Source organism: Mesobacillus persicus (assembly GCF_900109925.1).
Classification (GTDB): Bacteria; Bacillota; Bacilli; order Bacillales; family Cytobacillaceae; genus Mesobacillus_B; species Mesobacillus_B persicus.
In genome coordinates, this window is the sequence record NZ_FOBW01000011.1 from 1 (window position 1) to 57,671 (window position 57,671).

Genomic DNA, 57,671 nt, shown 5'->3' on the forward strand with positions numbered 1-57,671 from the left:
GGTTAGTCAACTGTACTATTCAACGTCCAAAATCCAACAAAAAAAGAAGTGCCCCACCAACTTGCCTGGGGACACTTCTTCTTAAAACTAATTGATTATCTTATCTTCTACGATTCCTATTACGTAGGAACGTTGGAATATCTAACGTATCTTCTACTTGCTGTTGCTGATTAGTGTTACTTCTTTGAGGTTCAGGTTGGCTTTCTTCCCTCTTCACCTCACGCTTCGCTGGACCACCTGTCGTCGGCTTTGTTTGACCTCCAAATACAGGTCTTGAAGCTTTTGGTTGAGCTATAGGGGTGTCATTAAAGCCTGTTGCGATAACCGTAACAATGATTTCATCTTTCAGGTTATCATTAATAACAGAACCGAAAATCATATTTACTTCTTGGTCAGAAGCAGATGCTACAATATCTGCGGCCTCCTGAACCTCGTAAAGGCTAAGGTTAGAACCACCAGTAATGTTCATTAAGACACCTTGTGCACCATCAATAGACGTCTCAAGCAACGGAGAAGAAATAGCCTTCTTTGCCGCTTCAGCAGCACGATTTTCTCCTGCCGCAACCCCGATACCCATTAACGCAGAGCCTTTGTTAGACATAATCGTCTTAACATCAGCAAAGTCAAGGTTAATCAACCCAGGAACAGCAATCAAATCAGAAATACCTTGGACACCCTGACGCAATACATTATCGGCTTCACGGAAGGCTTCTAACATAGGAGTGCTCTTGTCCACGATCTCAAGTAATCTGTCGTTCGGGATCACAATTAAGGTATCAACTGCTTCCTTCATTGCCCCGATTCCACCAGCAGCCTGAGTGGCACGCTTTCTGCCCTCAAACGTGAAAGGTCGAGTTACCACACCAACAGTTAATGCTCCTAGATCTCTGGCGATCTGAGCAATGACTGGAGCAGCTCCTGTACCGGTTCCGCCACCCATTCCAGCTGTGACGAATACCATATCGGCACCCTTTAGTGCTTCTTCAATCTGCTCTTTGCTCTCTTCAGCAGCTTTTTTCCCGACTTCCGGATTAGCTCCTGCACCTAGTCCACGGGTTAGTTTCCCACCGATTTGCATTTTAATTTCGGCTTTTGAAAGGTTTAAGGCTTGGGCATCAGTGTTTACTGCAATAAATTCAACACCCTGTACGCCATGCTCAATCATACGATTAACTGCATTATTTCCGCCGCCACCAACACCGATTACTTTTATTGTTGCAAGTGAATCTAAATTCGTATCAAACTCCAACATGACAAATCCTCCTAATTCGTCGAGATTCCTGTTAGCAAAAAATTACTCAAAAAAGTAGCCAAGAAATTTTTTAACTCTAGATGGTCCTTTTTCTTCCTGTTGTTTTTCCGGCTTGGTTTTTGGATTCGGCTGTTTTTGGACACGGTTTTCCTTATATTCCTGTTCAGCAATGGTAGCCTCGACTTGTCTACCTTGCAGCTTAGCATTCTTATAGGCAAATTTTATGAGACCGACAGCAGTTGTGAACTGTGGTTCACGAACCCCAATATAATCCGGCACAGCCAATCTTACTCGACTTTGGAACATATCTTGCGCTAGTTCTAAAACTCCCTGCATATTGGACATGCCGCCAGTAAGAACAAATCCTCCTGGCAAATCACGAACCTTCATTTTTCTCAACTCGTCCTGAACTAGCTCAAATATTTCTTCAATACGTGCTTCGACGATATCAGCAACTTCCAATTGATTAAACTGTTGTTGCTGATCACTTCCAATGATTCCAACAGTAAAGGTTTCTTCGTCGGAAGCATGGTCATAAAAAGCATGTCCATGTTTAATTTTAATTTTCTCAGCATCCTCCGTTGAAGTCCTAAGACCAATGGACAAATCCTTAGTTACATGTTCGCCACCTACTGGAATCACCGCAGTAGCTGCCAGTTGTCCATCTAAGAACCAACCAAGTGTAGTAGAGCCGCCGCCCATATCAATAAGGACGACCCCCATATTCTTCTCATCTTTTGAAAGAGCAAACGCCCCAGCAGCTAAAGGCTGAAGAACAATATCCAGCACTTCCAATCCTGCTCGTTCCACACAACGTAATGTATTATGTAAAATCGTTTTTGAACCGGTGATAATGGTTCCTTCCATTTCAAGTCGAACACCAATCATCCCACGTGGATCACTAATTTCATCTAGCCCGTCGACAATAAACTGTCTTGGGATTACATCGATGATTTCTCGTTCTGGTGGGATTGAAACAACTTGTGCTGCGTCCATTACTCGAGAAACATCTTCGTTCGTAATTTCCCTATTAGGACTAGAAACGGCCACAACACCATGGCATGACTGTAGAGTGACGTGATTACCAGTAACCCCAACAATCACCTGACGGATTTCCATCCCTATCATTCTTTCAGCCTGCTCCACTGCTTGTTTAATAGAATGAACGGTTTCATCTATATCAACGATAGAGCCCTTTCTAAGGCCCTCGGATTTAACGTTACCAACACCGATTATATTCAAAGAGTCGTTGACCATTTCCCCAATGACTACCTTAACGCTGGATGTACCGATGTCAAGACTAACATATATATCATTGCTGTTCATTCTCTGGCACCTCCTTTAATTTAGAACAACAAGCATTATTTCCCTCATTATTTACATACCTTATTCGTCACAATTAGTGATTTCCCTTTTAAAATATCATTTTTTTTTCTACTTTTCACCATTTGTTGTCCATTTTGTCAAGAGAATCCTTCTAATTACGGCAATATTCTGAAACAATCTTACTCCAAAAGCAAAAACTGCTGCTAAGTACAAGTCTACACCAAGATGAACACCTAGAAAAGCTAAACTTGCAGCTAATACAATATTAAAAAAGAATCCTGATACAAACACTTTTTCATCGTAAATATTTTGGAGTTGTGCACGAATTCCACCGAATAAAGTATCTAATGCCGCCAAAATCGCGATGGAAAGATAATTTGAATATTCTGGTGGGATTCTTATATCAGTTAACAGACCAATAATCACTCCAATGACAAGGCCCATAAATGGAAGCCACATTATCCGTCGCCTCCTACACCAGTTTCGACAGGCTCCATATACCTAATTCTAATTGTATCCTGATATCCAGGAATCATAATGTCCTCTTCTGGTTTCTCCAAGACTACCCTTAAGTTATCAATAAAGAAATCCTCCACAACGGTTGAGATCTCCATTCGCTTGTACAGCTTATCCGCTTCCTCAGCATTCTTAGTGATAACTTTTATCTGAATAGGAAGGCGGTTAAGTGAATGACCATCAATCTTGGTTACTGTCCCGATATCGCGGATAACCGTAGTATTAATCACCCTTTGTTCATCAACTGATAGATGAATGGCTCCATACATATTTAATTCATTAATAAGTCGTTGAAGTAAGCTAGGTGAAACACGACTCATGGGAACTTCCTGCCCTAATTCATTTACAATCGGCTGAAGTGTAAGAATGATGCCCGGTCCAGTTACTTCGGTTAAACCTGCCTCACCTTTCAATTCTTCTAGCGTTTCTTTTAGAAGTTGTTCTTTACTCTGCTCACGCTCATTCTCATATTTTGTGAGCTTATCCTCAATCGTTCGAATTTCATGTAGCAGTTCTGATTGCAGTTCTTTTTCCCCCATTAAATCATTACGGAGTTCCCACGTATCCCGGGTATCACGGACTTCAGGTTCACTTACAGTTTGAAACTGAATGGCAACCATTAACCCGATGATTGAAGCAGTAACGGTGAAATAAACATTCTTTGGGCGCCCCATTCCTCTCACCTAACCTTAAACACTTTTTCAAATAACTGTTTTACAACCGATGACATCACTTCTTGCCAACAACTGGATCTAAAGTAATGTCACTTTGTTCTTGCAGAGAAAAGATAATTTGGTCATTAACCAATTGATCCTTAATACCTCCAGTAATGTTTAGGGCAGCAGAAAGGACTTTCGGTTCTCCAATTGCGGTGATTTCAAACGGCGCAGGGTGTTGATAACCGTCAACAGTAATAACAGGACCATCACAAAGTATATAAGAATTATGTGACAATCGCTGACCATTAATGGCAATAGCGGATGCCCCAGAAATATATAATTCATTGATTACTTTATAGACATGGTGTTCATGTACAAGGTAATTGTTGATGTTGGGTTCATCAGGATTGTATTCCCCGTCAGCAAGAGTTACCTTAACCCCAGCCCCTTTTACCTTTACCTTCCCTAAGAACATTCTATATTTCTCAGCATCCTCTGCTAGGTTAAAATAAACTTGGGCTTCATTCGCCAACTGAGTTTCGAAATCCCTAACCATTTCCTGCCTTTTATTTAATTCCTCTTGTAAATCACGGTTTTTTTCTCTTTGTTCATTCAATTCATTCCGGAGACTTAAATTTTTCTCCCATTGACTGTCCGTAATTTGCCTACTGCTTTTCCCACTTTCGGTTAGACGATAAGAGTAAGCAATCATAAATCCTAAAATTAAACATACAATGGATAAGACAACACGTTTAGTCTTGAGTTTCTTTTTCAAGTTCAACCTCTTCAGCTTCCTCTGCTTCAAACGCTTTAAAATACGAACCAACTTCTATGTCGATAACCCCTTTTTGCATGGGGTCGAGCTGGCTGATTATCGATGGGTAATGAATCATCTTCTCACTAAAGTTTCTCAACGACGCATTCACTTCAAACCCATTATTCATATAAAGATAAATACGATATGAATCTGTTTCAGATGGGGAATGGTGAATTTCAGAAATGGTACTAATGATTTCTTCCGGTAACTGTTTAAGAGAGGCAATCACTTCATCTAAAATATCCCCCTCCTCAAACGAAAATAGGATTGGGGCATGGACAGGAATGCCCTGCGTTAAACTGTTTTCCAGCACCCTTCCATTACTGAGAACTGGGAAAAACTCACTTTCTTTTGACAAGTAAGCTAGTTTTTCAAATTCCTCTAGTTCAATATTGATGGTGTTAGGAAGGCGAAGAGATACTTTGGCATGCTCAACCTCAGGAAGACTTTCTAAGCGTGCTTCAGCTTCTTCCTTATTTATTTTCCAGATATTTGTCTCATCCGTAATACCACTACTCTGTTGTATTATTTCAGTAGCAATCGAATCGTTTCCGCTAACACTAATCTTTTGGACTTTGCTCAGCGGTGACTGGAAATAAATAATGCAAAGAATCATGATAAAAAAAAGCAAAAGCATCAGAGTTAATCGTCTGTTTGCCTTTTTTTTCCTCTGCTGTTTCAATTTCGGTATCCGATCTTCAATCGAAACAATTTTCCCGTTCTCCATTCCTTATCACCTCTTTTACAACAAAATTGAATCTACAGAAATTATGTCATAGGTAGGAACTAGAACTAACTTACGCACAAAAGTGAAAACAACGGCACGAAACTCATGCCGTTATTCGCTCAAAATCACATTCTACCAATATTTATCTGATGAATTATTATACCACATTTTTGCCAATTAGCAGTTATTTTCCTCTTATTTTCGGCCAATTATTTCAACTTCTGTTTCCATCTGAACCTCATAAAGATCCCAAATCGTTTTCTTTACATACTCAATAAGGGCGAGAACATCCTCAGCTTTGGCATTCCCAGCATTGACAATGAAATTCCCATGCATTTCCGAAATCTGTGCTCCACCAATTGAGTACCCTTTAAGACCAGCTTTTTCAACTAATTGACCTGCGTAATTGGGTAATGGATTTCTGAAAATACTTCCGGCACACGGCGAACTCCACGGCTGGGTATCTTTTCGATAATCCTTGTTCTTTTTTATTACAGCTTTAATGGTTTCTTTATCTCCCTCTTGGAGATTGAATACCGCTTCCACAACCACTCCAGGCCTTACTTTCTGTAGTACAGAGGTTCGGTAGGAAAATTGCATTTCTTCGCTGCTCAACCATTCCATTTTGCCATCTTCAAATAGAATATAAGCCTCTTCAAGGATACGAGAAATATCTGAACCATGTGCACCTGCATTCATATATACGGCACCACCGACAGAGCCCGGGATTCCGCTAGCGAATTCCAATCCAGACAGCCCTTGCCGACTCATCGCCAATGCTAGAGCAACAATGGATGTTCCACTGCCTACCCTCACCTTCGTGCCCTTTACTTCAACTTCATCCAGGCCGGCCCCTAGTTTGATTACAACCCCTTCAATCCCTTTATCCGAAACAAGCAAATTAGAACCGCGGCCAATTGCGGTCCACTTTATACCTGCCTCTCGGATTTTCGTCATTGCTTTCTCAAGATTTTCAATCGAAGAAGGCTCAACGAACAAGTCTGCAGGACCACCAATTTTAATCGTGGTATGACTTGCAAGTGGTTCATTCTCTCTAACGGTGCCAATATTCATCTCTTGTAGCTGTTTTGCCAATTCCTTCATTAAAATCTTCCTTTCTGCAAGACTGTGTTACCTTGACCGTTGATTCCCCTCCTGGCAAAACGCGTGCTGCTGGGAGTCCTGGAGCTCACAAGCTTCACCCTTAAGGGAAATCGTCAAGTTTACGCTCCTAATCAACATAGTAGAAAATCACACTGATCTTTATACAACAGCCTTCAGCGAAATCATTTATCTATCCTATGCTTAAAACAGTTATTGGGCTACTTAACTAGTTCCTTGATTAAAGAGTGCATTCTATTTGCTGCATCTGGGATGCCTAATGTCTTGGCAGCGGTCTTCATACTCTTTAACTTTTCGTGGTCCGTTAAAATCAGATCAATCTTTTCAACTAGCTTTGGACCCGTCAAATCCTTCTCAAGCAGAAGCTCTGCTGCCTGGTGATTGCTTAAAGCTAATGCATTTTTTTCTTGATGATTATCTGTTACATATGGACTTGGAATCAGTATGCTTGGGATACCAAGGGATGTTAATTCTGCAAGTGTTGTCGCCCCGGCACGTGCAACTGTTAAATCAATACCAGACAAGACTTCAGGCATATTATGAATAAAAGGTTTGATAATGACATTTTCAGGGTTCCCTATCAGCTCAACTTCCTTTGCAACCTCATCATAGTGAACATCACCAGTTACATATAAAACTTGATAGGGTTTGTTTCCCATCTCCGTAAGGCTTTTTAAGACAGCCTCATTAAGAGGTTTAGCACCCCTGCTACCCCCGAAGATAAGAACTGCTGGCTGGTCTGCTTTTAGACCAACTGATGCCCTTCCCTTATTGCCATCTTGATTTAACACCTCTGAAGCACGTGGGTTTCCAGTCATCACGACTTTATCTTCTGGAAAGAATTGCTTCGCTTCCTCAAAGCAAACCCCAATCCGATCGACATATCGACTTAGAAACTTATTAGTTAATCCAGGAATACTGTTTTGTTCATGAATAATTGTCGGAATCCCCAACTTTGCTGCTGCATATACAACCGGACCACATACATAGCCTCCTGTACCAATAACAACATCAGCCTTAAATTCTTTCAATATTTTCTTGCTATCTGATACACCTTTAAGAAATCTTAAGACAGTTTTAACATTTTCAACACTTATCTTCCGTCTAAAACCTGTTATATGGATTGACCGGAAATCGATATTCTCTCTTGGCACAAGTTTACTTTCTAAGCCTTTTTCTGTTCCTATGTAAAGAAACTCAGCTTTATCATCTTGTTTTTGAATTTCTCTTATTAAAGCCAGGGCCGGATAGATATGTCCTCCAGTTCCCCCACCACTAACTACAATTCTCATTTTCTCACCTCATTGAGAGTGTTTCTATACTATTGGAAGAAAAGATAGGTCTTCACAAACACAAGGTCCCTGGAGCCCTATCCTATTTTACTATATTCTATACATCTAAGCAGTTTTTAAAAAGATTGTTATTTAAATGTAATATACCCCTAAGCTTTAAATATTTTTGGGAACCATAAAACATTATGATAAGAATTGTTAAACGTGTGTAGATTTCCACTCCATCTACAGTATATAAATTAACAATGCACTTTAACACAGCCTATGAACAAAAAGAACCCTGTATCACAGGGTCTTAAAATTAATATCTTGAGTATCGACTTATATTCAAAAGAACTCCAACGGCCATTAACATTAAAGTCAATGAAGACCCCCCATAACTTAAGAAGGGTAAAGTAATCCCTGTAACCGGCATTAGACCCGTGACAACTCCGATATTGATCATCACTTGAATCGCAACCATCGCAATGATCCCAGTCGCAAGTAGGCTACCATATAAATCCGGTGCACCTAAGGCAATCCTTATTCCCCTCCAGAGCAGGAGCGAAAACAAGATAAGGACGAAAGATCCTCCAATAAAACCAAGCTCTTCAGCAATAATTGCAAAGATAAAGTCCGTTTGTGGTTCAGGAAGATAAAAGAACTTTTGCCTACTTTCGCCTAAGCCTAAACCGAATAGGCCACCTGGCCCAATCGCATATAAGGATTGAATCATTTGAAAGCCAGTTCCGAGCGGGTCTTTCCAAGGGTCTAAAAACGAAGTTATTCGGTCCATCCGGTAAGGTGCTGAGGCAATTAACGCGACAAACCCAGCAACTCCAAGAAGTCCTAAGTAAACGAAATGACTTATTCTTGCACCTGATATAAAAATCATAACGACACATGTTCCAACCATTACTGTCCCTGTACCTAGGTCAGGCTGTAACATAATTAGAGCAAACGCAGTAAATACGAGTCCTAGTGATGGGAGCAGGCCAGACTTAAATGAAGTAATTAGCTTTTGTTTCTCTGACAAGAACTTGGCAAGAAAGGCAATCATCGCTAACTTCATAAATTCCGATGGTTGAACAGAGAAAGCACCGACCCCAATCCAGCTTCTCGATCCATTCCGGACGTTCCCAATCCCCGGGATTAAAACAAGCACTAGCAAAACAAAGCACGTAATTAAGATGACTTTTGACCATGTCCTCCATGTCCAATAATCTACATTCATAATAAAGAACATAGCAATGATTCCGATTACGGCAAACAACATCTGTCTTTTTGCAAAAAAGAAAGAATCGTCGAATTTATACTCTGCCCAAATCGCACTGGCACTGTAGACCATCGTCATCCCTACAGCGAGAAGTGAAAAAGTAACAATTAACAAAATAAAGTCGGGGGTAGTTTTTTTAGTTGGCAACTGAAACACCTCGGCTGTTTAGATTCGGGCCTGTACGATGCTTGCCAATCTATCCAGCACACAAAGCGGGTAATTGAATGAATCAAAGACAAGCCCTACTTAAGCTTATGCACCGCTTCGATGAACATGTCTCCCCTGACCTCAAAAGTTTTATATTGATCCCAACTTGCACAAGCAGGGGAAAGCAGAATCACGTCGCCAGCATCAGATAGTTTGAAAGCTTCAGGAACGGCTTTTTCAACATTATCGACGCGAACGATTGTTTTTATTCCTGCCTCTCTTCCCGCTGCCTCAATCTTCTCAGCGGTTTGACCAAACGTTACTAGTCCTTTAACACCCTTTAAGGTTGGGATTAGCTCATCAAAGCTATTCCCCCTATCAAGGCCGCCAGCAAGAAGCACAACAGGTGCTTCAAACGCAGAAAGCGCCTTTTGTGTTGCTAAAATATTTGTAGCTTTTGAGTCATTGTAAAATTTACGCCCCGAAACTTCCTCTACATATTGAAGACGATGGCGAACTCCAGTAAACGTTTTTAAGACATGAACGATTGACTCTCGGTCCGCTCCAGCAAGCATTGCAGCTGCTACAGCGGACAAGATATTTTCTAAGTTATGAAGTCCAGGAAGAGCAATCTCAGATAACGAGATTACTTTTTCACCATTGCAGAATAACCAGCCATCTTCCACAAAGGCGCCCCTTTCGAGCGGTTTCTTTGTGGAAAATGGAATCAACTTCGCACGGGAACTTTGAGCAATCTTCACGACTTTTTCCTGGTCGGCATTATATATAAAATAATCGCTTTCCTGTTGGTTTTCTGTCAGCTTAGCTTTAGCATGATGATACTCGTTTAACGTTCCATGGTAATCTAAATGAGCCTCATACAAATTAGTAAGGATTGCAATTTTAGGACGGAAAGCGGAAATCCCCATAAGCTGGAAAGACGACAATTCGATAACAATATGATTGTCGGGATGAGCTTCTTGTGCGACACCGGACGCGACGGTTCCAATATTTCCAGCAATTAAAGGTTTCTTTTCGGAAGCTTGTAGCATTTCAAAAACCAAGGTAGTTGTCGTGGTCTTACCGTTTGTACCTGTAATCCCTATAAAAGGTGCTTCTGAGATTTGGTAAGCAAGCTCAACCTCGGTAATAATAGGGATTTGTTTTTCCATTGCTTTAACAATCATTGGGTTATGGTATGGGATCCCAGGGTTCTTGACAACCAATTCAAACCCCTCATCCATAAGCTCAACAGGATGGCCTCCACAAACTACTTTTATTCCCTGTTCAAGCAGTCCTTGTGCTTCGGGGTTCTCAGCAAGTGGTTTATTATCATTTACTGTCACGAAAGCACCCAGCTTGTGAAGCAGAGCAGCAGCGCTGACACCACTTTTGGCTAGACCAAGGACAAGTATTTTTTTATGCTCGTAAGTCGTAACCTGTTTCACTTATACCCACACCTCAATATAGATGCCAATAATGGCAAATAATAGTCCTACAGTCCAAAATGTGACAACTACACGCCACTCTGACCAGCCTAGCAGTTCATAATGGTGATGAAGCGGACTCATCCTAAAGATTCTTTTTCCTGTCAGTTTAAAAGAAATGACTTGAAGGATAACCGACAGCGTTTCAATGACGAATATTCCTCCGATAATTAATAGTAAAAACTCTAGCTTTGCTAAAATGGCCACGGTCGCGATGGCACCTCCAAGTGCCAATGATCCCGTGTCCCCCATAAATACTTTTGCCGGATGAGCATTAAAGACCAGGAACCCAAGGACGGCACCGACCACTGCAACGGAGAAAATGGAAACTTCATAAAGGGACTGGCTCCATGCAAGAACTGCAAATGCACCGAAGGCAATGGCAGCTGTTCCTGAAACCAGCCCATCAAGGCCGTCTGTCAAATTAACAGCGTTTGAAAAGCCGACCATCCAGAATATCACAAATAGCACATATCCCCATCCGAGATCAAAAGTGATATCTGTTAGTGGGATTGAAATTTCAGTAGAGAAATTACTTTGTTGAAAAATGACATAAAAAATGACTGAAACAATGATTTGTCCTAGCAGTTTCTGTTTTGATGTTAATCCTAGATTACGTTTCATTACTACCTTGATAAAATCATCGAGAAAACCCAATAACCCAAAACCAAGTGTTACAAATAATAATAAAAAGGTCTCCACGGTTAGACTAGAAAATTTCTGGGTCATGACAATTGTGCTCACAACGATAGACAATAGAATCATTAAACCGCCCATAGTAGGCGTACCTGTTTTCTTTTGATGAGACTGCGGTCCTTCCTCCCGAATACTCTGTCCGAACTTCAACCTTCGTAAGAATGGAATAAACACTGGAGAAAGGACGACTGTAATTAAAAAGCTTACGATTATGGTAAAGAAAATGACCTGCTCCAGCATCCTATTCCCACCTTCCTTCTAGATGGCACACGTCATCCACTATTTCGGTTTTGCTTATTTGATTGTTTTTGCTTGTAAACCTTTGGGTTAAAGGATAACGAGCTGCTGACTGGTTTCCTTGATTTATTTTATTGTCCATCACTTTATTCTATTGTTCCTTTCTCTGCTTTATTGCTTTTAATGCAATTTCTCTGTCATCAAAATCAAAAATTTTATTTCCAATTTGTTGATAAGTCTCATGTCCTTTTCCTGCAATCAAGATGACGTCGCCATCTTCGGCCTGCTCTACAGCAAATTTTATCGCTTCTTCTCGATCGGAGATTTTTACGTAAGTTTTCCCTTTCACGCCTTCCTCCATATCCTCTAATATGCGCTCAGGGTCTTCACTCCGAGGGTTATCGGACGTAAAGATAGGATTCGACGCATAGTCACATGCAATTTTTGCCATTAGTGGCCGTTTTGTACGATCGCGATCCCCACCACAACCAACAACTACAAAAATACGTTTCTCGGCAAACTGCCGTACGGTCATAAGCACATTCTCAAGACTATCCGGTGTATGAGCATAATCCACGATGACTGAGAAATCCTGTCCCCCATCCACTGGCTCAAATCGACCTGAAACACCCTTTACACTTTCTATGGAAGCAATAATGTCCTCAAGTGGTAATCCTGAAACGAAGGCAGCACCAATACTTGCTAATACATTATAAATACTAAATTTCCCAATAAGTTGAATTTGTACCTTATGAATTCCTAGAGGGCTTATCAGATCAAACGATGTTCCGCCTGCCGACATCTGAATATTTTTCGCCTGAAGGTCAGCAGGGTGATCAATTCCATAGGTAAAAGGAATGGCAGCAGTACTTCTTTCGTACTCCTTACTTGTGGAATCGTCAGCATTAAGCACCGCATATTTAGGTTTGCTTAGGTTAAAGCTGTTACCCAATTGAGAAAACAGTAATCCTTTAGCCTTCTTATACTCTTCCATCGTTTTATGATAATCAAGATGATCCTGAGAAAGGTTTGTAAAGACCGCGACATCGTAATCGGTCCCATGAACTCTTCCATGGACTAGGGCATGGGAGGATACCTCCATGACTGTCGTCTCTACTTTTTCATCGACCATCTGTTTAAAGGTCTTTTGCAAAGTAAGACTTTCCGGAGTTGTATTTTTAACATCGTATTTGGTATCGGCAATTTTGGTATACATCGTACCAATCAAACCTGTTTTTTGACCAGCATCGGCAAAGATTTTCTCGATTAGATGACTAGTTGTTGTTTTGCCATTGGTACCCGTTATCCCAATTAGGTGCAGTTTATGACTTGGCTGCTCATAAAAGGCATCAGCAAGAATAGCCATTGACCTAATCGTATCTTTAACGACAATAACAGGGACTTTGAGGTTCAACTCTCTCTCTGCAAGGACAGCGACCGCTCCCTTTTCGACGGCTGATTGTGCAAAATCGTGACCGTCAACCGTATAGCCTTTAATACAAATAAATAAGCTCCCTTGCTTCACATTTCTGTTGTCATTTTCAATTGACGTAATATCAGGATTTTCTCCTTTAAAGTCCATAAAAGAACCTAAGAAGTTTAGTAGCTTATGTAGTCTCATATTAATCAAATCCTCTCCAAACAACATGACAATTACTGCTCAATTATCGGCAATAAAACCCCCACTTCATGGGCAGAAGTGGGGGGAAACTGCCCTAAAAATCCATTTCAAGAAATAGAACTTGCTAACAATTCGATTCCACATCCTGTGGAAGTATCACTTTATTTTACATGATTAGGCTTAATTTAGCCATCTTTGTGTAAGGTACTTGCCAATTCTATTAAAAAAAGGGCGGCGATACAAGTCTTGTTCGCCACCCTTTTTTAAAATGATTAAATCCATTTATATTTAATGGCCTTAAAAGAGTGGTTTCCTCCCTACTCTTCCCCCAAATAAATTCTAATGGTGGACCCCTCTTTCACCTTTACACCCGCTGAGGGTGACTGCTTGACAACCTTGGTTCCTACTCCGCTCGAATCAATCTGTAGGTTCACAAACATTTGCCTAATTTCACTTTTTGTTAGCCCTAAAAGGTCTGGCACTTCAATCATTGGAGTATCTAACCAAGTAAGTTCTTTTTCTACTTGTTCTTTTCTCGGTTCTACTTCTAGCGCATGTAAACTATCTTCCATAATATTGCCAACAATTGGAGCTGCGACAACACCACCAAACTGTACGGTCCCTTTTGGATTATCGACCGCGACATAGATTACCAACTGAGGGTCATCAGCTGGAGCAAATCCTATGAAAGATACAATATGGTTGTTTTCAAGGTATCTTCCACCCTGCGCTTTTTGAGCGGTTCCTGTCTTCCCACCAACACGGTAAGATTCTACGAAGGCCCCTTTCCCGGATCCTTGAGCGACAACTGTTTCAAGCGCCCGTCTAATTTCTTTTGATGTCTCCTCTGAAATGACCTTTCTTTTCTCGACTGGGGATTTTTTCATAACGACTTCCCCTGTGGCTGAATTAACCAACTCTTTAGCGATATATGGAGTGTAGAGCGTCCCACCATTGACTGCAGCGGAAACGGCTGCTACCTGTTGGATTGGTGTCACGGATACCCCTTGTCCAAAGGCTGTCGTTGCCTGTTCAATCGGTCCTACGCGATCAAGTTTAAACAAGATTCCTTTTCCTTCTCCTTGCAAATCGATTCCCGTTTTTTGGCCAAAACCAAAGTCATGTACGTATTTATACAATTTTTCTTTTCCAAGTCGCTCTCCTAATTCTACAAAGCCAGGGTTGCATGAGTTCTGAACGACCTCTAAGAAGCTTTGCGAGCCATGGCCACCTGATTTCCAGCAATGTATTTTTGCCCCTGAAACTTCAACAAAACCTGGGTCATGAAAATGGTCCTCATCAAGATTGACTTTCCCTTCTTCTAATGCAGCTGCTAATGTAATAATCTTAAAGGTCGAACCGGGTTCATACGTACTCCAGATAGGAAGATTGCGATTATACACCTCTGCAGGTACGGTTTGAAAGTTAGCCGGATCGAAATTCGGTCGGCTGGACATTGCAAGAATTTCTCCATTATTTGGATTCATTGCAATTGCAATGATGCCATCTGGATTATACTTTGCTTCAGCTATGTCTAACTCTCTTTCAACAATCGTCTGAACCCTGCTATCAATAGTCAACTTTAAATCCAAACCATCCACTGGAGGTTGATAATCATCAGCCATATCATCCATCCGTTGCCCCTTAGCATTCGCATAAAATTGAACCGAGCCTTGTTCTCCTTTTAACTCTTCATCATAATACAATTCGAGCCCCATTAAGCCTTGATTGTCTATACCCGCAAAGCCAAGAACATGGGACAAATAATCCCCGTAAGGATAGTGCCTTTTAGAATCCTCACCAATATAAACACCCTTTAAGTCGAGGGCTCTAACTTCCTTCGCCTTTTCATGCGAAATTTTCCTTGCCTCATTAATTCTGACAATCGATTCGCCTTTTGTTATATAGTTGTAGATTGTATCAGTCTTAACGTTCAGAACAGATGCAAGTTTTTCAGCCGTCTCACCAGGATTGTCAATTTGCCTTGGAACAGCCCAAACGGTCGGCGCACTTATATTCGTAGCTAGGGCAACCCCGTTCCGATCAGTGATCTCTCCCCTTTTTGGTTCAAAGGGAATATTTCGGCTCCATGAACTTTTTGCCTTATCTGTTAACCAGTCTCCCATAAAAAACTGGACATACCCCAGCCGTAAATCAATAATTAAAAAAATGAGGATCCCGACAGTTAGGACCAGGGCTAACCTCTTCCTAACTGTCACATTAGAAACACGCATATATTGAACATACCTCCTTCATAAATCGCCAATCGCCTTTATGTCTGCAAACAATAAAGCTTTTTTTGCTCTACATTGCTCGTTCAAATATATGCTTGTACTAGATTCAATATAACAACAAATGAGCCCACCTCGTTCATCGTTACAAAGCAATTTTATTTATGTTAAAAGAATTTTGATATTTAATGTGAATGATTAATTTAGTTTTAAATCGATTGTAATCCTACGGTTCTCTCCTTTTAAACAAGCATGTTGATTTCCGCTCCAGACGCTTGCTTTCCGCGGGGCGGGCGGTGAGCCTCCTCGTCGCTGCGCTCCTGCGGGGTCTCACCTGTCCCGCTGCTCCCGCAGGAGTCAAGCGTCTTCCGCTCCAATCAACGGTTAGCAAAATCAATATCACTTAAACAGAGCCTATAGATAAAAAAAACAGAGGATTAGTCTGTTACGACTTCCTCTGTTTCGCTACTGGTATTAGAGTTGGCTTCTACATTCTGATTTTCTGCATCGCCTTCTTCACTGTCTGCCATCTCTTCCTCTTCCTCTTCTTTTTCTTTCTGATGAAGGGGCGGGGTTAGTTCAACGATTAAATATTCCCCTTTGGCGACAGCAGTTCCCGGCTTGATATTTTGCTTACTTACGAAACCATTGCCAGCCTTGTTTAATTTTAATTCAGCAATTTCTGCGAACTTCATGGTATCTCTTAACGACCACTCGCTCATATCAGGAGTGATTACCTCGTCCCCTGATGTTTTCAAGAGTACTTTTTCCCCTTCTAAAGTAATCATACCCGCTTCAGGTAATTGTCGCTCGACGTTTGTCCCCTTGCCTACTACTACTGGATTTAGGCCTTTTTCCTGAAGAGTTACGACTGCTTCCTGCACATTCTTCCCACTAACATCAGGGATTTCATTGGAGGTTGCCTTTCCGATGGTAGAAGGCTGAATATTTAAGTATTGCAAACTGCTTTTCATCACAGGTTTAAAAATCATTGAAACAGGAATAGATCCGTTTGTGCTTTCATCAATTTGAGGTTGCTGAACCGCCACGTAAACGATTAACTCTGGGTTATCAGTAGGAGCCATTCCTAAAAAGGAGAATAGAAAGTTCTCATGTCCTGTTAAATACTTCCCATCGCTTCCCGGTATTTGCGCTGTACCTGTTTTTCCGGCAACACGGTATCCGTCAATCTTATAGTTCCCACCTGTGCCATGGTCTTCATCGGTAATTGTCGTTTCAAGAATTTCCCTAACCCGCTTGGCCGTTTCAGGAGATATTGGGGTACCTACTACTTCCGGCTCAATTTGTTTTACAACCTCACCAGTAGTTGAATCAAGAATCTTATCAATCACATGTGGTTTCATCATTTTTCCATCATTTGCAATAGCTGTTGTAGCTGTGACTAGCTGGATAGGAGTCATAGTTGTTCCTTGTCCAAACGATGTCGTGATTTTTTCGATTGGCCATTGGTATTGAATCTTACCTACAACCTCATTCGGCAAGTCAATTCCCGTCGGTTGATCAAACCCGAAGGAAGTTAAATAATTCCGATAAGCATCTAAACCAAGCTTTTCATTTACTAATTTCGCTACGGCAACATTTGAGGAACGTTGGATTCCTTCAAGGTATGAAATCGTTCCCCACCCTCTGCCGTAATTATGATCACGAATAGGTACCGACTTTGGAGTGACACGATAGGAACCAGATTCAAAGGTTTCGTTAGGATTAAAAACATTTTCTTCTACGGCTGCTGCCAATGTGAAAACTTTCATGGTTGACCCTGGCTCAATGGTTGTTTCGATGATTTCATTATGCCAGCTTTGAGCAATTCCCTCTCTCGTTTGTGGATGGAAAGTCGGCCTTTGTCCCATTGCAAGAATGTCACCGGTTTTTGCATCGGCTACAAGCGCAATGATTTTTTTGGGTTTATATTCTTCGTCTACACGATTAATGGCATCTTCAAGGAAGGTCTGAATTTTTTTATCAATAGTTAAGTACACGTCATTCCCATTTTTCGCAGGGGTTACCTTCTTTTCTCCATCAGGAAGTAAAAAGCCCCACAAATCACTCTCTACTTCTAACGATCCATTTTTACCCGTAAGCTCCTCATTAAGGCTTTGTTCGATCCCTAATTGCCCGATTGTTTCCGTTTGACCATTTTCATTTTCCTTTTCCCTTTTTTCAACAAATCCTATTAAGTGTGAAGAGAAGATTCCATTTGGATAAAATCGCTTGGAACTCTTGATAAAAGTAATACCTGGCAGTTCTTCTTTTTCTAATTCACTTTTAATTTGATGAGAGATGTCTCTTCCAGCCACACCGAATTCAACTTGAAAGGCCCCATCTTTTGTTAGTCGTTCGATGATTTCCTCTTCATCCATCTCAATATATTTAGCTAAAACCTTAGCTGTCTTGGCAGGGTCATCGACATGCCTCGGCTTCTCCGGGTTTGTAGTTACGGTGTCGTCAAGAATCGCCACAAGCGTATAGGCACTTGCATCCTCAGCAATTACCTCTGCGTTTCGATCGAAAATGGTTCCTCTTACCGCTTCAATTACCGTTTCATTCGCGTACTTTTGTTGAGCCCGTGCAGCTAGGGCTTGACCATGGGCTTCACCAGTGATTTGGATTGATAAAAATCGGTAAATTAAGATAAAAAAGAGCAGGCTGAATAGGAAAAATAATCCCGCTGCTCCTACGTTCATATTAGGTTGTTTCTTGTTCATTATTCTTGCACAACCTTAACATTATTTTCATTAAGGCTTAACCCTAGTTTTTCTGCCTGTTCTTTTATACGTTCATAACGGCTTAGTTCACTGATTTGCATTTCCAAGTCACCATTTACTTTTTTCTGTTCCTGGATGGAAGCCTCAACAAGCTGGATTTCTTTATTTACCTCATAAATAGACGCTTGTTTAGAAAGGATAAATGCCGCTCCAATGCTGAACAATATTCCAATTGTGAGGATGATAACCCTTTCTCCAGGGGACAGCCAGGCTGTTTTCTTATGCGCGACCGTTTTCGGCGCAATTGGTGTCTGCTGGTGCGACTGCTGCTGTTCTTCCTGCTGAAATTTTTTAGCAAGATTGCTCATCCTATTTCCTCCTGTTTTTAAATGGTTATTGGTTTACCAAGAGACTTTAGATACTATTAAAGCTTTTCAGCGATTCTTAATTTTGCGGAACGGGCTCGGTTGTTGGCTTCAAGTTCTTCCTCAGAAGGAAGGATTGGCTTTCTCGTAATTAATTTAACCGTCGGCTTGAATTCCTCTGGAATAATTGGTAAACCAGGAGGCAATGGTGGTATCTCACTTGCCTTCTTAAAAGTTACCTTACAAATTCGATCCTCCAACGAATGGAAGGTGATGACGCTGATGCGCCCCCCCTTCCCCAATAAGCTCATCGCTTGTTCGAGGGAATCTTCAAAAACCCCAAGCTCATCATTGACAGCAATTCGAATCGCTTGGAAAACTCGTTTAGCAGGGTGACCACCTGTTCTTCTTGCTGGAGCTGGAATGGCCTCTTTTATGAGATCCACCAATTCTCCCGTTGTACTAATCGGTTTTTCAGCTCGAGCAGCTTCAATTTTCCTAACAATTTGCTTCGAAAACTTTTCTTCTCCATATCGGAAGAAAATTTTGACTAACTGCTCGTATGTCCAGGTATTAACAACTTCATATGCGGAAACCTCTGCATCCTGATCCATTCTCATATCGAGAGGAGCATCGTGATGATAGCTAAATCCACGCTCAGGAGTATCTAGCTGTGGTGAAGAAACACCAAGATCGTATAGAATCCCATCAACCTGATAAACTCCCCGCAACTCTAGTTCTTCTTTTAAATGAAGAAAATTACTTTTGATAATCGTTAACCTATTACCAAACCTCGCCAATTTTTCCTGAGCATTCTGAATCGCTGTTTCATCTTGGTCAAAAGCATATAATTTTCCGTTATCAGAGAGCTTAGATAAAATCAATTCACTATGCCCTGCACCACCGAGAGTACAATCCACATAAATGCCATCCGGGTCTATATTCAGCCCAGAAACCGCCTCTTCAAGCAATACTGTTGTGTGTTTAAACATGTTTGTCTCCTTTCCAATCGACAGGGGTAATACTAAAGAATATCACCTCTAAATATCGAACCCAATCATATTTTCCGCAATTTCAGCAAAAGATTCCTCTGATTGTACGAAATATTCTTCCCAAATGGTTTTGCTCCATATTTCAATCCGATTGGAAACCCCTAAAATGACACACTCTTTTTCCAGCTTGGCATATTGCAGAAGCGTGGATGGGATGTTTACTCTTCCTTGTTTGTCAATTTCACTCTCGGTAGCACCTGAAAAGAAAAACCGGGTAAATGCACGCGCATCTTTTTTAGTTAGTGGAAGTCCTTTTAGCTTTTCCTCTATAACAGACCACTCAGAGGTGGGGTAGCCAAATAAACATTGATCAAGACCACGAGTGATGATGAACATCTCCCCTAGGCCTTCACGCAATTTAGCGGGAACGATTAAGCGACCTTTATTATCAATACTATGATGATATTCGCCCATGAACATACCCGCAAACCCCACTTTCTAAATACAATTTACCACAATCACCCACTTTCCTCCACATATTTTTAAATATTCTCCCCCACTCCTCCTATTCCTGCAAAACGGCTATTTTTACATCGATGTTTTCATCTACAAAACCATAGTTTATTCTACAAAAAAAAGACCCCCGTAACGGAGTCTAAATTTTGATAACCTTATGGGTTCCATCGAAGGAAAAAGGTAAGGATAAGAGTTCAGAGAAGAAATCCAAACCGTACTTGTTTAAAAAGAAGTATGGATTCCAAATCCTTTCCTGTGGGGAGCCGTTCGGCCTAAGTGCATTCTCTACCCTGCCAAACTTTCTTAATACATCATCATGCTTACGGCATACGGATTCATGTATTTTCTTCTCCATAAATTCAATCTGATTCAAAAGAATCTGTTCATTCTTCTCAAGCAACGGAAGTAGCACCTTGTCGAGTTGTTCCGTTTTCTCGCGAATCATTTTATATTGATTCAACAGTTGATCCTTTGTTTCTACAAATAATTCTTCAAGCTCTCGATCCTTTAATGACTCGATAAACTTTAGTTCGTATTTACTGGTTCCCGATTCCAAGATCTCCTGGAGGTTTAGGTTTAGCTCATCAATATCCGTTTCTATTGACCGGTCAAGCAATGTGATATTAAGTCTAGGAACAAGAGGTGGAATTTTCAACCCGAAATGTTCAAACACAAGCTTAAGTTCTGCCCAGTAGGCTATTTCTCCAGGACCACCAATGAATGCGATGGTTGGAAACAGCCATTCCTGCATCAAAGGTCTCGTAACCACGTTATTGCTAAGTCTTTCAGGAAATTCATTCGCAATTTCGAGAAGCTCTTCTACTGAAAATACCTTCCCACCGTTTTTACCAGTAAAGGTACCTGTAATATCATCATATTGTAGAAGTACCCGTTCCTTGGTCTCTTCGTCATTGTAAAAAAGATTCGCAGCATCTTCAGCAATATCCATTACGGGTTTAAAATCCACCTTGCTTGTTTCCTGCTGTTGGATAAGCACATTCCGCGTAATCTCTTTTTGATTCGAAATCTGCCGAATAAAAAACTCCTTTTCTATCTTTCGGAGCTCTTTATCACCGGAATCGATAATCAATAATCCTTGTTCCTTAAATAGTTCCATAATAATCGTCGCAAAAAAATCCACGAAGGTAAGAGAACTCCCTAAGGCTTTCTCGGTAAATTCGCGAAGACTTTTTGTATGACTCGTTTCCCCAAAGGACTCAATAATATCTTCAATCCAAGATTTACAGGCATCCTTATCCAAGTGAGTTTCCGAAATCATCTTCCTTTCATGATGTTTTTCAGGATAACTCCATTTTTCGGGTTTTTGTTTCCTAAGCCCATACACATGATTTACTTCTTGGTAATCATGATCTTCTCCGGCAATCCAAAACACTGGGACAACCGGAACACCTAATTCGCGCTCCTTTTGTTCTGCCAACTTAATAATCGAAATTACTTTATGTACTGAATATAATGGACCGGTAAGAAGACCAGCCTGCTGACCCCCAATAACTGCAACACTATTTTCAAGTTTAAGTTTTTCAATGTTTTTTGATACCTGAATTGAAGAAGGAAACTTTGACATAAAACCTTCGATATGTTGAGCAAGCTCTTGCCTATAGAATTTCCTCTCTGATAACTCCGCGAGGCGCAAGCTATAATCAGAATCTACTTGAAAATTATAATGAAAAAAGTTCTGAATTTCTGCATTTCCATCAAGGTATCCTGTAGCAAACCGGTTAGCTGCCGGGAGTGAGAGATTCAAAATCTCCATGTAAAGTCTTCCTTTCTCGTAACAGTTTTCACTCTATGTAGTATAGCATTGTTGGTTTCGAAAAGAAAAAGACTTTGATTTGGAGAATCTAAAAATATTTCCATTTATAGCATTAGGACTATCCCAGAGACTCGCTGAACCATACCATAGATAATTAGAACAATATAAGCCGTGAAAAAAAGCAAAAAATTCATCCGCCAGTACCCTTTAAATACCCTAAAATAATCAATTTCCTGACGATATTTCCAATGATAAATAACAAAGATAATACCCATAAATATTAAGATAAGAAGAATTAACCAAAGAAATGACTTTTCCCAAATCACTAGAATTAAAAAGTGATTCGATACAATTAACAATAAAGTGCTGAAATCAATGGCTCTTTGAACGGACCGTTTGTGGTTTTTTGTTAATTGTTTACTAAAAATAAATATGAGTACATAGCCAACCAATGGCAAAGTCACTAATGTAGCTACAGCAACTGATAGAAAACCGGTCACACAGAACCCTCCTTTTGATATTCTATTCCTTTAATAAGTTGATAATAATTGTAGATTAATGGAGCCGTCATTTGTTTATTTTGCGCCTCTTCAAGTAAGTAGCCCAAGATTGAATCCACTTCTGTCTCTCTTCCCGCTTCAATATCCTTTAGCATTGATGACCTGTTTGTCGAGGTTTTTTCACAAACAGATACAACATTTCCAAAGTGGTCATCTTTATCCTTTAGATGGAGGACCTTAGCAACTTCATCGAATAATTGAATAACTATTTGATAAAAAAAGGGATTTCGAATGAGTGTTCCATTTTCGACCCGAAATGCTGCTGTTAATGGATTAATAACCGCATTGACAATCAACTTTTTAACAAGGATTTCCTGAAAGTCCGGTTCTAAGGTGAGTTGAAAACCCTCTGGGCATGTACGAACTAAGTTCTCGAGAAGGGTTTTATTACCCTTAAATACAGATGTTCTTGTAACACCATGTCCGTTATGAGATACCGTATTTCCATTTAACCTTGCTGCACCATGCTCAACAGACCCGAGATAAATATTTTCAACCTTTAGGTCAGAAAGCAGTTTCAAATGTCCCATACCGTTTTGTAAGAACAATAGGGTCCCTTTACCCTCACTGTATTCGCTCATTTGTGGCAAAATCGATTGGAGTTGATACTGTTTCACTGTTATGATAGTCAGGTCTTCAGCACCTACCCATAACTCTATTGGTTTTGCAGTTACTTTTCCGACTTCAGACAGACCTCCATCAATCAAGTGAATCCCACGTGATTGAATCATTTCAGCTTGGTCACTAGTACGTGTATAAAGTGTTACTTCATGTTTTTGGTTTAAATAATAGGAAAATAACAAACCGATGGCCCCTGCTCCAATTATCGCAATTTTCATTAATAGACCCCTATTCGTTTCTTTACCTATATTTTAACAGATAGGCACAAACCTTGGGGGTCTTTTTCACTACATAATCTATTGCTGTTTCTGCAACAACTAATCCATAGCAGTGACTTGTTGCTACCTATTTAATCAACAGAAAAAGGCATGACTTTGTGTCATGCCCTTTCGCCGAACCAATATCATTTTTTCTTGTGAAGAACCTCTATACCCTTATCACCGCTAATAATGATTGTATCTGTTATATTAATGAATAAACCCGTCTCAACCACTCCGAGCAATTGCTTTAATTCCTTATGTAAAAGCCCGGGGTCAGCAATCAAGTTGAAATCACAATCCAAAATATAGTTTCCATTATTAGAGACAAAAACGCTACCTTCTCTTTCTCTTAAAACTGGTGTGGCGCCCATTTCGGAAATTTTTCTAGCTGTTACTTCCCAACCAAACGGCAGAACTTCAACAGGTAAAGGGAACTTGCCTAGTTGAGACACAAGCTTCGATTGATCAGCCACGATAATTAATTTCTGCGAATTGGCATCAACAATTTTTTCTCTCACAAGGGAACCACCGCCTCCCTTTGTGAGATTAAAATCTTTGTCAATTTCATCTGCACCATCGATAGCCAAATCCATCGATTGAACTTGAGAAAAGTCGGTAAGTGGGATGTTGAAATCTTTTGCCCACCCCTCTGTCCGTTTTGATGAGGGAATCCCTTTTACATTTAAGCCCTGTTCAACTAATTCACCCAGTTTTTTCAGCGTCCAGTAGACGGTGGAGCCTGAACCTAATCCAAGCACCATACCATCCTTAATAAACTCAACTGCCTTTTCACCAGCTGCTTTTTTGTTTAAGTCACCATCGATTTTTTCCATCAGGATTACCCCACATTTGAACTGAGGTAATGAACCACCTCATCCATTGCTTCCTGACAATCACTACCAACTGCTTTAACTACGATTTTGTCACCATTTTTTAGATTCAAATTGATTAAACCAAGAAAGCTTTTGAGGTTAATTTCATAGGGGGTTCCTCTTACAACCTTCTTAAGGTAAATTTCAGCCTCAAATTTCTGTGTTGCTTTACTGACTTCAATAATCGTAACCTTTTCGGAAATATTGACAACAATTTCTTTTTCACTGCAATGTTCCATCAATTTTCCTCCTTACTATTTCTCATTTAAAGTTACTTTTTCTTTAACAGCCTTATTAACAAGATAAGTTGGATAATAACCAGATAAAACATCTGCTACATTTTCGGCTGTCTTGCGTTTCAATTCAGCCTCAGCTTCTACAGAGTAAAAAGCTGAATGTGGATTTAAAATGACATTGTCCATCTTCAATAACGGATTTTCTTGTTCCACCGGTTCAACCTCGAGTACATCCAAACCAGCACCAGCAATTTTCCCCTCTTGTAATGCCTGGATCAATGCTTTTTCATCAATAACTGGACCACGTGCCGTATTGATGATAAAGGCTTCTTTTTTCATCTTATTGAACTGATCATGACTAATCATGCCTTGAGTATGTTGGTTTAAGGGTGTGTGGACTGAAATATAGTCAGATTGCTCACAGAGCTGATCTAAACTTACTAATTCAACATTCATGTTTTTTGCCACTGCTTCCGGGACGAATGGATCGTATGCAATTACGTTTATACCAAACGCTTGAGCTTTTTTGGCAACTGTTTGCGGAATATTTCCAAATCCAACCAATCCTAATGTACGTCCTCTTAAGCGGAAAATCGGAACAGCTACTTTAAAATCCCAGTTGCCATTTTTCACAGCATTATTCATCAGTGTTACCTTTCTTACACTAGAAAGAAGTAATGCCATCGCATGGTCCGATACTTCATCTAAACAATAATCTGTTACATTCCCAACAATAATACCCTTTTCTGTTGCAGCATCGATATCAATCGTATTAAAGCCTACACCATAACGAGAAATAACCTTGCAATTTTCAAGGTTTTCAATCACTTTACGTGAAATTGGCGCATATTGATTAATGAGTGCATCAGCATCCTTACAAGCGTCAATCACCTCGTCTTCGGTTTTACATTGTGCAAAGGTTAACTTAATTCCAAGCTTGTTTAATACTTGTTCTTCCGGGACGAAAGTATCGTATTCATAATCCGTCACTACTACCTTAAACTCGCTCATTTTTGCCTTCCTCCTCTAGTGATGTTTGATCTTAAACGTTTTTCAGCATTACCACTCAGCAATTGAACCATCTTTATGACGCCATACAGGATTTTTCCAATTGTGGCCAATCTCTGCCTGTTTTCGTACAAATTCTTCATTAATTGAAACCCCGAGACCAGGTTTTTTCAACATATCTACGTAGCCATCTTTATACTCAAATACTTGAGGATCATTTAGATAATCAAGTAAATCGCTGCCTTGATTATAGTGGATTCCGAGGCTTTGTTCCTGAATAACCGCATTGTGGGAGGTTGCGTCCACCTGAAGACATGAAGCCAAAGCAATCGGTCCTAATGGGCAATGGGGTGCTACTGCTACATCATAAGCCTCCGCCATCGCAAAAATTTTCTTACATTCCGTTATTCCGCCAGCATGGGACAAATCTGGTTGAATAATATCCACATAGCCGTCCTCTAGTAACTTTTTAAAATCCCATCTTGAGAACATTCGCTCCCCTGTAGCTATTGGAATGTTTGTTGCCCGAGCCACTTCCCTTAATGCCTCATTATTCTCAGGCAAAACAGGCTCTTCTATAAACATAGGTCTGAACGGTTCTAACTCTTTTGCTAAAATTTTCGCCATTGGCTTATGTACACGACCGTGAAAATCAATGCCAATTCCGAAATCGTCACCGACAGCTTCTCGAACAGCAGCAATTCTTTCGATGACTTCATCAATCTTTTTATATGAATCGATATACTGAAGTTCCTCAGTTCCATTCATTTTTATCGCCGTAAACCCAGCATCCGCTTTTTCTTTCGCTGCCTTTCCTACATCACTAGGGCGATCTCCACCCACCCACGAATAAACACGGATTGAATCACGACAAGCTCCACCCATTAATTCTGATACAGGAGCATTATAGTACTTTCCTTTAATATCCCATAAAGCTTGGTCAATCCCGGCAATGGCGCTCATCGTAATTGGACCCCCACGGTAAAATCCAGCACGGTACATCGTTTGCCAATGATCCTCAATTCTCATAGGATCTTTGCCAATAAGATAATCACTAAATTCCTCAACGGCTGCCTTTACTGTCGCTGCTCGACCTTCTACGACTGGTTCTCCCCACCCAAAAAGCCCTTCATCTGTTTCAATTTTTAAAAATAGCCATCTTGGTGGGACAATAAATGTTTCTAGTTTCGTAATTTTCATAGAAATCTCCCGCCCTTCTATATGTTAGACTGTTTCATAAATTTGTTGCTATTGAACAATAGTAGGTCGATTTCCGCTCCAGGCGCTTGCTTTCCGCGGGGCGTGCGGTGAGCCTGGCCAGCTCCAGCGCCTAGCCCCTCGAGTCGCTTCAGTCCGTCAGTTGAAGTCAAAGAACGACTTCATCTGCCGGCCCTCCAGCGCTTGTCGGGGCTGACCAAGGCGCATCCGCTTTTCTATCTCCTCGTCGCTTGCGCTCCTGCGGGGTCTCACCTGTCCCGCTGCTCCCGCAGGAGTCAAGCGCCTTAGGCTCCAATCAACCAGTATTCACAACTAAAAACAGTTAAAAGCGAATATCGCGACATTCATTGTAAAAAGAGCAACTACTTATTTCCCTCTAGCCCGTTGAATTCTCTTTACAAACTCTTTAGAGATTTCTGTTATCGCTTCATAACGTTCTTCGGCAATGGCTTTCCCATCGACAAGTGAACCTCCAGCACCTACAGCTACGGCACCATTTTTAATAAAGGTTTCGACATTGTCCACGCTAACACCGCCAGTTGGCATCATTGGAATATGACCAAGTGGGCCTTGTAAATCCTTTATGTAATTTTCACCCAGAGCAGCTCCAGGGAAAACCTTTAATAAATCAGCTCCGGCAGAATAAGCTTGGACGATTTCAGTCGGTGTCATTACACCTGGAATCGAAATTCTTCCATATCGATTCGTTATTTGGACAGTCTCTGGATCGAAAATAGGACAGAATATAAAATCCGATCCTGCGTCAATCGCACTTTTCGCAGAAACAGCATCTAAAACAGTACCCGCCCCAACCAGAACTCGGTCCTGGTACTTTTCTTTCAATTCTTTAATCATATCGAGTGCACCCGGAGTATCGAGCGTTATTTCTAGAGCTCCCGTTCCACCTTCAACCAGTGCTTCCGCAATATAATTAATTTGAGATTTCTTTGGTCTACGAATTACAGCTACAAGACCAGACTCTTTTAGTCGAATTAAATTTTCCCATTTTTTCATTATCTTAGTCCCTCCAATAATACCTTAGCGTTTTACGTCTCTTGCTTCACCGGTAGGCGTCATGAATTGTTCTACCGCTTTAAATGTCGGTAGTCCTTCAACATCACCACTTGTCCCCACAACCATTGCACCAATAGCATTTGCTCGCCTTACTACTGTTTGTAGTGGTTCATTTCGAAGGATTCCACTAATGATTCCTGCAGCAAAACCGTCACCGGCCCCAACTGGGTCGACAATTTGTTTTACAGGAAAGCCTTCAACATAAGCTTTTTCATTCTTACTATGTACATAAGCCCCTTTGCTACCCAGCTTAATAATAATCGTTTTATCAGCGTCGCCCATTAGTGCTTCAGCAACCTTCTCAACCTCTGTTTCTCCAGTCATCATTTGGCCTTCATCTAACCCTGGGAGAATAATGTCTGCACTAGCTGCAATTTCAATAAACACTTCTCTAGCGCGTTCAACTGACCAAAGCTTTAAACGCAGATTCGGATCGAATACAATCTTCATGTCATTCTTCTTTGCGATTTCAATCGCCTTCATTACGGCTTGGTAACTAGAATCACTTAATGCTGGCGTAATTCCAGAGATATGTAGGATCTTCGCTTGTGCTATGTACTCTTCATTTAAATCATCTGGGCCAATTAAACTAGCCGCAGATCCTTTTCGGTAATAATAAACATTCACATCGTCTGGAGACAACTGTTCTTTAAAAAGCAGCCCAGTTGGTGCTTTATCCGTAAAAAGACAGGAAGATGTATCAACATCTTCCCCACGGATGTATTTCTGAATGTATCGACCAAAGGGATCATCCCCCAATTTACTGAACCACCCTACAGAATGACCCAGTCTAGACAGTCCAATTGCAACATTTGATTCTGCTCCACCAATTCGCTTTGGAAATTGATGAACATATTCAAGTGATAGCATTTGTTCTGGTTGAAAAAGAACCATGGTTTCACCAAACGTAAATACATCTAATTTTTTCATGATACACAACCTTTTTTATGGTTATATTTAAATTTATTTCTTAACCAATAAACATTAACGTAATCCATGGAATGAAAGTAATAAATAATAAGGTAATCAACATCGCAATTAGGAATGGGATAACCGCCCTTGATAATTTCTCCATTGGAACGCCCGATATACCTGAAGCAACAAATAGGTTAACCCCTACTGGTGGAGTAAAGAATCCAATTGCAAGGTTAACAACCATTAAAATCCCAAAGTGAACAGGGTCAACACCAATTTGGACGACAATAGGCAATAAAATCGGAGTTAAGATAATGATTGCGGCTAGTGTATCCATAAACATCCCGACAATTAATAATAGTACAGTAATAAGTAAGATGATTACTGTTGGATTAGTTGAAATACTCATCAACCAGCCTGCAATTTGGTTCGGAATCTGTTCAATGGTTAATAATCGTCCAAAAGCATTTGCCGCCCCTACGATAATTAATACAGTTGCTGTCGTTAATGCAGAATCGTAGATTACTTTAGGAAGATCCTTGATTTTAAGTTCACGATATAAAACCGTTGCAGCAAAAAGTCCATAAACAACAGCGACAACAGCCGCTTCTGTCGGTGTAAAAATACCACCGTAAATTCCTCCTAAGATAATAACGGGAATGAGGATAGCCCATTTAGCCTCCCATGTTGCCGTCCAAATTTTCTTAAAGGAAGTCTTTTCATCTAATCCCTTATAGCCCATTTTCTTTGAGTAGTACCATGCCCATAGGATCATCGCAAGTCCAACTAAGATACCTGGAACAATCCCTGAGATAAATAAATCACCGATGGAAACATTTCCTGTGACTCCATACATAACCATTGGAATACTTGGAGGAATAATAACCCCGATAGATCCAGCTGCAGCTACAACTGCGGCCGCAAACTTTTTATCATAACCCTGTCTTACCATTGCTGGGATCATGATTCCACCAATTGCTGCTACGGTCGCAGGACCTGAACCAGAAATGGCAGCAAAAAACATACAAGTAACGATTGTAGCAATGGCAAAACCACCTGTTTTATTTCCGACTATCGCATTCGCCACACTAAATAACCGTTCCGATATTCCGCCCTTCCCCATAATTTCACCGGCAAGAATGAAGAATGGAACAGCCATTAATGGGAACGAATCAACGGATGTAACTAATTCTTTCGCTAAAAACTCTAATGGTAGGCTGCCTGAAAACACAATTGTAACAAGCGTTGCCAAACCAAGTGCGATACCAATTGGTACACTTAAAAATAATAAAAGTGCAAAACCACCAAATAAGACGGCAGTAGTCATTTCGTAACCCCCTAGATGATTAGGAATTTCCTAAAATATGATCTGCTTCAGTTGCCTCTTTAAATTCACCTTTACCTAGTAACGTCTTGATTAGTTTAACCAAATTTTGGAGAAGTCTGATTAGCGTTAGACCCATTCCAATTGGTGTAGCCATATAGACTAATCCCATTGGAATCTGATTCGCTGGGGATTTTTGGCCAAATTCCAATAGCCTCGTTGCAATATCGTAGCCATAAATGATTACAAAAACTGCAAAAGCAATGAAGAGTAGATTTGAGATGATATTAAGGATGACCTGACCTTTTTCTTTAAATAGAAGAAGAACAGCATCTACCTTTACATGTCGTTGTTTTTTCACACCATAACTGATACCAATATAAACCAACCAAATGAAGCAGTAACGTGCAATCTCTTCGGACCAGGATAGTGAAGCATCAAACTGCCTCATTACAACTTGTAAAAAGATTACTGCTACCATAATTGAGGATAAGATTGTCAGTAACACTTCTTCTATATGTTCATCAAGCCAGCGGATGATTTTCATATTAATCTCCTTTACTTACTGAAAATTTAACATTCTATCGTATTCGTACAGAGGGGAAAGTCCAAAAAATAAACCTTAAGAGAAAAACGACTTTGAGGAATGCTCCTCCCCAAAGTCGTTCGTTTTTTTCATTATTACTGAATTACTGAGCGGCTTCGATTGCATCGTATACTTCTTGGACAAGGTCCGCTCCAACTTGGTCAGCATACTTATCAATAACTGGTTGAACCAATTCTTTCATTTCTGCATGAGCTTCCGGGGAAACTTCAGTAAAAGTCATACCATTTTCTTGAAGTGCCTCTAAGCTTTCTGCATTTGTTTTACGGTTAAGCTCTCGGTTGTGTTGACCAGCCTCAACAGCTGCATCTTTTACAATTTGCTGTTGCTCTTCAGTCAAACTATCAAAGAATGACTTGCTCATTAAGAAAACAAACGGGCTATAGATATGATGTGTGTTTGATACGTGATCTTGAACTTCATAGTACTTTTGTAGGTTAATTGTTGCATAAGGATTTTCTTGTCCATCCACAGTTCCCTGTTGCATCGCAGTAAACAGTTCTCCGAATGCCATTGGAGTTGGGTTTGCGCCTAGAGCTTGGAATGCCTCAAGGTGAACTTGGTTTTCCATTGTTCTTAATTTTAGACCTTTGAAATCAGCTGCAGTCGCGATTGGACGTACACTGTTTGTAACATCACGGAATCCATTTTCCCAGTAAGCAAGACCAACTAAGTTTTGGTCTTCAAGCATACCAAGGAATTTCTGTCCAACTTCACCATCTAATACTGTGTCAGCTACTTCTTCACTCGGGAAAAGGAATGGGAAGTCAAATACAGCAAATTCAGGAACAAAGTTGACTAGTGGTGCAGTAGAAGGAATCGTAACTTCTTGTGAACCTAATTGCAATGCCTCTGTCATTGTACGGTCATCACCTAGCTGAGAGCTGTGATACGTTTCTACTTCGATTTGGCCGTTTGTTCTTTCTTCAACAAGTTCTTTGAACTTCAATAGAGATTGATATTGTGGGTGTGCGTCATTTAAACCAATTCCAGCGCGGATTTTTTTTGCCTCACCTGTATCGCCACCAGTATCTCCTGCGTTGTCAGTGTCAGTGTCGCCACCACCACAAGCCGCAAGGAAAAGTACCATAAATGCTGCCATTAATAAAGATAAAGTCTTTTTCATTTTGTGAATCCCCCTGAATCTTTTGATGTATTTTGTTCAACCGCCTTCCTATTAATAGTAGGAACACGGGAAGTACCCTTCCAGTGAAAGCGTTGTCTCAAATGTGTGAGCATCATCATAATCGTATGACTAAGAGCTGCTTACCACTTTTTCAACAAGAAGTTTCCGTTTATTCATAATGATAGGTTTCCCACCACACTTGAAAATATCCATTATCAGCTAACACCGGATCCAATGTCGCGATAACGCTTTCAATAATTTCACAATCGTGAAATGTCCTTGCGGAAAATGAGATTCCTGCTGAACAAACTTTCTGCATCCTGCTGCTGTAAACCCTTCCAACTGGATTTGCGAAATATTATTTCGTATGAACTCATTTTATATTAAAATATTTTTTATTACAAGAAATTTTTTTTATTATTTCTTTTAAAATAAAAAAATTTTTTTAACACAAAGTCATGCTATTATTACTACATTCAACCCTATGTAACTTCCCTCTTTTTTTCCCTGAAACAAAAAATAGTAATATACAGCTTTTGTCATGTAAAATAAAAACATGAACTATCCATAAGGAGCAATTGACTATGACAGATTTACAGGCACCTCCTTGTTTTACACGGATTCGTGCAATTTACCCACAACTTAGTGAAAAAGAAAAAACGATAGCCACTCTTATTCTCAACGAACCAGAAAAAATTATTCATTCAACGATTAGTGAAATTGCAGGAGATTTAAATGTAGCCGATGCAACCGTATTTCGTTTTTGTAAGCGCTTAGGCTTTAAAGGATATCAAGCGCTGAAAATTGCACTTGCTTCAGAAAACACCTCCCCAATTACTGAAATACATGAAAAAATTACTGAACACGATGATGAAGAGGCCATTATAAGGAAAATCTTCAAATCCAATATCAGAACGTTGGAAGATACGGTTCAAGTAATCAATATGGAGCATTTCAGAGAAGCTACGAAAGCATTGATATCAGCACGGAAAATTGATTTTTATGGTAGTGGTGGATCCGGTGCTATTGCTATGGACGCACACCATAAATTCCTTCGAAGCGGTTTGCTCTCAAGTTGTTACAACGATTCACATTTACAATTAATGAGTGCTGCCCAATTATCTAAAGGTGATGTGGTTGTTTGCATTTCCCATTCAGGAACAAGTAAGGATATTATTGAGGTTTTAAAAGTGGCAAAGTTAAATGGAGTAAAAACTATAGGAATTACACATTATGCTGACACACCCGTTACACAATTAGCAGACATCTCACTGCTAACTGTTTCCGAGGAAACAGAATTTCGCTCAGAAGCACTTGCTTCTCGCCTAGCACAACTGAGCATTATTGATGCTCTTTATGTAAGCGTTTGTTTTCAGATGAAAGATGAAGTAAAAACATCTTTACAAAAGTTACGTAAGGCTATTTCAGTCAAAAGGATTTAGTTCTGGCGTTTAAAAGAGCCTTCAGTCATTGCACAAGGACTGAAGGCTCTTTTCTTAACCTTTGTTGCTTTTGGATATATGTAGACGAGGATAATATCTTTACAAAGCAAAATAGCAATCTACATATAAGCAAAGAGCTTGCAAACATACTAAAACGTAGATAATTAGCTTATTACGTTAAAATCGGCTTTAGGATTTTAACTAGCATCCTTGCGATTCAGCCTTTAATTTAGGTTGTTTGCAACTATCACTTTCAACCGTTTAAGCTAGAAATATCGCCCCATAGGCTAATGCACCGACAATAACGAAGGCCGGATGCACCTTCCACTTTTCGAGCAAAATAAAGCTCGCAATAATTAAAATAAGCGTTTGTAAGATTCCTATCCCCTCATAAGCGGTAGTAAAGAAGTTTAGTGTCATAACTCCTAGTAAAACAGCAATGGTTGGCCGTACATAATTTGTCATTCTTTTTACTTTAGGAGAATCTTTATGACGATGTAATACACTTAGAAGGATAATCATGAGAATAAGTGAAGGAGCTACGGTAGCAAAAACGCCAATGGCCGCCCCTAAAATACCTCCTTGTTGAAATCCAATGTAACCTGCCATTTTCGTTGCAATTGGGCCAGGTAGTGCATTGCCCATAGCCAAGACTTCACTAAATTCTGTGACAGAGAGCCAACCGTATCGATCGACGACCTCATTTTCAACAAGGGGTATCGAAGCCGGTCCCCCTCCATATCCAACTATACCGGGGATAAAAAAGGCAAGGAAAATGTGCCAATAGATCATAGCCCTCCCCCTTTTTCTACATTCTCATTACCTTTACGGGTCTTATCTTTCCTTACCAAGGCAAATAGTAATAAAGCACCGATTAGTATCGCAGGGTGAAAATGAAAAACTTCTAATAGTACAAAACTTGCACCAACAATCAAACATGCATTTCTGATGCCTAGTGTATTTCTCGATTTTTTAAAGAAATCCCATGTTAAGGTTGCTAGCATGACACCGACCACCGGCACAACCGCTTTTGTCATCCCAGACACCCATGGAAGGTTCTTAAAAGAAGAAAGGGACGTCAACAAGATAATCATTAAAATAATTGTCGGCGTAATTGTTGCAAATACGGCATTCATCATACCGATTATCCCCGCTACTCGGTACCCTATATAACCTGCCATCTTTGTAGCAATCGGCCCAGGAAGTGTGTTTCCTAAAGCTAATACATCTGCAAAATCATCTTCATTCATCCATTTATACCTCTCGACCACCTCTTTATGGACGAGCGGAATCGATGAAGGCCCTCCTCCATAACCTAACATTCCGACTCGAAAGAACGCCAAAAACAAATCAACCTGCTTCATGATTCCCTCACACCTTCTATTTAAATTTCCTTAATTTCCTAAAAAAGGGATATAGGAGCTATCCTCAGCACTAACCGCTACGAACCATAATCTTAGAAGCTAATGTATTGGTTATAACTTTCTTACTGAAACCAATTTTATACATTTCCCTTCCTATCTTAATCTTTCAACCATTATAATACATTTAGCGGTAATAATTCCTTACAATCTTCAGAAAATGGGGGTAAAGGACTAGCAGCCATTATAAAAGGGTCTTATCTTAAACTTTATTAGAAAGCGACTTAAGCATCGTTACAGAGCCAAAGGGGGATGTAAAAATAGGAAAAGAGCTTGCAAACATATTCATACATTCAAAATTAGCTTATCTTACGTTATTTTACTTTAGGATCTTTAAACAGCAATTCTTACGATAACAGCCTTTTAAAATGATTGCTTCTTTCTTTGCATCTAAGTTATTATGAGTTTACAAAAACCTTAAAAAAAATGTCTATGCTCATGAAAAACATTGATGGGTTTTTGATTGAAGTAGCATGAGTTAGTTTCGAAAAATGGCACTTGGATGTAGGAAAGAGATTTATTCTATTAAGAGTGGATCTGCGAGAGGTAAATAGTAGGGCAGGACTATTGTTGTCACTAATTATGCAAAAGTTGGTAAACGCTTTCTTCACTAATAAGTGCAGAACTTTTTATTTTTTTGTAATATAATAAAAATAAATACTATTAAGCTGCTAAGGATTTTTGTAAGGATTCATTTAGCAGAATCACGCACTAAACAGGGGGACTTACGTTGGCAAAAAGTGTAGAAAAACTTAAAATTAACTATAAAACGCTTGAGGAATTCAAGAAGTTCAAACAATATGGCCGGCAAGAATTATCCATGCTTGAAGACCTCGAGGCAAACATGATTGAAAATGACAGCGAATCTCCATTCTATGGAATTTACTTTGGGGATAGGCTTGTTGCTAGGATGAGCCTCTATCAAATCCAGGCTCAATTTGATCGGTATTTCGATCCTGCACAAGACTATTATGAGCTATGGAAGCTTGAAGTTCTGCCTGATTACCAAGGTAAAGGATATGGAAAAGCACTCGTGGAGTTTGCAAAATCTCTTGGACTACCAATTAAAACGAACGGTAGAGTTAATTCATCTGATTTTTGGGCTTCCATGGGCTTTACACCCGTCACTTATGAAGTAGAACGAGATAGAGGAGAGAATCCGTTCGTTTGGTTCCCGGAAGGTGTCAAAGAGCAAGTTCATGAGTCAAACTAAAGAGTAGCTACAAAATACATCCAATCAAACCAAAGCGCCTATAGATTCATTCCATAGGCGCTTTTACTTTTAATCGCATCATTTTTCTTTCGTGCCTACCATTCTTCTTGCACGCTCCATTATTTCCACCAAAGCCTTATGGTCTCCTTCTATGGACTTTAGTTCTGACTTAAGCTTTTTATTCTCGTTAGACAAGTAATAGAGTTCTTCCTCCATTGCCTTGATTCGTTCTTCATATTTCGTCACTCTCTCTACTTGACCGTTTGTATTGTTCAACTTCTCTTGAATTCCATCTAAAAATACTTTCACGGTTTCAATTGTAAGATTTTCTGCACCCTCATTAAGTTCTGCTGCATCCTCTACTTCTTGTTCAACCGCCGAAGAATCCTCAACGTCTGGCTTCTTAGCTTGTTTTTTTAAGTCTTTACGTTGTTTTTTTGCAAGTTCAATACCTGTTTGGTACTGTTTACGAACAAATGAGTTCCAACGAAATCCGCAGGCAGCTCCTGTACGAGAAAGGCGCTTTCCAACTTCTTCAAACGCCTTGAGCTGAGTTCCCCCTTCTCTTATATGTCGCAACACTGTTTCAGCGAGTAGTAAATCTTCATCCTCTGTCCAAGCATCCTGACGAGTAATAGGCATTCATATCCCTCCTAGTTTTTTATTCATTCATATGCATCTACTAGGAAAGATAGAATGGATTTTAAATGTAGGAGTTAATTGTATGTAAAAATGAATGATTACCTATTTAAAAATTCCTCAACTTTTTGGTGATGAATTTCCTTCCCCCATAAAATTGCACAATTCCTCGCCTCAGATTCAATCCTTTCAAGAATTGAGGAATCTGACCACTTTTTGCGCAAAATCGCCACGTAGGCAGCTAAAACCTCTACCTCTTTATCGAGTAATTTTTCTAAAAAGGCAACACACTGTTCGTATGGATCTCCTTCGAAAACTAGGTCAAGGTATCCTAAAGCACTGAGTTCATCGGTATCCATTAAACTACCGTCGGTAAGAATTTTTAAAGCGGTAGAACTCGGAAACTTTTCAAATAGAATCGTCCCTCCGCCCCAACCAGTTGTAATGGCTAGGTTCCCTTGAACAAAGCCCGCTTTTATCCCCTTTCTACCAAGGCGGAAATCACATGCAGTTGCTATCTCACATCCTCCACCTACGGCACTTCCATTCATTAGAGCAATGGTTGGTTTTGGCAGTAGGAGAAGTTTACTTATGATTTTTGCCATCTTTGACAACATTGGATAGGCATCTTCTTCCGTTTTTAATAGATGAAAAACAGATAAATCTCCCCCGGAACAAAAAGCCTTGTCTCCTGTACTAGTAATAACAAGAGCTTTGACATCCTCATTACTCGCTAACGATATCGCCTTATTCAGTCCATCCATAACTTCATCATTGACAGCATTTCTTTTATCCGGCCTATTTATCGTGTAGATTAATAGACCACTGGCCTCTTTAGTTATCGTATATGGTTCCATATCGTAACTCCTTTCAAACAAATTCATCATTATTATCCATTTTACTAATTTGTTGTGTAAGAAGGCACGCAAAAAAGCACAGGAAGCGTCCTGTGCTTTTCAAGGTGAAATCTTTATAGTGTTAATTAGTCATTAACAACTTCTTTGCCTTTGTATGTTCCGCATTCTTTACAAACACGGTGAGCTAATTTCATTTCACCGCAGTTTGGGCATGCAACCATGCCTGGAACTTGCAATTTGAAATGAGTACGGCGTTTTCTTTTTGCAGTTTTAGACGTTCTTCTAAATGGTACAGCCATTCTTCCCACCTCCTTAAAGAGTTTTAAAGGTAGTTGTTTAGTAATACCTCCACTGGGGACGTTTCACTTTATGAGGCCAGTCCAACTGAGCCTTCATTTTTGTTCAGGTGACTCAATCTTTCGTTGAATCATTTTGTTCGAAGAACTTCGCGAGACCAGCAAGTCTAGGATCAACCTTTTGTTGCTTTTCTTCATCACGAATAACTTCCCAGTCCTTTCCTGACTGAGGAGCTCCATCCTTGCTTTGGTCATCCTCACAGAAGACCTGCATCGGAATCTCTAGCAAGAGGATTTCTCTAATGACAGGCATTAAGTCGATTGCCTCACCCTGTACTTGGTGCACTTCCTCATCTGTTTCGAATTCAGGAGACCCAAGTAAAAAGGTTTCGGTTGTTTCGACATTAACTGGATATTTGACATCTACCAATGTACGAGAACAAGGAAGGATAAGATAACCTTCAATACGAATATGAAAGGTCACTTTCGTTGCACTGATGTCAACCCTGCCCTTTATATGCATCGGCGACACTTCACGAATAGACTGATCAACTTCCTTAATCTCATCTACCCGAATGACTTCGTCAACCGAAAAGTCCTTGTTTCGATATTTTTGTAACTGACTCATTGTCCATTTCATAGAATCACCCCAAGGCAACAAAGGTAATTATAGCTTTCGCTTACCTATTTGTCAATATTTTTTCTTTACAGTATAATGTAGACGTTGTCACGAAAATTTAAACAAATTTCGGGTTGGATGTTTAATTATCCATCTCTGGCTAATCAGGTGAAAAAAAATTTTGGGAACTCCCATACAATATTAGGTGAAAAATAATGAAAGCTGTCGGTGTAATTGTAGAATATAATCCTTTCCATAATGGCCATAAATTCCATCTTACTCAAGCAAAAGAACATGCGAATGCTGATATTGTCATTGCTGTCATGAGCGGAAATTTTCTGCAAAGGGGAGAACCAGCACTTGTGTCTAAGTGGGCTAGAACGGAAATGGCGTTGAAAGGAGGCGCTGATTTAGTCTTTGAAATCCCCTACCAGTTTGCAACTCAGAACGCAGATCTATTTGCAAGCGGTGCAGTCTCACTATTGGGTGCTGCAAAATGCCAATTCATCTGTTTTGGCAGTGAGGATGGAGACATTGAATCATTCTTAGAAACCCATCAATTTCTAAAAGATCATGATTTTGAATTCCAACAAAAGGTCAAAGAATATATTGGTCATGGGGTTAGCTATCCAAAAGCCCTTTCCCTAAGCTTCAATGATCTGTCTCCAAATAAAAAGGTGCTTGACTTAACCAAACCCAACAACATCCTTGGCATTCAATATGTTACCGCAATACACGATCAAAAGCTACCTATTAAACCTATCACAATTACTAGAAAAAATGCCAATTATCACGATCAGCATTTCGCGTCTGAATCCATTGCGAGTGCAACTAGCATTCGGAAATCCCTTTTTACACAAAATGGGGAACTGTCAGGGCTACAATCCTATCTTCCTCCGACAACTTATGATTTACTCCTTAAATATAAAAAAGAATACGGGCAATTCCATTCTTGGGAGGACTATTGGGCATTATTAAAATATAAATTACTCCAAAGTAGTCCACAGGAATTGAGGGATATCCATGAAGTTGAAGAAGGTCTTGAGAATAGGCTATTGCAAGCAGCCTTATTAGCGGAAACCTTCCAAGAATTCATGGAACAAATTAAGACAAAGAGGTATACTTGGACAAGGCTTCAACGGGTCTGTCTCCACATTTTAATGAATGTAAAAAAGGTGGAAATGCCCAAAAATAAGACAGCCAACTATTTAAGACTTCTTGGTATGTCCGGAAGCGGGAGAGAATATTTAAATAAAGAAAAAAAAAATTTCGGTCTCCCCCTTGTTTCAAAATCTTCTGCTAGTAAAACGGAGCTCGACCTAGATATTCGTTCATCTAGATTATATGCATTGGGCGCAACTGGCGAAAATCAAAGTCGCTTATTAAAGCTAGAATTTACGCAGCCGCCCATTCAAGTGAAATAAAATAAACATAATAAGCTGGACCAATCCGGTCTAAAAATGACCATGCAGAAAAGGCAGAAACGTCTATAGATAACGTTTCTGCCTTTTCTTCTTCAGGAGTTTGGTTCTAACTGTGGGAATTTGCTCTTATCGGTTAGGCGCTAAGGTTAAAACACTTTGAATCTGATAAATAGAGGGAAGAATTCCCCTTAATTAGCAATTGGCATTGAAAATGGTTTAAATAGAGGGAAGAATTCCCCTTATTTGACTCGAATAACATGAAGATAGGTGTTTTTGTTTTGTATAGAGGGAAAATTTCCCTCTATTTCCCTCAAAACGAGCTCTAATCTGCATTTAACGGTAAAATCTCCCCTTATTTATTAGCTGATTACTAAATTTAGGACAGGACATGTTCTTTTTTGAAAACTGAGATGAGCTAGAAGAGCCTTTATTTAAGTTGCTCGAGGTAATTTACGGCTTCCTCAAATGTATCAATCGGAACTATTTTCATATTTGTATTAATGTCTTTTGCAGTCCTTACAGCAGCCTCATAATTAGAGCCATTTGCTCCTTCTTCATTAGGTGCTAGAAAGATATCAGCCCCGGCTTTATCTGCTGCTACTACTTTTTTTTCAATTCCACCTATTCGGCCAACTGTTCCATCTGAAGACATGGTCCCTGTTCCGGCAATTTCATACCCGTTTGTTAAATCTGTTTCAATTAACTGGTTGTAAATTTCAAGGGAGAACATTAATCCTGCCGATGGTCCACCAATTTCATCTGTTCGAACATTTACTTCTGGGGTCACCTTAATCTCTTTGTCATCAACAAGAGAGATTCCAATTCCCACTTTTTCACTTGTCTCATTAAATTGTTTTAAAGGAAGGGTGATGTCTTGATTGTCATCCTTGTTTTGAACAGTCAGTGTGACGGTTTCTCCCAGCTTCTTTTTGCCCACATATTCTATAAACTCTGTCGAAGAGGAGAATGGTTTGCCGTCAACTTGGACAATCCGATCACCGACCATTAACTTCCCGTCTGCTGGCATTTCAGGGATGACCTGCAGAACATACACTCCATTATAGTCATACTCAATAGGTAAGCCCGCCTTTTTATAAGCCACCTCAATCGCATTTATTTTAGAACTGTCCATCATATGTAGCTGCCTAGCAGTGTATTCTTCATCCGTTTCATTCTCTGCCCTAATCTCCTCTAGGGGATGAATTTCTTGATAGTCACTGAGCTTGGCCATTAGGTAAGAGTAGATATTGGCTCGCCCCATCCTAATCGTGGTAAGCATGAAGCTCCCTTCTTCCTCAAACCCTCCCTCCACTTCAATGATTGGTTCAAGTTCCTTGGCCATTCCTGGTTTAGAAACATAATAAGGCAAATAATAAAATGAACTAGCAAACAGGAGGACAGCAAGTATAAGTGTTAGTCGAACTGATCCCATTTTTTTCATGATGTAGGGCGCTCCTTCCATTGCTCGATAAACTGATGGATTTTCCCGATATTCTTCCTTGTTTCTTCCTCACCAATGGCAATAATCTCATCTATATTTTTAAAGGCTTTAGAACTATACATTTCCGTCCGAGGTCTTAACATAATATCAGATGCGATTTCCCGATTTGAAACAAGCTCCATTTGCATAATGTCTATACTTTGCATAATGACATCGAAAATCGAGGAAATCTCAGCATTCCTATTTACATGTGATACATCGACAGCAATGATAATATCCGCTCCCATCTCCTTTGCTACAGAAACGGGAATCCTATCAATAACCCCTCCATCAATCAGGAGGCGACCATTTAGTTTTTCAGGCGTGAAAATCCCCGGGATGGAAATACTTGCTCTCACCGCATCCGCTATCGGTCCCTCTTTGAACACTACTTTCTCTCCAGAAACCAGGTCCGTCGTTACAACAGCAGTAGGTATATCAAGATCTTGGATTTCTTTTCCATGAGTGAAAATCCGAATTAAGTCCTTCACTCTGTTTCCAGCTATAAATCCCATTTTGGGTACGGTAAAGTCCAAGTAATATTTTCTTTTAAAAGCCTTTGAAAGCTTATAAAGCCTATCTATATCCAATCCGGCTCCATAAAAACATCCTACCATTGCACCCATGCTGCTCCCAGCCACCATATCAATCGGGATTCCCTCTTCCCGTAGCACTTTAATGACACCTAAGTGTGCAAATCCACGAGCCCCACCAGAGCCCAGGGCCAAACCAATTTTTGGACGCTGCAAGAAAAATTCCCCCTTTAATCCTTCAATAAACTTTTGGTCTATTTTGCATACCTGTGAGCATATTGATTTTATATGAGGACAAGGTGTATGTAGCTAAAACCACTCTATTCTTTATATATGGTTCAGATGCAAAGTGCAGTACCTGTTGACCATATATAAATCCACACTAGTCTGATGAATATTTCTTATTTTATCATTGTTTCATCATGTTTCACAGCAGATGACCTGCGGAGGGAGGATATACGTGCTTAAATCAAAAATGAAAACGGCAGTACTTGCTAGTTCTGTTACGGTGATGGCTGTCTCAATGATTATTTTTCCGCAGGAATCATTAGACGCGTCCATTCGGGGATTAAATATGTGGTGGGAGATTGTTTTTCCTTCCTTGCTACCCTTCTTCATTGTTTCGGAATTGTTAATTGGCTTTGGTGTTGTTAAATTTATTGGTGTTCTTTTAGAGCCCCTAATGAGACCGCTTTTTCGTGTACCTGGAGTTGGCGGGTTTGTTTGGGCTATGAGTATGGCCTCAGGCACACCATCCGGTGCCAAACTGACGGCCACCTTACGGCAAGATGGACAATTAACAAAATTAGAAGCGGAAAGACTAGTTTCCTTTACCAATTCTTCCAATCCAATTTTCATCTTTGGAGCGGTTGCCGTGGGATTTTTTCACAACCCACAGCTAGGCGTTATCCTTGCACTCGCGCACTATCTTGGAATTATAACAGTAGGCTTGGTGATGAGGTTTCATGGAAAAGAAGAGAATCATAAGGTAGGTGGTAAGAAGAAAAAGCTCTCCATCCGCGATGCGTTCGTCGCCCTACATAAAACACGCATTAAAGACGAGCGTCCAATTGGACAGTTGCTTGGGGATGCTGTTATGTCATCCATTCAGACCCTGCTGATGATTGGCGGCTTCATTATTATCTTTTCTGTAATTAATAAATTGTTATACCTATTAGGTGCAACCGCGTTTTTTGCAGGCTTTATTGCTTACCTTTTAGAGTTGGTCGGTTTAAATGACATGTTAAGCATGGCCTTTATATCAGGCCTTTTTGAAATAACCATGGGAAGTCAGATGGCCAGTCAGGTTCAAGAGGCGACCTTGTTCCAACAAACCATCATCACTAGCTTTTTTCTTGGTTTTAGTGGCTTTAGTATTCAAGCACAGGTAGCTAGCCTTCTTGCAAAAACAGATGTACGCTTTCAGCCTTTCTTTATTTCAAGGATTCTTCATGGCTTTTTTGGAGCCATATACGCTGTCCTTTTATGGAAACCAATTTATTTGCGTTTTCTAGAAGATGAGCAATCATCCAATGCGATGCCAGTTATGAATAGACTCTTTGAGGAAGGAACGAAAATGGCAGATTTTCACCTTACCCTTTCGCAAATTGGACCACTTGTAACTATTATGTCTCTTATCATCTATATCCTACTTTATTATAAAAGGACACAAAACGTACTCAAATAAAAAGCGAGCCTTCTCGGCTCGCTTTTCACCTTATTTATTGGCTCTTTGCTCAAAATTGTTGCTTTTTTGTAGATGAATAGGACTTTTATCTTTAATATAAGAGAAAAGAACTTGCAAAAATTACTATTACGTACAAAATAGCTTATCTTGCGTTAATTTCGGCTTTAGGGACTTAACATTCTATACGAAATTAGCCTATTTATTAAACTTCGCTCTAAGTGCTGTTTCTACTTCAGGAGGTACTAATTCTGAAATCTCGCCATGGTATTGAGCTACTTCCTTCACAATACTAGAGCTTAGGAAGGAATATTGGTTATTGGTCATGATAAAAAACGTCTCAATCCCTTTATTAAGTAGGCGATTCATCGATGTAATCTGCATTTCATATTCGAAATCGGATACAGCTCTAAGCCCACGAATAATTGCGTTTGCATTAACACTTGCCGCATATTCCACTAAAAGTCCATGGAACGTATCTACTTTCACGTTTGGTAGATCCTTTGTAACCTTCTTGATTAATTCCATCCTCTCTTCTACCGTAAATAACGGGTGCTTTGAGGAATTATTGAGGACAGAGATATAAATCTCGTCAAAAACCTTTGCTCCTCTTGTGATAATATCCAAATGCCCATAAGTAATCGGATCAAAACTCCCAGGAACGACGGCAATGCTAGCCATTTAAATTTCCCCCTCTTCGCCCTTTTTATATGTAAATACTGTAACTCCAATAATACCATATTCTTCATGTCTTATTTGCTGATATCTACCTATTTTTGGAGGAAGTTTTGTTTCAGAGCCATGTTCACAAACAATCACACCATTTTCTTTAAGAAGGCTAGCATCATCCATCATTTCCATCAGCTTAATTAATTGCTGTTTTTTATATGGAGGATCCAAAAAGATATAATCAAAACTTAAATCTCGTTTTTGTACAGCTTTTAACGCTCTAGACGCTTCATTTCGATAAACCTCTGCTTGTTCATCTAGATTACAGAAACGTAGATTCTCATTAATTGTCTGGACTGCTTTCCGGTCTAAATCTACAAAGATAACTCTTTCAAGACCTCGACTTAGCCCCTCAATGCCTAGACCTCCACTTCCTGCAAACAAGTCGAGACCTAGTCCACCATTAAAATATGGACCAATCATATTAAAAATCGCTTCTTTTACCTTATCAGTCGTTGGCCTAGTTGAGTTTCCGGGAACCGCTTTCAACCCCCGCCCCTTTAAGGTACCTGATACAACCCTCATCACATAAACCCCTTTAACCTCTAAATCACTTCTACCTTATCCTACCACATGAAAAAAAATATAATCAAAAAATGTGTATAAGCTGGACCATTATGGAAATAATGTAAGTAACAACATCAATTCGAGGATGTTGTTGCCAACCGCGGAGAAGACTTACGTTTCCCCATAAGTTCTTCCTCCGGTTTCTCCTCTCCCTTTGCCTTCTGTCCCAATGATGGGATATAGAAGGACCCTGCAGAAATGCAGGGTTTTCTTTTTTTTATAGGCTTTATAGAATAAGCGGAGATTTTCCGGCTAAATACAGAATGGAGCTCATTTCTAGGTAAATAAGGGGAAATTCTCCGGTTATGCAAAGCAAAACACCATATTTTCATGTTTTTCGAGTCAATAAGCGGAATTTCTCCGTCTATTTGAGCTATTTTTTATAAAAATTACTAATTAAGCGGAATTCTTCCGCTAATATTCAGACCGGGTCCTTAACCTAATCCCCTAACCAATAAGAGCCTTTTCGAAACACTAGTCAAAGCTCACTTACCAAAACCCTTTATGTACGAACACTCAGTAAAAAAGCGCAAGCTCCTCATCCGATTTGAATGAAGATGCTAGCGCTTTTTATATTCCCATTTTATAGTCATATTCCTTTGCTTTATCCGGTGCCGAGTTTTCAAATTCCATTTTTAAGTATGGCTTATAGGATGGCTCTACTTTTTTTACAAAAGAGTATGAACTAATCTTCTGAATGAGAGCATCCGTGTCTTCTAAATCACAGTACAAGACTACATACTTAAGCTTTCTCGACACATAATGCACATTGCCAAACCTTCTTAGCATTTTAGCTTGCTTTAATGAGTAAAGCCAAACTATGATTCCTTGTCTTTGACCTATCATATTCTTTCCCCTTCAGAACATATACTTGTACCTAGTTTATCACATGAAACCTATTTTTTACAATCTTGCTTTATTTTTAGTAAGGCTGTTTTCGTTATGTTTGTTGCTTTTAAACAAGGGGTGGTTGATTTGCGCTCCAGGATGCTCGCTTTCCGCGGGGCGTGCGGTGAGCCTCCTCGTCGCCACGGCTCCTGTGGGGTCTCACCTGTCCCGCTGCTCCCGCAGGAGTCTCGCACCTTCCACTCCAATCAACCTGTTTTATCTATATGTATAACCATATAAAACAAATCTTTTAGAAAACAGCCTTAGTAAATGAAAAAAAGAGTATGGAAAGCTCCATACTCATTAACAACCGCAGCTACCACCGCTACCACAGCCACCACCGCAAGAGGAACCCGTATCAAAAAACGGACTCCCAGTCGGGACTTTAACGCTTGCTGAAACAGATCGCCCAATTAGCACACTAATTTCATCAAGAAGGCCTTGGACATCATTTTCCGCTTTCTTAAACTCGGCAACAGCTTCATCTAGGTCTACATCCCTTTTAAGTACCCGAATCTGTGTCATAACTTCCTTGTAATCAGGATGATATTTACCAAACCTTTGCACTTCTTCGTAACGCTCCTTCATTTTCACGAAGGCCTTAATCTTAGTCTGCGTTTCAACGCTGGACTTCACTCTATATAAACACTGTCGGTAATTCTCTGCTATGTCAGAATCTAGTACCATTTGAACCAATTCTTCTGCTTTTTCTAAAAGTTCTATTCTTTCGATTGTAGCAAGCATGTTTCGCCCACCTCCGTTTCATATTTTAACATGAAAACAGTGGAAAAGCGAAGTTCTAAAATGAAATAAGCTTCCTAGGTTAGAAAGAAGCTTTAAGTTTGCGTGTTCATATTAGCAAACATCTGCATCATCATCGAAGCCATTTGAACCCCATTCGAAAATTTTTGCACTTGATGTGGAATGGTCTTCTCATAATAATTCATAGCAGCAATCTCCATTGTCGAAATATCTCTCGGATCTCTAGCTAGTTTTCTATACCAATGAGGATTGATTCGAATAAATTCATGTAACTCTTTTTGTGTTTGAATTTGCTCTAGTACGTCTTTTCTCAAACCAATACTCCTCCTTTAGTCTTTTCTAAAAGAAAAGGGGTGTTGAGGGGCCTCGTTTTTTGGACTATTGCTTGGTGGTTGATTCCCCTGAAATTGTCCAAGAACTCCTTGAATCGCTGCGATTGCCTGGCTTATATTGCCTATCTGTCCTTGGAGCTGGTCTTGGTCCATATTCTTAACAGCATTCATTACTTTAGACATCCAATCACCGCTAGTTTTCGTTTCATCCGCTTTCTTCTCTTCTTTAGATTTATGACTTCCCTCACGGTAACTATCCCAGCGCGCATCGTCTTCACCGAGCAAGTACCACTCCTCGTATAATTCCTGCCAAGTTACATCCCCATTTCTTACTTCTTTAATAAGATTAGGATTCTCTTTAACAAACATCTTAAATTGTTGCACTGATGGATGGAGTTTTTTATCTGCCATGTCCGTCACCTCACCTTGTTACAATTGCCTACAATAATTTATGTGTTACGATAAAAAAGGTGATTCTTATTATTAGGAACTTTCCATCAGCAGACCTTTTACTGCCTATAAAACTGCGTTAAAATGGTCAAAGGATTGGCTTACAAAAGTGGAACTAGAAAGAGGTTAAAAAAAGATGAAAGATAATGAATTAAACTCCTTACTGGAAGAATGTTTGCTACTAGCAAGTGAAGAGGACCAAAACATCATTAGAAATATTCTAACCGGTGTGAAGCAAAAGCTTGAGAAAAAAGATGAAACGTATATTGGGAATATCCTTCAGTTTGAGAAAAAAATTGAGGATAATACATATGAACTGACTATTCCCGTTTCATCACTGATTAACAATAATCTTGATATCGTACATGGTGGAATCACAGCAACCGTTATCGATACTGCTATGGGAATGATGGCCGCCAATACTCTACCTGCAGGTTATGCTTGCGTCACAACTCAACTAAATATTCATTACTTAGCGCCAGGAGTGGGAAAAGAAATAACATGTAAAGCCCGATTTGTTCACCAAGGTTCAAAAACAATCGTAATGGAATCCGATGTCCATCGGGATGATGGCAAAAAAATTGCCCATGCAACAGGTAGCTTCTTTATAGTAAAAAAATAAGCAAAGGGGGAAATTCCTTTGCTTTTCTCTTTTAATAGTATATTAAGTTCTTTTCTCGAACATGGTTGCAGTCTTATTTTATGAAATTCTGAGTGTAGTATTTATTATAAACACCAACACCCAAATGTGTGAACTCCACATTGAGAAGTGATTCGCGATGACCTTTACTGTTTAGCCACCCTTCTACAACAGCAGGGGCATCCGTATAATGCGCCGCAATGTTTTCACCTGCAAGTTGATAGAATACATTTCCTGCGTCTAAACGATCTGAAAGGCTACCATACTTTTCTGATATATGAGCAAAGTAGTTCGCTTCCTTCATCTCCTTACTATGTGCATAAGCCACCTCAGCTGTACTCTCATCCCAATGCAACCTCACCCGCTTATGCCTTGTCCGTATCACATTCGTTATATCAAGTATCTGTAATTCCGCTCCAACCTCAATTTTTCTCCACTCACTATCCTGAATTTCTTGTGGTTTAATGATTTCGCCTCGATAAATCATTTCATAAGGTTGATGTTTAACGAGAGTCTCCCCATCTATAAATCTTACACTCGAAAGATTTCCAGTAAAACGATCAATATACAGTTGAGCATGAATATCACCCACATTTATTAATGGCCTATACAATATATCCTCTTCTGTAAGCTCAAATTGATAGGAATTGTCCTTTATATTTATAGGGACTTGGGCCTGGATTGAATTGATTTTATGATATTGGTCTATAGATAGCCCAATCTTAAATGGGGCTGTATTAACTGCATTTCCAATCGCATATAGGGTAACAACTTTATTGTTTAACACTCCCGCTTGAACATAATGATTTAGATCAAAGTTATATATAAACCAAGTATAGCCATAAGCAGATGAATCTTTCCTAGCAGGTGCCCCGAGTTTTTGAATTAATGACTGAACATCTTCACCAACTAAGGTGCCTAGGCTTTCCGCAGGCAAACCTAGGGCGGCATTTAGAGGGGATTCTTTTTTTTCTACGTCTATTATATTCTCTGCAGTATGACTACCTTTCTCCTCATGATTGTCAAAAGCAAACTGAAAGCCTATGTATAAAATGACAGATGCAATTAAAAATATCCCAATAACAGGTCTCAGAGAATTCCCTCCTTAATTTAGATGATTTTATTTCTTGAATGGGGATGACCTATTATTATTTTATCATTTATGATTATTACTTTAACGAAAAAAAAGGCGCATATAAGCACCTTTTTCCCTAGTTCTATATAAGTTACTGTAGCTGACTTTTATCTGTCTCAGAAATTTCAGATAGAGCAACTTCTGCCTTCTTGTCCATTTTAGGATTAACCGCTAAATCTCCTAATGATACAATTCCTACAAGTTTATCCCCTTCGACAATAGGAAGACGACGGATTTGGTGTTCGGCCATTATATTTGCTGCTTCATCAGTTGTAGTTTCTGGTGTAATCGTAATTAGATGGTCACTCATGACCTCTTCCACTTTAGAGGATCCAGGGTTCTTCTCAGCCACTCCCCGAATAACTAGATCCCTATCTGTAATCATACCTACAAGTCTCTCTCCATCTACAATTGGGATGGCACCTACATCGAATTCCTTCATTTTTACGGCAACCTCATAAACATTATCGAGTAATGAACAGGTTTCTACATCTGTCGTCATAATTTCGCGAATCTTTGCCATTTCTGCCAACTCCTTCGTTTAAATCTCTTACTTTTATAGAATCTCCTTTAAAAAACAATTTATGCCAGCATAATACATTGCAACTTTTTCGTATTTTTACTATTATTGATAAGGAGAAGGTTCCATTAAGTAGCATACTGCTTCTATGTGTTTAGGAGGGATGAGGATGATTTTTGAAAATACCGGATTGGAAAAGTTCAAAGCCGATCTGAATAGGTTAGACGAACTCATGGAGGATTATGGGTTAGAACGGCATGGCCAGTGGGATTACGAAAGGGTCACATATGACCGTAGGTTTGATTTAAAAGAGGGTACATACTATCTTCGCGTTCAGGGGTATGCGGTCGAAGGAGATGTAGGTGCTCATAAAGCTGTCATTCAATTGATGGCTCCCGTTATTGGGAAGCACTATTATCCACATGGTATCGAATATGGGGAAAATGAACACTTTCCAAAATCATTATTAAGTCAATGTGAAAAAATCCTTAGTGATGTTAAGGAAAATGTCGAGAAAGTTGCCCTATAAGCTAATGGAAAAAGGCGCATTTTTGCGCCTTTTTTTCAAACCCAATTTAGAAAACTTAAATATCCATACTTTTGTTGTGGACTCTACTAAATACGAATATAATGGAAAGGTGATAAACCCTCTTTATCATAGAAAGGAGTCCACCGTTGACTAGATTCTTTACCAAAAGAAATATAACCGTTCTTATAGCTATACTCCTTATAGCATTATTAATCTATATCATTCTTCCCGTTTCTGTTCCGTTAATAGGTGCACTATTAACAGCAATGGTTCTTGAACCCATTGTGCGATTTTTACAGGAACGAATGAATATTGGCCGTAAATTTTCGGTCACAATTACGTTTATTGCTTTTTTAATATTAATTAGCTTTTCTGGATACATTATTACGACAAAAGTGATTACAGAAGCTGTGAACGTGGTTGAAAACGCTCCAAAATATATTAACGATATAACCAATGTTTGGTTTGATGCCCAGGACCGTTTTGTGGAGGCTGCAAAGGATTTCCCAGACGAATTAGTTGAAGAAATCAATGATCGCGGGGAAATCTTTCTAATAAATGTTCGGGATGACTTACTAGCTCTGATTAATATTAATAATCTCAAGACAATCCTGACGAATATTCCAAACTTCCTCGTCAGTTTTATTGTCTACTTAATTGCCCTCTTCCTCTTCCTACTAGACTTACCGCGTCTTAGGAAAGGATTTTATAGCTTTCTTTCGGATAAAACAGCCGAAAAGGTCGATTTTATGACATCAAGGCTTGCTTATGTGATTACTGGGTTTTTCAAGGCTCAGTTCCTAGTTAGTGTTATTATCTTTGTAGTATCGTTAATTGGTCTATTTTTGATTGTTCCTGAGGTTGCCTTATTCATGTCTCTAGTTATTTGGGTAATTGATTTTATTCCTATTATAGGATCCATTGCCATATTAGGCCCGTGGGCTCTTTTCCACCTTTTAACAGGGGATATTATTATTGGAACGAAACTAGCTATATTAGCTGCTGTCCTCTTAATTATTAGGAGAACCGTAGAACCAAAGGTAATGGGTACTCATATTGGCTTGTCCCCATTAGCTACTCTAATTGCAATGTACCTAGGATTAAAGTTGTTAGGCATGGCTGGATTCATTATCGGTCCTCTATTAGTGATTGGATTTAATACCGCTAGGGAAGCTGGAATAATCAAATTGAATTTCAAAATCTGACCGGACATCATGTCCGGTTTTTTTATTGTTTTAGTCCCCCCTGTTATAACCATTCTAGAAACTTCGACTCCATACCTTCCACACCGGATCAGTAATCAACATACAATTTTAAAAGACAAAAAAAAAAGCTACCTACTGGCAGCTTTTTACTAGTAATATTATTTAACTCCCAAGAATTGCTTTAATTAAGGATGTTGTTTCTCCACCATGGTAGAAAACATACAATAGCAGATATACGGCCACACCAGTGATTCCTGTGAAGAACCAAACAATGCTAGTTACTGGGCCTAGCTTTCGATGGAGAGCAAGTCGGTTTTTATAACCAGACCATAGCGAGATAATCCCTAAGATTGCACCAGTTGTGGCAAGGATAATATGAAATATTAGAAACACTGTGTAATAGATCTCAATATCAGCTGGTCCGCCAAACGATGTATTCCCGATAAAGAGCGTTCTCGAAGCATAAATAATAAAGAAAATCACAGCAAAAATTCCCGCAAGTGTCATTGTCTTTTTGTGTTTCTCAATATTCTTCTGTTTAATTTGCCACCACCCAATGGCGACAGTAATAGCACTGAGCACAATGAAAAACGTACTAATCGTTGGCAAAAGTGGAAGGCTTTGCATGCTCATTTTCCTCTCTCTATTATTTCTAATTTATATTTTTAGTCTATTATTCGGTTGTCCGAGGTTGTTGCTGATGATATAGTGCTAACTCTTCCTTCTCCTTCTCCCGTTCGCTATTGTACCAACTGAAGAACGCGTAAGCTAGGACCACTCCATATACAATTTCCTGAATAATTTTCATTAATACTCCGCCTAGTCGTTGATCTTCAATTAAAGATAGAGAACTAAACATCTCAGGCCCACTTAGATTTAGTGTAGCAAGAGTGGATGGTGGTACGCACAGTGCAAGAGCTTGTCCCCATGCAGTCGGATCCGCAAAGGTTGCATACATAGGTGTTTCCGCGAAAATGATTAATGCACAGGCTGGAGTTAACAAGACTCCATCGGCAAATATATAGCCGACTTTCTTCAAACCGGACAAAGACTGTTGCTCAGGTAAAACATTAAGTAATGGCCACCACATGGCGATTGAAAAAATAAACAACACCGAAGTAAACACAGCATGCAACCACATATCTGTTTTAACTACATCAAATATTAACGGAATATGATAAAGCGAAAACATACCGTTAAATAATATAAGTGCAATTAAAGGTTTAGTTATAAAAGCAAACAGTGGCTTAATGACGCGTGTGTTTATCAAATTCCTCCAAAGCCAATCAGGTAACCCAAAGATAAGCAAGGGCGGTATGACAAGGTATAGCGTTGCCATTTGTACCATATGAGCATAAAACGTGATGTGCCCCAACAAGTCAAGAGGCGACCCCTTTATCACATATAGCAAAATAATTCCTACAGTAAAATATGTTGTCTGTTTTGCCGTAGCTTTTTGGCCACCTTTAAACCGTGGATAGTACTTGAATACTATCAGGTAATAGAACGCCAAAATGAGAAGTATGCAAACAAAATAGACAGGACTCCAGTTTGCTCTAAAACCGAAGAGATCAAGAGAAAACATGACAAAATCACCTCTATTATTAGAAAACCTTTTATACTATTATACCTGTTCTGACAAGCTATCCGCAATGAAACAGAATATTCTACTCAATATTGAAACTAACAAAGAAAAAATCGGCAAATATGCCGATTTTCCCTTTTAGAAATATTAAATTACCACCAAACAATTGTAACAAATGCTAAAACAGTTACAAAGCCAACTAGAGCGCCTGAGTAAAGAAATAGCGCAGGAGCCTCATGTCCTTTGTGACTCATATGCATGAAGTAGTACAATTGGAAAATTACCTGAACAACAGCCAAAAGTAGAATGAATGGTACCGTAAACCATTTGGATAAATCACCAAATCCGACCGCAGCAAAAGCAATCAACGTCAAGAAGATCATTAGAGTAAAGGTGACAACCTGGTATCTCATTTCCTCTGCATTCTTTTTGCGTCGGTACTCGATATCAACTTTTGGGTTACCTGTAGTTGGTTGTTGATTTGCCATCAGTTATCCCACCATTCCCATTAGATATACAACTGTAAAGATAAATACCCACACCACATCAATAAAGTGCCAGTAAAGACTTGCTACATAAAACTTTGGTGCATTATAAAGGCTTAGTCCACGCTTAGCATTTCGAATCATCAAGCTTATAATCCATAAAAGACCGAAAGCAACGTGAGCCCCATGGAAACCTACAAGAGTATAAAAAGCAGAACCAAATGCACTACTTGTAAAAGTATGATTATATTCATGTACATAATGATTAAACTCGTAAATTTCTAAGCCAAGGAAAGTAAGACCCAATAATACAGTTATTCCAAGCCAAAGCTGCATCTTTTTGAAGGCAAAGTTTTTCATATGGTACATTGCATATACACTTGTCAATGAACTAGTTAAAAGCAGCATCGTCATTAAGAATACAAGCGGCATTTCAAATAGGTCCTTCGCAAGATAATGGTCTCCTGTAGGAACCTTATCTTTCAACGCAAGATAGGTTGCGAAGAGGGAAGCAAATAGTACCGTTTCTCCTCCTAAAAAGAACCAAAAGCCTAAAAATTTATTTTTCGCTTCAAGGGTGGCTTTCTCAGGCGACGCAGGCCAGGTCTCATTCGTCATTTTTTCTTCAGCGTGCATTATGCCTTTCCCCCCTTATCTTTGTCATCAATTAAATCTTCTTTATGGATATGGAAACCATGGTCGTCCTTGATTGAACGTACGAGCATTGATAGTAAAGTAATTGCCATTCCAACAACCAATACTGGTAGTCCCCAAGCGTAATCTACACGGTACATCGCACCAAAGGCAGCAATGAACAATCCTAATGAAATCATGAATGGAATAAATGAACTATTTGGCATATGGATATCTCCAAGCGGTTCAGCAGGAGTCATCTCTTTCTTACCTTCCATCTTTTCAATCCAGTAAGCATCCAAACCACGAACTAAAGGAAGCTGCTTGAAGTTATAGAATGGTGGTGGTGAAGAAATCGCCCATTCAAGAGTACGTCCATCGCCCCATGGATCATTACCAACCTTAACATTCTTCACGCTAGTGATGACAATATTCCATAATAGAACGATGACGGCTACAGCCATAAAGAAAGCCCCAATAGTGGAAACCAAGTTACCGATTTCCAAACCTTGGTTAGGTAAGAAAGTGAAGATACGACGTGGCATCCCCATCAAACCAAGGAAGTGTTGAATAAAGAATGTTAAATGGAAGCCGATTAAGAATAACCAGAACGTGATTTTTCCTAAAAACTCATCTAACATCGTACCAAACATTTTTGGCCAGTAATAATGGGTACCTGCTAAAAGTGAAAGCACGACCCCTCCAATAATAACGTAGTGGAAGTGAGCTACTACAAAGTACGTATCATGGTATTGATAGTCAGCAGCTGCTACTGCTAGCATAACCCCTGTTACCCCACCTGCGACAAAGGATGGCACAAACGCAACAGCGTACATCATTGGTGTAGTGAATTTAATGCTTCCTCCCCACATCGTGAAGAGCCAGTTAAAGATCTTAATCCCAGTAGGGACAGCAATGGCCATAGTAGCAACGGCAAAAATTGCATTTGCAATTGGTCCTAAACCAGTTGTGAACATGTGGTGAGCCCAAACCATGAACCCTAAAAATCCAATTAATACAGTGGCAAAAACCATTGAAGAATATCCAAACAAACGCTTTCTAGAGAATGTAGAAATAATATCTGAGAAAATCCCGAAAGCTGGTAAAACTAGAATATAAACTTCAGGGTGTCCGAAAATCCAGAATAAGTGCTCCCAGATAACTGTATTCCCACCCATGGTGTGATCAAAGAAATTTGAACCAAATAAACGATCAAACATCATAAAGAATAAACCGACTGTTAATGCTGGGAATGCGAATAAAATTAATGCCGATGCAACAAATGTAGTCCATGTAAATAACGGCATTCTCATATACGTCATACCCGGAGCACGCATATTAATAATTGTTACAAGGAAGTTAATCCCCGCAATCAATGTACCTGCACCAGAAATCTGTAATCCAAGTGCATAAAAGTCGATTCCATGACCTTCTGAAGCAAGTGACAGTGAAGCATACGAAGTCCAACCTGCATCAGGAGCTCCACCTAGGAACCATGAAAGATTTAGAAAAACTCCTCCAAAGAAAAACAACCAAAAACCTAAAGAATTTAAGAATGGAAAAGCAACGTCCCGAGCGCCAATTTGTAATGGTACGATTGCATTCATAAATGCAAATAACAGTGGCATTGCCGCAAGGAAAATCATCGTTGTTCCATGCATTGTTAATACTTCATTATAGAAGCCTGCGCTTACAAAATTATTATCTGGAATAGCTAGCTGAATGCGGATCACCATAGCTTCTAATCCACCGAGAATAAAGAAGAATCCGCCGGCTATTAAGTATAGGATCGCGATTTTTTTATGGTCAACAGTGGTTAAGTAGTCCCATATTACAGCGCCTACCCCTTTTTTTTGAGCATAGGTACTCACAATTTTACCTCCATTTCTTCCCCTGTTATTCTTGAACTTTTAAGCCCATCAAGTATTGAGTAACGGCATCAATTTCCTCATCTGATAAGTTATATTTACCAGTCATCTTATTTCCTGGCTTATATTCTTCAGGATCTTTTAGCCAATTCTTAATATTTTCTTCATTATTTTCTAGGATACCTGCAACAAGTGTGCGATTCCCAAAGTCTGTTAAGTTAGGACCCATACGTGCTTGCTCAGGAGTTGTGTTTGCAGGTGTAACTGCGTGACAACCAATACAGCTATTATTAAAGACTTCCTGACCAGCTTGAGCTGTTGCAGTTTCAGCTTGAACAGGTTCTGTTACATTTTGCATATCTGCTACCCACTGATCGAATTCAGCACGTGGAAGTGCTTTTACTTTGAAATCCATTAATGCATGTGAAGGACCACAAAGCTCTGCACATTTTCCGTAGAAAATCCCCCCAGCTTCGTCAGCCTTTGTTTGGTCAAATTCAAGCCAGAACTTGTTTACATTATCCGTGTTTGTATCCATTTTTCCACCAACAGGAGGAATCCAGAACGAGTGCTTAACGTCTGAAGCCTTTAAATTAAAGTAAACCTTTTCACCAGTTGGCACGATTAAATCCTGACTGGTAACAATCTCTTCATTTGGATACTCAAATTCCCACCAATATAAATTGGCACGTACATTTACGATTAGCGCCTCAGATTCACCCTCTTCAGCTTTCTGATCCATCTCAGATACATCTGCAAGTTTAAACGTTGCAGAAACAGTTGGAACAGCAAGAACGACTAATAATAGAATCGGGATAACCGTCCATATTATTTCTAACGTGTGACTTCCCTCAACTTGCTTTGGAATTTCATCTTCACTTTTCCGGCGAAAACGAACCATAACCAAAATAAATATTATTGCTACTACAACAATTACCCCTACCATGATTGCAGTGCTGAGCACCATCAAATCATATTGGATTTGCGCAACCTCACCTGCCGGTTGTAACGCGGACAGAAAAGGTTCTCCACATCCGGCCAATAGTGCTACGACCGCTAACAATGGTAGCAAACGCCATTTACCTAGCCTTTTCATAGATTTTTAAACCCCTCTTTCTTATAAAATTCATTAAATAATTCTGAATAAAATATGGATAAATCCTCCCCATAGTTTACGGAGAGAATGGCCCAGCAAACTTAAAAACTTAGTATAGTGAAAAAAATATTAGCCACTTTATATGAGTGTGACAATTACCATAGCAACAAATAAAATCGTTAAGTATTGTAATGAATAGACAAACATCAATTTTGCCCATTTAATATCATCTTTAAATTTCCGAGCAAAAACACCTAAGAATAACCACCCTACATTAAGTAACGAGGCAATAACTATGAAGGTCACTCCTAGTTCTGTAAGTAAGAACGGCAGCGGGAGAAGAGCAATAATCCAAAGCATAATCGATTTCTTTGTCTTTTCAAACCCTTTTACTACAGGAAGCATGGGAATACCAGCAGCACGGTACTCCTCCACTCTCCTCATTGCAAGCGCATAAAAATGTGGAGGCTGCCAGATAAACATGATTAAAAACAGCACCCAGGCCATTAGATCAAGATTAGCATCTACTGCTGCCCACCCGATTAATGGAGGTACCGCTCCGGATATACTCCCAACAATCGTGTTGGATACGTAAAGACGCTTTGACCACAAACTATACAGAACAACATAGCTAAAGACCCCAATCAGCCCGATTATACCAGCTGTAACAGTGGTCATAAATAAAAGTATGGAACCAACACCAATGAATAAGAAACCAAGTAACGCCACTTTTCCCGGTTGGATTTTACCTGTGACAGTAGGTCTACCTTTCGTTCTTTCCATTAAGGGGTCAATATCACGGTCTATATAATTATTTAAACTACATGAGCCAGCAATTATTAAAGAAGATCCTATCAATGTTAAAAAGACGATATCTAAGTTTCCTAAGAACCGCATGCCACTAAAATGCAATGCAAGCCATAGTCCAGTAAATGTTGTAATTGCATTCGAATTGACAATCCCGACTTTAATCAAAGCAAGAAAATCTTTAAATGCTGTTGTCTCAGACACACTTGCGTTCAATGCCTGCTGGTTCCCGTCCATAACAGCTTCATTAAAAACC

General features: G+C 39.7%; 59 protein-coding genes (1 of these 59 running past the window's edge). 7 read left to right on the forward strand and 52 right to left on the reverse strand.

What is annotated here, in order from left to right:
* Positions 1–100: 100 nt before the first annotated feature.
* The 29 genes from ftsZ to BMX30_RS15295 all read right to left on the reverse strand — a co-directional run bounded on the left by ftsZ (position 101) and on the right by BMX30_RS15295 (position 31,576).
* Positions 101–1,252 (reverse strand): cell division protein FtsZ, encoded by a 1,152-nt coding sequence (ftsZ, locus tag BMX30_RS15155; RefSeq protein WP_090747446.1) that lies wholly within the window; start codon positions 1,250–1,252, stop codon positions 101–103.
* A gap of 42 nt (positions 1,253–1,294) precedes the next feature.
* Complete coding sequence (gene ftsA, locus BMX30_RS15160; protein ID WP_090747449.1) at positions 1,295–2,578, reverse strand: cell division protein FtsA; 1,284 nt, start codon at positions 2,576–2,578, stop codon at positions 1,295–1,297.
* 108 nt (positions 2,579–2,686) lie between these two features.
* Positions 2,687–3,037: a small basic family protein gene (locus BMX30_RS15165; RefSeq protein WP_090747452.1), complete on the reverse strand. Its 351-nt coding sequence runs from the start codon at positions 3,035–3,037 to the stop codon at positions 2,687–2,689.
* On the reverse strand, positions 3,037–3,768 hold the full coding sequence (locus BMX30_RS15170; RefSeq protein WP_090747455.1) for a DUF881 domain-containing protein: 732 nt from the start codon (positions 3,766–3,768) through the stop codon (positions 3,037–3,039). The genes BMX30_RS15165 and BMX30_RS15170 overlap by 1 nt, the downstream gene beginning before the upstream one ends.
* A gap of 55 nt (positions 3,769–3,823) precedes the next feature.
* Positions 3,824–4,528, reverse strand: a complete 705-nt coding sequence (locus tag BMX30_RS15175) for a DUF881 domain-containing protein (protein WP_090747457.1) — start codon at positions 4,526–4,528, stop codon at positions 3,824–3,826.
* Complete coding sequence (locus BMX30_RS15180) at positions 4,506–5,297, reverse strand: cell division protein FtsQ/DivIB (protein WP_090747460.1); 792 nt, start codon at positions 5,295–5,297, stop codon at positions 4,506–4,508. The genes BMX30_RS15175 and BMX30_RS15180 overlap by 23 nt, the downstream gene beginning before the upstream one ends.
* Positions 5,298–5,492: 195 nt before the next feature.
* Entirely contained in the window at positions 5,493–6,401 is a 909-nt protein-coding gene (murB, locus tag BMX30_RS15185; protein WP_090747461.1) for a UDP-N-acetylmuramate dehydrogenase, read from the reverse strand.
* Positions 6,402–6,619: 218 nt separating this feature from the next.
* Positions 6,620–7,711 (reverse strand): undecaprenyldiphospho-muramoylpentapeptide beta-N-acetylglucosaminyltransferase, encoded by a 1,092-nt coding sequence (murG, locus tag BMX30_RS15190; protein ID WP_090747464.1) that lies wholly within the window; start codon positions 7,709–7,711, stop codon positions 6,620–6,622.
* 301 nt (positions 7,712–8,012) lie between these two features.
* Positions 8,013–9,113: a stage V sporulation protein E gene (gene spoVE, locus BMX30_RS15195; protein WP_090747467.1), complete on the reverse strand. Its 1,101-nt coding sequence runs from the start codon at positions 9,111–9,113 to the stop codon at positions 8,013–8,015.
* A 95-nt stretch (positions 9,114–9,208) separates the two neighbouring features.
* Positions 9,209–10,561: a UDP-N-acetylmuramoyl-L-alanine--D-glutamate ligase gene (gene murD, locus BMX30_RS15200; RefSeq protein ID WP_090747470.1), complete on the reverse strand. Its 1,353-nt coding sequence runs from the start codon at positions 10,559–10,561 to the stop codon at positions 9,209–9,211.
* On the reverse strand, positions 10,562–11,536 hold the full coding sequence (gene mraY, locus BMX30_RS15205) for a phospho-N-acetylmuramoyl-pentapeptide-transferase (RefSeq protein ID WP_090747472.1): 975 nt from the start codon (positions 11,534–11,536) through the stop codon (positions 10,562–10,564). It lies immediately after the preceding gene.
* Positions 11,537–11,684: 148 nt separating this feature from the next.
* Complete coding sequence (locus BMX30_RS15210) at positions 11,685–13,154, reverse strand: UDP-N-acetylmuramoyl-L-alanyl-D-glutamate--2,6-diaminopimelate ligase (protein WP_090747896.1); 1,470 nt, start codon at positions 13,152–13,154, stop codon at positions 11,685–11,687.
* Positions 13,155–13,471: 317 nt separating this feature from the next.
* Positions 13,472–15,388, reverse strand: a complete 1,917-nt coding sequence (locus tag BMX30_RS15215) for a stage V sporulation protein D (protein ID WP_090747476.1) — start codon at positions 15,386–15,388, stop codon at positions 13,472–13,474.
* A 434-nt stretch (positions 15,389–15,822) separates the two neighbouring features.
* On the reverse strand, positions 15,823–18,111 hold the full coding sequence (locus BMX30_RS15220; RefSeq protein ID WP_090747479.1) for a penicillin-binding protein: 2,289 nt from the start codon (positions 18,109–18,111) through the stop codon (positions 15,823–15,825).
* Entirely contained in the window at positions 18,111–18,479 is a 369-nt protein-coding gene (gene ftsL / locus BMX30_RS15225; RefSeq protein ID WP_090747482.1) for a cell division protein FtsL, read from the reverse strand. Before ftsL ends, BMX30_RS15220 begins: the two co-directional genes overlap by 1 nt.
* A 56-nt stretch (positions 18,480–18,535) precedes the next feature.
* Positions 18,536–19,468 carry a 16S rRNA (cytosine(1402)-N(4))-methyltransferase RsmH gene (gene rsmH, locus BMX30_RS15230; RefSeq protein WP_090747484.1) on the reverse strand — a complete coding sequence of 311 codons (933 nt, stop codon included), beginning with the start codon at positions 19,466–19,468 and terminating at the stop codon, positions 18,536–18,538.
* A 48-nt stretch (positions 19,469–19,516) separates the two neighbouring features.
* Positions 19,517–19,948, reverse strand: a complete 432-nt coding sequence (gene mraZ / locus BMX30_RS15235; protein WP_090747487.1) for a division/cell wall cluster transcriptional repressor MraZ — start codon at positions 19,946–19,948, stop codon at positions 19,517–19,519.
* A 175-nt stretch (positions 19,949–20,123) separates the two neighbouring features.
* On the reverse strand, positions 20,124–21,758 hold the full coding sequence (gene bshC / locus BMX30_RS15240; protein WP_090747490.1) for a bacillithiol biosynthesis cysteine-adding enzyme BshC: 1,635 nt from the start codon (positions 21,756–21,758) through the stop codon (positions 20,124–20,126).
* Between the two features lie 104 nt (positions 21,759–21,862).
* Positions 21,863–22,258: a DUF3397 domain-containing protein gene (locus tag BMX30_RS15245; protein ID WP_090747493.1), complete on the reverse strand. Its 396-nt coding sequence runs from the start codon at positions 22,256–22,258 to the stop codon at positions 21,863–21,865.
* Positions 22,255–23,157, reverse strand: a complete 903-nt coding sequence (locus BMX30_RS15250) for a 2-dehydropantoate 2-reductase (protein ID WP_090747495.1) — start codon at positions 23,155–23,157, stop codon at positions 22,255–22,257. Before BMX30_RS15250 ends, BMX30_RS15245 begins: the two co-directional genes overlap by 4 nt.
* Before the next feature lie 185 nt (positions 23,158–23,342).
* A complete protein-coding gene (rpiA, locus tag BMX30_RS15255; protein WP_090747499.1) occupies positions 23,343–24,032 on the reverse strand; it encodes a ribose-5-phosphate isomerase RpiA in 690 nt (229 codons plus the stop codon).
* Positions 24,033–24,037: 5 nt separating this feature from the next.
* On the reverse strand, positions 24,038–24,310 hold the full coding sequence (locus BMX30_RS15260; protein ID WP_090747502.1) for an HPr family phosphocarrier protein: 273 nt from the start codon (positions 24,308–24,310) through the stop codon (positions 24,038–24,040).
* 15 nt (positions 24,311–24,325) lie between these two features.
* Positions 24,326–25,318, reverse strand: coding sequence for a C-terminal binding protein (locus BMX30_RS15265; RefSeq protein WP_090747505.1), 993 nt, complete (start codon positions 25,316–25,318; stop codon positions 24,326–24,328).
* Positions 25,319–25,366: 48 nt separating this feature from the next.
* Positions 25,367–26,515: a galactonate dehydratase gene (gene dgoD / locus BMX30_RS15270; protein ID WP_090747508.1), complete on the reverse strand. Its 1,149-nt coding sequence runs from the start codon at positions 26,513–26,515 to the stop codon at positions 25,367–25,369.
* Between the two features lie 384 nt (positions 26,516–26,899).
* Entirely contained in the window at positions 26,900–27,547 is a 648-nt protein-coding gene (locus BMX30_RS15275; RefSeq protein WP_090747511.1) for a bifunctional 4-hydroxy-2-oxoglutarate aldolase/2-dehydro-3-deoxy-phosphogluconate aldolase, read from the reverse strand.
* Positions 27,548–27,571: 24 nt separating this feature from the next.
* Positions 27,572–28,537, reverse strand: coding sequence for a sugar kinase (locus BMX30_RS15280; RefSeq protein ID WP_090747514.1), 966 nt, complete (start codon positions 28,535–28,537; stop codon positions 27,572–27,574).
* Between the two features lie 40 nt (positions 28,538–28,577).
* A complete protein-coding gene (locus BMX30_RS15285) occupies positions 28,578–29,849 on the reverse strand; it encodes a TRAP transporter large permease (RefSeq protein WP_090747517.1) in 1,272 nt (423 codons plus the stop codon).
* A 19-nt stretch (positions 29,850–29,868) separates the two neighbouring features.
* Positions 29,869–30,393, reverse strand: coding sequence for a TRAP transporter small permease (locus BMX30_RS15290; protein ID WP_090747521.1), 525 nt, complete (start codon positions 30,391–30,393; stop codon positions 29,869–29,871).
* 142 nt (positions 30,394–30,535) lie between these two features.
* Positions 30,536–31,576: a TRAP transporter substrate-binding protein gene (locus BMX30_RS15295; protein ID WP_090747524.1), complete on the reverse strand. Its 1,041-nt coding sequence runs from the start codon at positions 31,574–31,576 to the stop codon at positions 30,536–30,538.
* Positions 31,577–32,160: 584 nt separating this feature from the next.
* Between BMX30_RS15295 and BMX30_RS15300 the strand changes: the two genes are divergently transcribed.
* Positions 32,161–33,018 carry a MurR/RpiR family transcriptional regulator gene (locus BMX30_RS15300; protein WP_090747526.1) on the forward strand — a complete coding sequence of 286 codons (858 nt, stop codon included), beginning with the start codon at positions 32,161–32,163 and terminating at the stop codon, positions 33,016–33,018.
* A gap of 261 nt (positions 33,019–33,279) precedes the next feature.
* On the opposite strand, the gene BMX30_RS15305 is transcribed toward BMX30_RS15300, so the two are convergent.
* Positions 33,280–33,810: a chromate transporter gene (locus tag BMX30_RS15305; RefSeq protein ID WP_090747529.1), complete on the reverse strand. Its 531-nt coding sequence runs from the start codon at positions 33,808–33,810 to the stop codon at positions 33,280–33,282.
* Positions 33,807–34,382, reverse strand: coding sequence for a chromate transporter (locus tag BMX30_RS15310; RefSeq protein WP_090747532.1), 576 nt, complete (start codon positions 34,380–34,382; stop codon positions 33,807–33,809). Before BMX30_RS15310 ends, BMX30_RS15305 begins: the two co-directional genes overlap by 4 nt.
* A 787-nt stretch (positions 34,383–35,169) precedes the next feature.
* Here BMX30_RS15310 and BMX30_RS15315 point away from each other — a divergent pair.
* Positions 35,170–35,652 (forward strand): N-acetyltransferase, encoded by a 483-nt coding sequence (locus BMX30_RS15315; protein WP_090747535.1) that lies wholly within the window; start codon positions 35,170–35,172, stop codon positions 35,650–35,652.
* Positions 35,653–35,730: 78 nt separating this feature from the next.
* On the opposite strand, the gene BMX30_RS15320 is transcribed toward BMX30_RS15315, so the two are convergent.
* The 4 genes from BMX30_RS15320 to BMX30_RS15335 form a co-directional block, all read right to left on the reverse strand.
* The gene (locus BMX30_RS15320) at positions 35,731–36,294 is read right to left on the reverse strand and encodes an RsfA family transcriptional regulator (RefSeq protein WP_090747538.1); all 564 of its coding nucleotides are present in this window, start codon (positions 36,292–36,294) and stop codon (positions 35,731–35,733) included.
* Positions 36,295–36,392: 98 nt separating this feature from the next.
* The gene (locus tag BMX30_RS15325) at positions 36,393–37,148 is read right to left on the reverse strand and encodes an enoyl-CoA hydratase/isomerase family protein (RefSeq protein ID WP_090747541.1); all 756 of its coding nucleotides are present in this window, start codon (positions 37,146–37,148) and stop codon (positions 36,393–36,395) included.
* A gap of 125 nt (positions 37,149–37,273) precedes the next feature.
* A complete protein-coding gene (rpmF, locus tag BMX30_RS15330) occupies positions 37,274–37,447 on the reverse strand; it encodes a 50S ribosomal protein L32 (protein ID WP_046522242.1) in 174 nt (57 codons plus the stop codon).
* A 112-nt stretch (positions 37,448–37,559) separates the two neighbouring features.
* On the reverse strand, positions 37,560–38,084 hold the full coding sequence (locus tag BMX30_RS15335) for a YceD family protein (protein WP_090747545.1): 525 nt from the start codon (positions 38,082–38,084) through the stop codon (positions 37,560–37,562).
* A 194-nt stretch (positions 38,085–38,278) separates the two neighbouring features.
* Here BMX30_RS15335 and BMX30_RS15340 point away from each other — a divergent pair, with 194 nt between their 5' ends.
* Complete coding sequence (locus BMX30_RS15340) at positions 38,279–39,487, forward strand: nucleotidyltransferase (RefSeq protein ID WP_090747548.1); 1,209 nt, start codon at positions 38,279–38,281, stop codon at positions 39,485–39,487.
* Positions 39,488–39,914: 427 nt separating this feature from the next.
* On the opposite strand, the gene BMX30_RS15345 is transcribed toward BMX30_RS15340, so the two are convergent.
* Together BMX30_RS15345 and BMX30_RS15350 are read right to left on the reverse strand one after the other, a co-directional pair.
* Entirely contained in the window at positions 39,915–40,928 is a 1,014-nt protein-coding gene (locus tag BMX30_RS15345; RefSeq protein WP_090747551.1) for a SepM family pheromone-processing serine protease, read from the reverse strand.
* Entirely contained in the window at positions 40,925–41,716 is a 792-nt protein-coding gene (locus BMX30_RS15350; RefSeq protein WP_090747554.1) for a patatin-like phospholipase family protein, read from the reverse strand. The genes BMX30_RS15345 and BMX30_RS15350 overlap by 4 nt, the downstream gene beginning before the upstream one ends.
* Positions 41,717–41,960: 244 nt before the next feature.
* Between BMX30_RS15350 and ylbJ the strand changes: the two genes are divergently transcribed.
* Complete coding sequence (gene ylbJ / locus BMX30_RS15355; protein WP_090747556.1) at positions 41,961–43,187, forward strand: sporulation integral membrane protein YlbJ; 1,227 nt, start codon at positions 41,961–41,963, stop codon at positions 43,185–43,187.
* A gap of 195 nt (positions 43,188–43,382) precedes the next feature.
* On the opposite strand, the gene coaD is transcribed toward ylbJ, so the two are convergent.
* The 6 genes from coaD to BMX30_RS15390 form a co-directional block, all read right to left on the reverse strand.
* Positions 43,383–43,865: a pantetheine-phosphate adenylyltransferase gene (gene coaD / locus BMX30_RS15360; RefSeq protein ID WP_090747559.1), complete on the reverse strand. Its 483-nt coding sequence runs from the start codon at positions 43,863–43,865 to the stop codon at positions 43,383–43,385.
* Positions 43,866–44,438: a 16S rRNA (guanine(966)-N(2))-methyltransferase RsmD gene (gene rsmD / locus BMX30_RS15365; RefSeq protein ID WP_090747561.1), complete on the reverse strand. Its 573-nt coding sequence runs from the start codon at positions 44,436–44,438 to the stop codon at positions 43,866–43,868.
* Between the two features lie 612 nt (positions 44,439–45,050).
* Entirely contained in the window at positions 45,051–45,326 is a 276-nt protein-coding gene (locus BMX30_RS15375) for a YlbG family protein (RefSeq protein WP_090747567.1), read from the reverse strand.
* A gap of 345 nt (positions 45,327–45,671) precedes the next feature.
* Positions 45,672–46,112, reverse strand: coding sequence for a YlbF/YmcA family competence regulator (locus tag BMX30_RS15380; protein ID WP_090747570.1), 441 nt, complete (start codon positions 46,110–46,112; stop codon positions 45,672–45,674).
* A gap of 92 nt (positions 46,113–46,204) precedes the next feature.
* Positions 46,205–46,444, reverse strand: coding sequence for a YlbE-like family protein (locus BMX30_RS15385; RefSeq protein ID WP_090747573.1), 240 nt, complete (start codon positions 46,442–46,444; stop codon positions 46,205–46,207).
* Positions 46,445–46,459: 15 nt separating this feature from the next.
* Complete coding sequence (locus BMX30_RS15390; protein WP_090747576.1) at positions 46,460–46,873, reverse strand: YlbD family protein; 414 nt, start codon at positions 46,871–46,873, stop codon at positions 46,460–46,462.
* A 175-nt stretch (positions 46,874–47,048) separates the two neighbouring features.
* Here BMX30_RS15390 and BMX30_RS15395 point away from each other — a divergent pair, with 175 nt between their 5' ends.
* Complete coding sequence (locus BMX30_RS15395) at positions 47,049–47,534, forward strand: PaaI family thioesterase (protein ID WP_090747579.1); 486 nt, start codon at positions 47,049–47,051, stop codon at positions 47,532–47,534.
* 73 nt (positions 47,535–47,607) lie between these two features.
* Here BMX30_RS15395 and BMX30_RS15400 read toward each other — a convergent pair whose 3' ends face one another.
* Positions 47,608–48,645: a CAP domain-containing protein gene (locus tag BMX30_RS15400; protein WP_425283769.1), complete on the reverse strand. Its 1,038-nt coding sequence runs from the start codon at positions 48,643–48,645 to the stop codon at positions 47,608–47,610.
* Between the two features lie 133 nt (positions 48,646–48,778).
* Positions 48,779–49,210, reverse strand: a complete 432-nt coding sequence (locus tag BMX30_RS15405; protein ID WP_090747584.1) for a CBS domain-containing protein — start codon at positions 49,208–49,210, stop codon at positions 48,779–48,781.
* A gap of 166 nt (positions 49,211–49,376) precedes the next feature.
* Here BMX30_RS15405 and BMX30_RS15410 point away from each other — a divergent pair, with 166 nt between their 5' ends.
* Together BMX30_RS15410 and ytvI are read left to right on the forward strand one after the other, a co-directional pair.
* Positions 49,377–49,736: a YugN family protein gene (locus BMX30_RS15410; protein WP_090747586.1), complete on the forward strand. Its 360-nt coding sequence runs from the start codon at positions 49,377–49,379 to the stop codon at positions 49,734–49,736.
* A 146-nt stretch (positions 49,737–49,882) separates the two neighbouring features.
* Entirely contained in the window at positions 49,883–50,941 is a 1,059-nt protein-coding gene (ytvI, locus tag BMX30_RS15415) for a sporulation integral membrane protein YtvI (protein ID WP_090747588.1), read from the forward strand.
* 162 nt (positions 50,942–51,103) lie between these two features.
* Here ytvI and BMX30_RS15420 read toward each other — a convergent pair whose 3' ends face one another.
* From BMX30_RS15420 to cyoE, 7 genes are all read right to left on the reverse strand, one after another.
* Positions 51,104–51,568 (reverse strand): DUF420 domain-containing protein, encoded by a 465-nt coding sequence (locus BMX30_RS15420; RefSeq protein WP_090747591.1) that lies wholly within the window; start codon positions 51,566–51,568, stop codon positions 51,104–51,106.
* Positions 51,569–51,614: 46 nt separating this feature from the next.
* Complete coding sequence (gene ctaG / locus BMX30_RS15425; RefSeq protein WP_090747593.1) at positions 51,615–52,526, reverse strand: cytochrome c oxidase assembly factor CtaG; 912 nt, start codon at positions 52,524–52,526, stop codon at positions 51,615–51,617.
* A 152-nt stretch (positions 52,527–52,678) separates the two neighbouring features.
* Positions 52,679–53,014: a cytochrome c oxidase subunit IVB gene (ctaF, locus tag BMX30_RS15430; RefSeq protein WP_090747596.1), complete on the reverse strand. Its 336-nt coding sequence runs from the start codon at positions 53,012–53,014 to the stop codon at positions 52,679–52,681.
* 3 nt (positions 53,015–53,017) lie between these two features.
* On the reverse strand, positions 53,018–53,647 hold the full coding sequence (locus tag BMX30_RS15435) for a cytochrome (ubi)quinol oxidase subunit III (RefSeq protein ID WP_090747599.1): 630 nt from the start codon (positions 53,645–53,647) through the stop codon (positions 53,018–53,020).
* Entirely contained in the window at positions 53,647–55,515 is a 1,869-nt protein-coding gene (gene ctaD, locus BMX30_RS15440; RefSeq protein WP_090747602.1) for a cytochrome c oxidase subunit I, read from the reverse strand. The genes BMX30_RS15435 and ctaD overlap by 1 nt, the downstream gene beginning before the upstream one ends.
* 25 nt (positions 55,516–55,540) lie before the next feature.
* Positions 55,541–56,608, reverse strand: a complete 1,068-nt coding sequence (coxB, locus tag BMX30_RS15445) for a cytochrome c oxidase subunit II (RefSeq protein ID WP_090747605.1) — start codon at positions 56,606–56,608, stop codon at positions 55,541–55,543.
* 138 nt (positions 56,609–56,746) lie between these two features.
* Positions 56,747–57,671: the 3' portion of a heme o synthase gene (gene cyoE, locus BMX30_RS15450; RefSeq protein WP_090747608.1), read on the reverse strand. The gene runs 14 nt beyond the window's last position; 925 of the gene's 939 nt are visible here — the last part of the coding sequence; its start codon lies off the right edge, out of view — the gene reads right to left on this strand; it ends in the stop codon at positions 56,747–56,749.

Coding starts and splice junctions, on each gene's coding strand:
- BMX30_RS15345 (WP_090747551.1), bottom strand. CDS start 40,928: ATGAAAAAAATGGGATCAGTTCGACTAACACTTATACTTGCTGTCCTC.
- dgoD (WP_090747508.1), bottom strand. CDS start 26,515: ATGAAAATTACGAAACTAGAAACATTTATTGTCCCACCAAGATGGCTA.
- BMX30_RS15285 (WP_090747517.1), bottom strand. CDS start 29,849: ATGACTACTGCCGTCTTATTTGGTGGTTTTGCACTTTTATTATTTTTA.
- ctaF (WP_090747596.1), bottom strand. CDS start 53,014: ATGGCAAATCAACAACCAACTACAGGTAACCCAAAAGTTGATATCGAG.
- murB (WP_090747461.1), bottom strand. CDS start 6,401: ATGAAGGAATTGGCAAAACAGCTACAAGAGATGAATATTGGCACCGTT.
- mraY (WP_090747472.1), bottom strand. CDS start 11,536: ATGCTGGAGCAGGTCATTTTCTTTACCATAATCGTAAGCTTTTTAATT.
- BMX30_RS15390 (WP_090747576.1), bottom strand. CDS start 46,873: ATGGCAGATAAAAAACTCCATCCATCAGTGCAACAATTTAAGATGTTT.
- mraZ (WP_090747487.1), bottom strand. CDS start 19,948: ATGTTCATGGGCGAATATCATCATAGTATTGATAATAAAGGTCGCTTA.
- BMX30_RS15170 (WP_090747455.1), bottom strand. CDS start 3,768: ATGGGGCGCCCAAAGAATGTTTATTTCACCGTTACTGCTTCAATCATC.
- BMX30_RS15410 (WP_090747586.1), top strand. CDS start 49,377: ATGATTTTTGAAAATACCGGATTGGAAAAGTTCAAAGCCGATCTGAAT.
- BMX30_RS15180 (WP_090747460.1), bottom strand. CDS start 5,297: ATGGAGAACGGGAAAATTGTTTCGATTGAAGATCGGATACCGAAATTG.
- coaD (WP_090747559.1), bottom strand. CDS start 43,865: ATGGCTAGCATTGCCGTCGTTCCTGGGAGTTTTGATCCGATTACTTAT.
- BMX30_RS15165 (WP_090747452.1), bottom strand. CDS start 3,037: ATGTGGCTTCCATTTATGGGCCTTGTCATTGGAGTGATTATTGGTCTG.
- BMX30_RS15250 (WP_090747495.1), bottom strand. CDS start 23,157: ATGAAAATTGCGATAATTGGAGCAGGGGCCATCGGTTTGTTATTTTCC.
- BMX30_RS15395 (WP_090747579.1), top strand. CDS start 47,049: ATGAAAGATAATGAATTAAACTCCTTACTGGAAGAATGTTTGCTACTA.
- BMX30_RS15265 (WP_090747505.1), bottom strand. CDS start 25,318: ATGAGCGAGTTTAAGGTAGTAGTGACGGATTATGAATACGATACTTTC.
- BMX30_RS15210 (WP_090747896.1), bottom strand. CDS start 13,154: ATGAGACTACATAAGCTACTAAACTTCTTAGGTTCTTTTATGGACTTT.
- murG (WP_090747464.1), bottom strand. CDS start 7,711: ATGAGAATTGTAGTTAGTGGTGGGGGAACTGGAGGACATATCTATCCG.
- BMX30_RS15310 (WP_090747532.1), bottom strand. CDS start 34,382: ATGAAGCAGGTTGATTTGTTTTTGGCGTTCTTTCGAGTCGGAATGTTA.
- BMX30_RS15295 (WP_090747524.1), bottom strand. CDS start 31,576: ATGAAAAAGACTTTATCTTTATTAATGGCAGCATTTATGGTACTTTTC.
- BMX30_RS15305 (WP_090747529.1), bottom strand. CDS start 33,810: ATGATCTATTGGCACATTTTCCTTGCCTTTTTTATCCCCGGTATAGTT.
- rpiA (WP_090747499.1), bottom strand. CDS start 24,032: ATGGAAAAAATCGATGGTGACTTAAACAAAAAAGCAGCTGGTGAAAAG.
- BMX30_RS15280 (WP_090747514.1), bottom strand. CDS start 28,537: ATGAAAAAATTAGATGTATTTACGTTTGGTGAAACCATGGTTCTTTTT.
- BMX30_RS15275 (WP_090747511.1), bottom strand. CDS start 27,547: ATGAAAAAATGGGAAAATTTAATTCGACTAAAAGAGTCTGGTCTTGTA.
- ctaG (WP_090747593.1), bottom strand. CDS start 52,526: ATGTTTTCTCTTGATCTCTTCGGTTTTAGAGCAAACTGGAGTCCTGTC.
- ftsL (WP_090747482.1), bottom strand. CDS start 18,479: ATGAGCAATCTTGCTAAAAAATTTCAGCAGGAAGAACAGCAGCAGTCG.
- BMX30_RS15320 (WP_090747538.1), bottom strand. CDS start 36,294: ATGCCTATTACTCGTCAGGATGCTTGGACAGAGGATGAAGATTTACTA.
- BMX30_RS15340 (WP_090747548.1), top strand. CDS start 38,279: ATGAAAGCTGTCGGTGTAATTGTAGAATATAATCCTTTCCATAATGGC.
- ftsA (WP_090747449.1), bottom strand. CDS start 2,578: ATGAACAGCAATGATATATATGTTAGTCTTGACATCGGTACATCCAGC.
- bshC (WP_090747490.1), bottom strand. CDS start 21,758: ATGGAGATTTTGAATCTCTCACTCCCGGCAGCTAACCGGTTTGCTACA.
- BMX30_RS15220 (WP_090747479.1), bottom strand. CDS start 18,111: ATGAACAAGAAACAACCTAATATGAACGTAGGAGCAGCGGGATTATTT.
- BMX30_RS15215 (WP_090747476.1), bottom strand. CDS start 15,388: ATGCGTGTTTCTAATGTGACAGTTAGGAAGAGGTTAGCCCTGGTCCTA.
- BMX30_RS15335 (WP_090747545.1), bottom strand. CDS start 38,084: ATGAAATGGACAATGAGTCAGTTACAAAAATATCGAAACAAGGACTTT.
- rpmF (WP_046522242.1), bottom strand. CDS start 37,447: ATGGCTGTACCATTTAGAAGAACGTCTAAAACTGCAAAAAGAAAACGC.
- rsmH (WP_090747484.1), bottom strand. CDS start 19,468: ATGTTTAAACACACAACAGTATTGCTTGAAGAGGCGGTTTCTGGGCTG.
- BMX30_RS15380 (WP_090747570.1), bottom strand. CDS start 46,112: ATGCTTGCTACAATCGAAAGAATAGAACTTTTAGAAAAAGCAGAAGAA.
- BMX30_RS15260 (WP_090747502.1), bottom strand. CDS start 24,310: ATGGAACATTGCAGTGAAAAAGAAATTGTTGTCAATATTTCCGAAAAG.
- BMX30_RS15325 (WP_090747541.1), bottom strand. CDS start 37,148: ATGGAACCATATACGATAACTAAAGAGGCCAGTGGTCTATTAATCTAC.
- BMX30_RS15375 (WP_090747567.1), bottom strand. CDS start 45,326: ATGATAGGTCAAAGACAAGGAATCATAGTTTGGCTTTACTCATTAAAG.
- coxB (WP_090747605.1), bottom strand. CDS start 56,608: ATGAAAAGGCTAGGTAAATGGCGTTTGCTACCATTGTTAGCGGTCGTA.
- BMX30_RS15300 (WP_090747526.1), top strand. CDS start 32,161: ATGACAGATTTACAGGCACCTCCTTGTTTTACACGGATTCGTGCAATT.
- BMX30_RS15405 (WP_090747584.1), bottom strand. CDS start 49,210: ATGGCAAAGATTCGCGAAATTATGACGACAGATGTAGAAACCTGTTCA.
- BMX30_RS15420 (WP_090747591.1), bottom strand. CDS start 51,568: ATGCAAAGCCTTCCACTTTTGCCAACGATTAGTACGTTTTTCATTGTG.
- BMX30_RS15290 (WP_090747521.1), bottom strand. CDS start 30,393: ATGAAAATCATCCGCTGGCTTGATGAACATATAGAAGAAGTGTTACTG.
- rsmD (WP_090747561.1), bottom strand. CDS start 44,438: ATGAGGGTTGTATCAGGTACCTTAAAGGGGCGGGGGTTGAAAGCGGTT.
- ftsZ (WP_090747446.1), bottom strand. CDS start 1,252: ATGTTGGAGTTTGATACGAATTTAGATTCACTTGCAACAATAAAAGTA.
- BMX30_RS15435 (WP_090747599.1), bottom strand. CDS start 53,647: ATGCACGCTGAAGAAAAAATGACGAATGAGACCTGGCCTGCGTCGCCT.